Genomic DNA, 56,190 nt, shown 5'->3' on the forward strand with positions numbered 1-56,190 from the left:
AGGACGAGGCCGAGCGGTCGTCCCGCGGGGGCTCGGTGAGCGCATCGACGGCGCTGGTCAGCTCGGCGAGCGCCGGCGTGGCCGCGGTGAGAAGATGCTGCCACCCGGGGTGCAACGACGACAATGCCGCACGCAGGATGGCCGTGTTGGTCGCCTGCCACTCCTGGACCGCTTGCCGGCCCGCGGCCGTCAGAGTCAGGGTCACCGCGCGCCGGTCGTCGCCGCCCGCCCGGGCCATCATGCCGCGCTGAGTCAGCGCGTTCGCCAAGGTCGTCACTGTATTCGGGGCCAATTGCAGGAGGCGAGCCACCTGACCGGGCCGCACCCCTGGGTGGTCGCCCACGCACGACAGCAGTTCCAACTGCGCGACCGACAGGGTCGCCGCAGGTTCGGCGGTGCGCGCTGCTCGCCGCATGGCGCGTCGGAGCCTGGCGATGACATCGGCCAGAGCCACTTCGCCGAGTTCGCCGGTGTCGGCGGACGGTCCCTTCATCGGGCTGCTGCCTTTCGCTGCACTGGTTCGGCGCGCCGTTGACATGTGGTGGCCAGAGCCGCGGCGGCCACGATCGACAGTACGGCCACGGCCACCCGCGCGCCGTCGGCCGGCAGATGCGCGGCGTCGCACAGATGAAGAGAAAGTGTCACCACCGCCACCCCGCCCGCCGTTCCCAGACCGCGAGCCATGTTCACCGATCCGCCCGCCGTGCCGGAGCGATGCTCGGGGACCGCGGTCATGATGACGGCGTTGTTTCCGGGAATGAACATGCCCAGACCGATGCCGAGCACCGCCAGCCAGATCGCCGCCCACCACGGCGCCGTCGGCTCGATCGCGATCGCCGCGGTGGCGACCACCATGATCGTCGCGCCGACGCGTTCCCGGCCCGCGGCGCGCCATCGGTTCGGCAGCACCCGCGCACCCCCGACCGCGGCCACGGCGAAACCGGCCGGCAGCGCCGTGAGGAGCAACCCGGCGCCGACCGCGCCGGCCGATCCGATCTGCGGAAACAACGCGAGCGGGCCGAACAGCACCAGATACGCCGCCCATGCTCCGAGAAGACCGCGTCGCAGCGGCGGATGTGCGAACTGCCCCGGATCGATCAGCGGATGCTCGGTCCTTCTCTCCCGCCACCACAGGCCTACCGCGCAGGCGCTCGCGAATGCCGCCGGGAACACCGACGTCCACGCCGGCACCCCGAGTCCGGAAACCGCCGATGCGGCGGTCAGCACGCCGGCCGCGCCGCCGATGAGCAGCAGCAGACCCGGCACATCGAATCCGGTCAACCGCGCGCGAGTACGCGTGCGCGGCAACAGGTATCGCCCCGCGACAACCGCCAGACACCCCACCGGCACATTGATCGCGTACACCCATCGCCAGCCCAGCGAGGCCACGACCACTCCCCCGACCAGCGGTCCGAGCGCCAGACCCAGCGCCTGCGCACCGGCCTGCACTCCCAACGCGGTGCGGATCCGACGTGCCGCGACACTCGTTGCCACCAGCGCCACGCTGTTGGCTTGCAGCATCGCCGCCCCCACCGCCTGCAGAACCCGAAAACCTGTGAGCCACCACAGGTTCGGCGCCAGCGCGCACAAGCCGGAGGCGAGGGTGAAGATCACGAAACCCTGAAGGTAGACGAACTTGCGTCCGGCAGCGTCGGACACTCTTCCAGCCGCGACGACCAGACCCACGAGGGTGACCAGGTAGGCGAGCGACACCCATTGCACACTCGCCAGCGGAGCCCCGAACTCCGACTGCAGCGCCGGGAACGTGAGAGTGACGATGCTGGCATCCAGTTGTCCCATGAACGCACCGAGACAGACCGCCGACACCGCCAACCATCCGGCCCACCGATGCTCCCTGATCACCCGCGGACGCGGCGACTCGACAACCATCGCTTCCTTCGACCATAGTTCTGCTACAGAAGTACCTAAAGACTGACGCGGGCACGTCGAATTGTCAAAACCTCTTCACTCTGGGTTTATGTGATCACGATTGCCCTTGGAGATGCATGATTACGATCTGTTACAGAACAGTTTCGCTGAAGTTCATGCCTGGTTCGGGGCTGCGCAAGTCAATCAACGCGGCTCGCGCACCGAATTCGAATCCGGCAACACGACGTCCGGCGAATCGGTGAAATACTCAAAGAGGTTGAGGGCCAAAGCATGTGATTCCGCCCACATCCGAAAGCGCATCTCCGCCTTTCTTGTTCGCCGCCTCGCCCCGAAGTGGGGCCACATCCTGGTGATTTCCGCCGCCTGTCCGACAACAAGGGGCGCGAGATGAACGAGGTTTGAATGAACAATATTTCGGTGTTCACTGCCTGTTAGCTGGCCTGGTCTGTGATTCCCTCGTCCCTGAACCACTCCGTCTCGAGGTTCCGCAAAAGATGATGATGAGGAAATTCGCCGCGACCGCCGCCATGCTGGTCGCCGCCGTCGGCGTCGCGGCCGGTACCGCGAACGCCGACCCCGCCGCCCCCGCGGCGCCCGAGAGCGTCTACTACAAGGCCAGCGTCGTCGACAACGACAAAGCCGTCATCAAGACCGACGGCGGCTCGATCGTCAACGAAGACGGCATGCTGAAGATCAAGGCCGCCAACGGCGCCGTGCTCGCCGGCACCCCGCTCAACTTCCGCGTCGACGACTTCGAGTTCCCGATCGCCGCCGACATCTCCGGCAACACCGCCACCCTGACCCCCCAGTACGACATGGCGCACGCGGTCTACAAGCCGGTCGCCCTCCCCTTCGAGGACTCGGCCCCCTTCAAGACCCCTTACGACCGTGAGGTCGCCGCGTTCAACCGCCTGAAGGACACCATTTCGACCGGTGCCACCATCGGCACGCTGGCCGGTGGTATCGGCGGCGCGGTCATCGGCTGCATCGCCGGCGCCGCCCTCGGTGTCGTCGCCACCGGTGCGCTGGCCACCCTGTTCGGCCTCGGCCCGCTCGGCGGCTGCGTCGCCGGCGCCGCCGCCGTCGGCTTCCTGGGCGTGCTCGCCGGCCAGATCTTCATCACCGCCCCGGTCGCCATCGGCGCCGCGATCCAGTACTTCGCCACCACCACCGCGCCGTTCTACCCGCCGGCGCCGGCCAAGTAACGGGCCGGCACTCGGGCTTACGAACCTAAACGGGGCATCAGCCCACGAGTTCGAACAGCCAGTAGGTACCGAAGCATGACGATGCCCTCGCAGCAGCTGCTGCGAGGGCATCGTCATGTGCGCATGTTGTGGGCCTCATCCGGCATTTTTCGTCATGACCTGCCGGCCTCGTCCCGCGATCTCGGCACTCGAATGTGCACACCCTCGACGACCGGCTCATCGCGGTGGCCGGACCGGACCGACGTCGGGCATGGCGGTGATACCGAAGTGCCTGCGCAGAGCTCTCCGGGCGGCGTGCACGCCGGGCATGCCGTGCACACCGGGGCCGGGCGGGGTGGATGCCGAGCAGAGGTACACGTCGGGCAGCGAGGTGCGGTACGGATCCCACTGCGCAACCGGCCGCGCCATGATCCGATACAGCGACACATGTCCGGCGGCGATGTCTCCGCCCACGTAATTGGCGTTGTGCGAGGACATTTCACTGGCGGGGATACACCGCGAGCCGACGACGACATCGCGGAAACCAGGAGCGAACCGCTCGATCTGTTCGATCGCGGTCTCGGTGATGTCGCGCGTCGACCCGTTGGGGACGTGCGCGTAGCTCCACAGCGGCCGGTACCCGTCGGGACCGAGGCGGGTTGGGTCGACGACGGTCGGCTGACTCACCAGCATCATCGGTGCCGGGTTGTGGCGGCCGCGGCCGGCGTCCGATTCGGCGCGGGCCATCTGTTCGCGCGTGCCACCGAGGTGCACGGTGCCCGCCTCCGCGACCCGTGAATCGGCCCAGGGAACCGGCTCGCTGAGCACGAAATCCACCTTGGCGACACCGTTGTTCGCCGAAAAGCGGCCCACCGCCCGGCGGTAGCGGGCGCTGAGCCGGTCACCGAACACCTCGGCCAGCGTCCAAGGGTTCGTATCGAACAGGTACACCCGCGCCGGCGGAAGGTCCGCGACGGACTCGACACGCCGATCGCAGATCACCTCCGCACCGCGCGCAGCCAGGTCGGCGGTCAGCGCGTCGGTGATGGCCCGGCTCCCGCCGATAGGAATGGGCCAGCCGTGCGAATGCGCGAGCGTGCCCAGCAGCAACGCGGTAGCCGCACCTGCCATCGCCGGAATCCCGGTGTTGGCGTGGGCGCCGACGCCACTGAGCAGAGCACCGCAGACGTGCGCGTCGGTACTGCGGTCCCACACCCGGGTGCCGAGCTGCATCGCCCGGATCCCCATCGTGGCGGCGGTAGCGAGCCCCCGCGGGTGCAGGACCGAGGCGGGAATGCTTCGGACATCGGACAACCCGAGGCCGCGGACCGCGTCGACGCCCTCGACCAGCGGCGTCATGATCCGCCGGTACAGCCGACTGTCACGTTCGCTGTGTTCGCCCAGGGTGGCCACCGTCCGGGAAAGGTCGCGGTAGGCCAGAGCCGCTGGCGCCTCGTCGAGCGGGTGGGCGAAGGAAATCTCGGGATACCCGAACCGGACACCGCGCGCCGCGAGATCGAACTGCGCGAAGAACGGCGAGGCTACCGCCATCGGATGCACGGCCGAGCACAGATCGTGCCACAGCGGAACCGCCAGATCGACGCGTTGTGTGCGGCATCCGCCGCCCGCCTCCGGCTCGGCCTCGAGCACCGTGACCGACAGGCCCGCCGCCGCACAGACGACCGCTGCCGCAAGACCATTGGGGCCCGATCCCACGACGACGACGTCGCTCGATGAGTTCATCCCGCGCGCCTTTCCGTCGACACCGCGTGCACAGGCCTATTCCACGAGGCGGCAGCTTCAAACACGCGAAGGCCCAGCTGGGCAGCGGGCGATAGTTCCGCCCTGAACCGCCAATCGTGCGTGAGGTGTAAACGAGGCTGCGGGGGTAGCCGACAGGTGGGGTCGGTGGCGAGCGGAAGGGGTTCGACGTGAGTGATATGGCGATCGCGCAGCGGTTGAGAGACCTTCTCGACGAAGACCCGGACTTGGCCGCCGGCTTGGAGCAGTCGCTGGTGCAAGCGCGGCAGGTGGCCGAAGACGGGCTGAAGGACGAGCTGCTCGAGGCGCTCCCGTGGCCACAGTCCGTCGCGGAGTACGTCGACTACATCGACGATTTCGCGCGCTGGGTGCCGCGCGAGACCGACTCGCCCGCATGGCGCGCCCAAGCACCGCACCAGCGGTACGCCCATGAGGTCAGCGACCGGCTCTCGCACTTCTTCTGGATCATCGACCAGAGACCCGACGGCCGTGACACGTCCGTGGCATACGGCTCGGACACATTCCGGGAATGGGTCACCGACTTCGCCCGAGACTGGGGAAGCTTCCTCGACACACCCGAATCCTTCGGACCCGACGTGCTGGAATCGTTCATCGACAACGCTCCCGAATACCACGTCGGCGACTCCCTGATCGACGGCAAGCCGAACGCACCCAGCGGCTGGATGACCTTCAACCAGTTCTTCGCCCGCGAACTGAACGGCGGCCTACGACCGATTGCCGAACCCGGCAGCAACCGATCGATAGCCTCACCCGCCGACTGCACGTTCCAACACCGCTACGACATCGACGACGCCTCGAACATTCCGGCGACCACGATCAAAGGCACCCATAAGTACGGCAATATCGCCACCCTTCTCACCGGCAGCGACTACGCCGAGAAATTCGCCGGCGGGACCTTCACCCACTACATGCTGCCGACCCACGCCTATCACCGCTTCCACCTACCGGTGGGCGGTCTCGTCAAAGAGTCGTTCGTGACTCACGGGCAAGCGTTCATGCAGGTAGAGCTGTCCGACCACGGCCTGAAGGGCCAGGACAACGCCGAGACCGGATTCGAGTTCTTCCAGACCCGGGGCGTGGTCATCATCGATACCACCGATTCACCGTGCGGCGACATCGGAACGGTCGCGGTCGTGTGCGTCGGCATGCAGAACGTCGCATCGGTAACCCTCACCTGCACCCCCGGCAAGCACATGGCCAAGGGAGACGAATTCGGCTACTTCACTTTCGGAGGCTCCGACATCATCCTGCTGTTCCACAAGGGCGTCGACATCGACATCGATACCGCCGAGGAAACCCGTCTGGTCGGCGTGCCGGTGGCGCGGTGCAGGTGACGCTGCCCCTGTCGCCCTCTCTCGCCGTGGGTATTGTTGCGGCGCGCTCACCAACGCTCGCGAACCATTGGGCGCCGTGCGCTCACCTCCCGACATCGCCAACGAATCGCCGGCAACGCCGCGAGACCGTCGCTTCGACGACAGCACCGGCTCCTCCCACACGGCCGCTCTGCACCGAGCAGCGGCGTCCATAGTCGAAAAATAGGTATGTTCCGGGTAGTTCTACCGTCGCGCGAGACACGCCCGGAAACGAAGCTGTGAATGCGGGGGATCCCGATATCACCTTCGAGGTTTGCGATGGTCCAGCACACACAGACACCGAGCGGCTGCCACACCCGCACCGGCGACTCTCTGATGGTTCGACGCTGCAGGCAATGCGACGGAATGCACGCACCGACCACTGCGGAATGCGCCGCGTGCCGTACCCGGAACATGGAGTGGACGCCATCGTCCGGCCGAGGCTCGCTCGTGTCCTACCGGCTGGTGCACCGCAGCATGGGCGCACCGCATGCCGAGGTCGTCCCGCTCACGATCGCCATCGTCGAACTCGACGAGGGACCACGCATCTACGCCACCGTCGAAGGCGACCTCCCGCCCTCCTGCGACCACCCGGTGCGGGTGCGCTTCGAGGCCCGGCCCAAATACGACCGCTTCCCGGTCTTCACAATCGACACCGCACCCACGGAACAGTTGCGCGAGTCGCCCGGTGACTCGGCAGACCGCAGCACGGAATGCGACGCCGCGTGGGTGCGGTCGTCACTGCGCCGCTGCGATCTGATGGCACGAGCGGGCCTGCTGAGCACCGCCGACCAGACACTGGTCGCCTTCGCCGTTCGATGGGCACCCTTCGGCGGCTCCACCGCGGAGGAGTTGCTCGTGGCCTTCGGCACCGATCGGCGCAGGTTCCTGCATCTGGTGGCCGAAGCCCTGCGCCCACGACGGACCGACACTCGCGCGGTACGCGAACACAGAAGGCTGCTGCATCAGACCCTGACCCGAGCATGGCAGGTTGGGCACACGAACTAGCGGAGACCGACTCCGTTCAATAACGGCCGATATCGAGGTGTGAATCCCATGGCCGCCCCTCCCACCGCTTGCGCGCCGACGCTGTTGCCACACGCCTGCGCGTTCGCCCGCGCTCAGGGGTGAGCAACGCGAACGGAAAGTGGCCGGTGTCGACTCACGTCGGCCGCACAGGCAATGGGACTCTGATTCAGCGGAAATTCTCGCGTCGGTGCACCTCTACCGGTGGGAAGGCCGGCCCTCCGCGGGAAGGGACAATCCTCGTGGCATGGGTGGCCGCGCTCGGCGGCTCATCGATCGATGGCAGTGAAGTGTTGGGAGTGACGATGCGAGCCCTGGTGATGACCGCCCCCGGTGGTGCGGAGAAGTCGGAGATCCGCGAGGTGGACCCGCCGCGGCCCGCTGCGGGCGAGGTGACCATCGACGTTGCCTACGCGGGCGTGAACTTCATGGACGTGATGGCTCGCCGAGGCGATGCGGGCTACGCCTCGTCGTGGCCCTACCGCCCCGGATTGGAAATCGCGGGCACTGTGCGCGAAGTGGGTGCCGAAGTCACCGGACCGGCCGTCGGCGATCGGGTCGCGGCCGTCGCGCTCGGCGGCGGAGGTTTCGCCGAGATCGCCACGGCGCGAGCGGAACTCACCGTCCCGGTACCGGACGCTGTCCCGTTGAGCTCGGCCGCCGCCACCCCACTCGGCCTGGCGACCGCTCTGCTGCTGCTCACCGAGGCCGGCCGCTTCACCGCCGGGGATACGGTTCTGGTGCATTCCGCCGCCGGCGGTATCGGCGGCGCGGTGGCACAGCTGGTGCCGCTGCTCGGTGGCGGCCGCCTCCTGGGCACAGTGAGCCGCGCCGGCCGGTCGGTGCCCGGCTACGACACCGTCCTCGTCCGCGGCGACGGCCTGGCCGAGGAGATCCGCGCGGCGACCGATGGCCGCGGAGTGGACCTCGTGCTCGACCCGCTCGGCACCGAGGCACTCGAGCTGGATCTCGAGGTCACCCGCCCCACCGGCCGAATTGTCTTGTTCGGCAACGCAGGTGGCGGCGCACCCGGCCCGCTCCCGCCCTTCGGTCGCCTGCTGGGCGGCAACCTCACCCTGACCGGTTTCAGCCACCGCGGCCTCGTCGCCGGTGCGCCGGCGAAGGTCGCCGCCGCTACCCGCCGGGTGCTGGACTACCTCGCCGAGGGCACACTGTCGCTCCCGGTCACCGAACTGGCGTCGCTGGACGAGGTGATTGCCGGACACGACCTGCTGGCATCCGGACAGGGTGCGGGCAAATACGTCGCCCGCATCGGTTCCTTCCGGAGCGGCCTCGCGATCCTCGGCGATCGATAGGTCAGGACTCCACGATGTCGACCAACTGCTTACCGAGATTGCCGCCCTCGAAGACAGCGCGCAGTGCACCGGGAGCGGATTCCAAGCCGATACTCACGGTTTCGGCGATGGTGAGTTCGCCCCGGTCGTGCCAGTCGCGCAGCGCCGCGAACGCCTCGGGAAAGCGGTCGAGATAGTCCAGGAAAATGAACCCTTCCATGCGTGCCCGGCGCATGGCCAGCTGCATGTAGTTTCGCGGCCCGTACTGCGGGTCCGCGCCGCTGTACCCGGAAGAGATCGCACCGGTCAGAACGACACGAGCGCCGTGCGCCAGGTGCGCCAGACCATGCTCGAGAACGCGGCCGCCGACACCGTCGAAGAAGACGTCGACACCGTCCGGGGCCAGGCGGGACAAACCGGCCGAGACGTCGTCGTTCTTGTAATCGATGGCGGCATGCAGGCCCGCACGGTCGGTGATCCAGGTGCATTTGGCCGGACCGCCTGCGATGCCGATGACAGTGCAGCCCAAGGCTTTCGCTATCTGTCCCGCAATCGATCCGGTCACACCGGCCGCAGCCGACACCAGCACCGTCCGGCCCGGCTCGGGCCGGCCGATATCCGTCATACCGAAGTACGCGGTCAAGCCGGGCGCTCCGAACAGGCTCAGCATCAGCGTCGGGGCGACACCGTCGGGCACCACGTTCAGCCCGAACAAACCCCCGCCGGACGCGACGACGTAATCCTGCCAGCCGACCATACCGGCGACCCAGCTGCCCTCCGGATAGCTCGCGGTGTTCGAGCGCACCACCTGTCCCACCCCGCTCCCCCGCATCACCGTGCCGACCGGGACCGCATCGATGTAGTTGTCCGAATCGTTGAGCCATCCACGCTGAGTGGGATCGATACCCAGTCGATGCACCCTGACCAAGGCCTCCCCAGGCCCCGGCACCGGAATCGGAGCGCTTCCGAGCTCGAAATCACCCTCCCGCAACTCCCCTTCGGGCCGCCTCCGCAGAATCCACTGCCGGTTCACCGTATCCGCCACCGGGCGATGCTAAATCACACACATCACAACCTTCGAACCATTTCCGCCGTGACCGGCAGGCACGGATTCGACTACTACCCCGGCCCGACAAGACGAGATCATGACGTCATTGTTTCGTCATCGCATCGCGGGGCACCTCCCCCTCCGAGTGCGCGATGATCTTCGGGGCGCCTGCTCATCAGGCTGTGGCGGCGGGCACCGACCAGGCAGGGCGAATCACACCGACGAGCGCGACCTACCGAGGAGACCGAGGTGGCAACAGTCGCCGAACGCGTGCAGCAACATATCGGCCGCGGCCACGCGGCGCAGATGCGAGAAGCCCGGATGTTTCTTCGCGGCCCCGGCACCGCCGCCACCGACATCGGACTGTCGACGAGCGACTACCTGGCGCTGTCCGGCGACAGGCGGATCACGGCCGCCATGAGCGAGGCGCTGCTCACCCCGATCGAACCCGAACCCGGTCCTCTGGCGCGCCGCCTGGCCGACTACACACACAGCGCTACGGCGGTGGTGTGCCAATCCGGCTGGGCGGCCAATATCGGGTTGTTGCAAGCCATTGCGGCGCCCGGCATTCCGATACATGTCGGGGAGAACACGCACATGTCCTGGCGACAGGCGGCCCTGGCCGCGGCCGCGCCGCTGTACACCTTCGGGGACAACGACCCCGCCCGGCTGGCGGCGCAGATCCGCGCCCACGGCCCCGGCATCATCGCCGTCGACGCGATCGACAACACCACCGGCACACCCAGCCCCCTGGCGGCACTGTGCGACGTGGCCGACGAGACCGGTTCTCTGCTCGTGGTCGACGAATCGCACTCGCTGGGCATCGCCGGCCCGCACGGTGCGGGTGCCGTGGTCGCGCTCGGGCTCACCCGGCGCGTGCCGTTTCGCACCGCCAGCCTGGCCAAGGCGTTCGTCGGCCGGGCCGGGCTGGTGACCGCGCTCGACCCCGAGTTCGCACCCTATTTCGAGTCGGTGTCCTACCCTGCGATCTTCTCCTCGGGCCTGCGATCCCACGACATCGCCGGGCTGTCCGCGACCCTGGAGGTGATCCGAGCCGAGGACGGACGCCGCGCCCGGCTGCGCGAGATCGCCCATACCGTCCGAAAAGCGCTCGCCCGCACAGGTTTCGACATGGCGGGAGTCGACAGCCACATCATCGCCGTTCCCGCCGGAACCGAAGCCGACGGTCGCGCGGTGCGCGCGATCCTGGAAGCACACGGTGTCCTCGGCGCGCCGTTCTGTCCGCCCGCCACCCCTGCGGGCAGGTCGCTCATCCGGCTGTCGCTACACGCCGCCCTCACCGCCGAGCAGATCGGGCGAATCATCACCGCGTGCGAACAGGTTTATGCCGTATACGGCGGGTGACCTCGGCCGCGCTCGGCGCTCATGCGTGCGGAGCCGTCACCGATCCGGCCGCCGCCGCGAACAGCCCCTGGCAGCCCGCTGCGACCTCGGCGATATCGGAGTACAGATCGACATCGTGGAGTTCCCGCAGCATCTCGACGCGACAGCCGTTGCGCAGCAATGCCTCCCGAGTGAGCGCACCGGTTCGATCGGTGGACATCGGCACCTCCGCGAGGACTCGTGCCGGGCGCACGTCACACAGCCCCAGCGCCCACCAGCCGCCGTCGGCCGCCGGCCCCAGCACCGCATCCGGGCCGGCCAGCAGCCGAGCCCCGCATTCGGCCAGCAGCGCCGGCCCGGCCTGCGGGGTGTCCATTCCGATTTGCAGAACGGGCAGCCCGAGTCGCGCCGCGTCGGCGTGCGCATTCGCCAGACGCACACCGAAACCGTCGCCGCGCTGCGGGACCACATCGAAATCGCGCAGGGCCGAACCTATTTCGCGCGCGCGGCAGGCTCGCTCCAGATCGCCGGTCCACGCGACCACGCCTCGCGCCGCGCCGCAGTCGCGCGCCGCGGCCAGGGTGTCCAGGAGCGCGGCGGCGGCCAGATCCGCCGCCTCGGCCGGAGCCAGCGGCGGGGTCAGCCGGGTCTTGGCGAATCCGGCGACCGGCGCCTTCGCCACCACCAGCAGCGTCAATGGCAGAACAGTCATCGCACACTCCAGAAGTCGCGGGCGGCACGTACCGTCCCGATTACCGAACCGGACACTTTCGACACACCGTGGGTGCGCGGCCGATAGGTGACATCACGTTCGACCACCTTCCACCCGGCCCGCGCCGCCCCGGCCAGCAGGGCCAGCGGATATCCCGACCGCGGATGCAGCGGGCCCAGTGCCACCAGCTCGGAGCGGCGGATCACGCGCATCGCGGCCAGATCGTGCACGGGCAGCCCGTAATGGCGCCGCAACCAGTGCGCCAGCAGCCAATTGCCCAGGCGCGCATGCCACGGCCAGGCGCCCCGGACCGGGCGGCGGCGCCCGGCCACCATGGTCACATCGGGGCCCAATTCGGCCACCAGCAGCGGTAATTCGTCGGGCGCCATCGAACCGTCACCGTCGAGCACCGCCACCAGTTCGGTTGTGGCGGCCGCGATCCCGGCTTGGACCGCACTGCCGTAGCCCGGAACGGATTCGACGACCACCATCGCGCCCGCGGCACGCGCCACCGCGGCGGTGTCATCGGTCGAACCGTTGTCCACGACGACGACCCGATACTCCGTCGGGACCGCCGCCAGGACGCCCGGTAGCGCGTCGGCCTCGTTCCGGCAGGGAATCACCACGGTCAGCTCTCCACTGGCTTCGACTGGGGTCACGTGTCGACCGTAAGGCCGATCGGACGAAAAACAGCTGGTGACACAGGTGACGAAAGTATGACGGCACGATCGCGTGCGCGCCGCGTCGCACCGACGGGACCTACGGTGAACGGGTGAGCGATACCCGCAGCAGCACCGCATCGCAGACACGGCGAGTATCGGGCGTGCGCGCCGATATCGCCTGCGCGGCAGCAGCGACGATCCTGGTGGCGGCCGCCTTCCTCGTGCCGAGGATCAGCACACCGCACTATCGCGAATCGCTCTACGCCGCGGCGGCGCCGATCTTCGGCTCCTGGCTTCCACATATCGGCTGGGGTACGGGCCCCGCGATCGTGATCGCCGTCGCCGTGGTGCTCTACGGCCCCCGGCTCGCCGCCACGCTCACCTGGCGACGGCTGCTGCCGGCCATCTGGGTGACCGCACTCGCGTGGGCGTTCTCCCTCGCCATGGTCGACGGGTGGCAGCGCGGATTCGCCGGCCGGCTCACGACGATGCACGAGTATCTGCACGAGGTCGGTGGAGTGCACGACATTCCGGCGATGCTGCGCGGATTCTCCGCCCGCATCCTGGACTATCAACCCGATTCGTGGACCACGCACGTGTCCGGTCACCCGCCGGGCGCACTGCTGGTGTTCGTCTGGATGGACCGGATCGGGTTGGGCGGCGGCGCATGGGCTTCCACGCTGTGCGTGGTGGTCGGCTGCAGCGCGTCGATGGCCGTGCTCGTGGCGATGCGGGCGTTGGGCGCGGAAAGCAGGGCGCGGGCGGCCGCACCGTATCTCGCCCTCGCGCCCGCGGCGATCTGGCTGGCGGTCTCGGCGGACGCGTTCTTCGCCGGAGTGGTCGCCTGGGCGGTGGCCGCGCTCGCGGTAGGACTCGGCGGCGCGCGGCCACGTCCGCTGATCCTGTTCGTCTCCGGGGTGCTGTTCGGATTCGGCATCTATCTCAACTACGGACTGGTTCTGATGGCCGTCCCGGCCGCGGCGGTGGCACTGCTGCGCGGTGTGCGAGCGGTGTGGCCCGCGGTGCTGGGCGCGCTGGCGGTCGTCGCCGCCTTCACGCTGTCCGGCTTCTGGTGGCTGGAGGGTTATCACCTGGTGGTGCAGCGCTACTACCAGGGCATCGCGACGACGCGTCCCGCGTCCTACTGGATCTGGGGAAATCTGGCGGCGACGGTGTGTGCGATCGGATTGGCGTCTGCCGCTGCGCTGCATCGGCTTCCGGGTGCGCTGCACCTTCCCGCGCTCACGCAGATCCGCGCCGCCCCCGCGGCGGCGCTCGCGCGCTGGCGCGCCCGCGCGGATCCGGCGGCGCTGCTGGCTCTGGCCGCGCTGACCGGTCTTCTGCTCGCCGATCTCAGCGGCCTGAGCAAGGCCGAGACCGAGCGGATCTGGCTGCCGTTCGACATCTGGGTGATCGGCGGAACCGCCTTCCTGCCGGCGCACACCGCGCGCGCCTGGCTGACCGTCCAGGCCGTCGGCACGCTGGTGCTCGCCCACCTCGTTCTCACGAATTGGTGAGCGCGGTGCGCATTTTGATCGCCGATGACGATCCCGTCGTGCGTGAGGTGGTCCGCCGCTACCTCGAACGCGACGGCATGGAGGTCACCGAAGCCGCCGACGGCGTACAGGCGGAACGCGCACTCGACGGCGGTGACATCGATCTGGCCGTTCTCGACGTGATGATGCCCGCGCCCGACGGCATCGAGTTGTGCCGGTCGGTGCGCGAGGGCGAGCGTCCCGAGACACCGATCATCATGCTGACGGCTCTCGGCGAGGAGGAGGATCGCGTGCTCGGGCTGACAGCGGGCGCCGACGACTACCTGACCAAGCCGTTCAGTCCGCGCGAGCTGGCGCTGCGGGTGGCGTCGGTGCTGCGCCGCACCCACGGACCGGCGCCGACGGCCGGTGTGCTGCGCAGCGGCGAGATCCGGCTGCGGCCGGCGGCCCGGACGGTGGATATCGCCGGTCGGCCGGTATCGCTGACGGCACGCGAATTCGACCTGTTGTCTTTCCTGCTGGCCAATCAGCGGCGCGTGTTCAGCCGGACGGAACTGCTCGCGCAGGTGTGGGGCTGGGATTTCGGCGACCAGTCGACGGTGACGGTGCACGTCAAACGCTTGCGTGCCAAACTCGGCGATACCCACCGGATCGAGACGGTGTGGGGGCGGGGCTACGCCTGGGGTACCGGGACAGGAGTCGATCGTGCCGAATGATGTTGCGGGACTGGTCGGATGGGCACTGGCCGGGTCGGTGCCGGTCGTCGCGCTCGGAGCGGTGCTGCTGCGCGCCTTTCGCAATCGGGCCCTCGGGCTGTCGATGGTGATTCTGGTGTTGATCCCGACGCTGGCCACCCTCAGCGGTTTCATCGCGGTCAGCGGTCTGATGTTCAGCGACGCGCTGGCCAAGATGTCGGTGGTCCTCGTCGTGGTCACGGCGGTGACCGTGCCCGCGGCGGTCGTCTTGGGCCGGGCGCAGGCACGGCAGCTGGTCTGGGAGAAACAGATGCTCGATCAGGAGCGCGCCGCCGAGGCGTCGCGGCGCGAACTGGTGGCGTGGGTCAGCCACGATCTGCGCACGCCGCTGGCCGGAATCCGGGCGATGGGCGAGGCGCTCGCCGACGGCGTGGTCGCGCAGACCGGAGATGTCGAACGCTACGGCAGGCAGGTCGTGCGTGAGACCACGCGATTGTCGGGCATGGTCGACGACCTGTTCGAGATGTCGAAGATCAACGCCGGAGCCCTGCGCCTGCACCTGGAACCACTGGATCTGCGCGAACTCATCGACGAGGTGGTCGCCGCCACCGAGCCGGCCGCCGGGCGTGCGGGAGTGAAACTGTCTGCCCGGCAACCGGATTCGGCGATCACCGTGGCCGGCAGCGACCAGGCGCTGACCCGGGTGCTGACCAACCTCGTGGCCAATGCGATCGCGCACACCCCGCCGGGCGGATGTATCGACATCTCGGCCGGGGTCGCACACGCCGGCGCCTGGGTGCGCATCGACGACACCGGTCCCGGCATCGCCGAGGCGGATCTCTCCCGCATTTTCGAGGCCGGATATCGCGGCACCGCCGCGCGCTCGCCCGCGGCCGAGGGCGGAGGTAGCGGTATGGGCCTGGCGATCGCCGCCGGTCTGGTGTCGGTCCACCACGGCGAAATCAGCGCGTCGAACCGGGAACGAGGCGCTCGCTTCGACATTCGGCTACCACTGCTCGGCGGTGCCGGCCGTGCCGCGGTGTCGCCGCCCGCTCACGAGCGCGGGTTGTCGATCTCGTCGTCCTGAGCGTCGCCGTCAGTGCCGCCACTGCGGCGCCCCCGCACCGGCGGCGGCCCGCAACGGAGCGGTGGCGAAGTCGGTGAGCCCCTGCGTGGGATCGATCGCCGCGGTGAAGCCCAGCAGTTCGCGGGCCCGATCCGGTCCCGCGACGATATGCCGCACATCGCCCGGCCGGAACTCGCCGGTCACCACCGGCTCGGGGCCGCCCTGGGCACGGGCGAGGATCGCGGCCACCGCGCCGATGCTGATCGGATGTCCCGATGCGATATTCAGCGCCGTGAACCGGTCCAACGGCTGTTCCACGGCCCGCCGGTTGGCGTCGGCGATATCGGTCACGTGCACGAAGTCGCGCATCTGGGCGCCGTCCTCGAATACGCGCGGCGCCGCCCCCGCCTCGAGCGCCGAGCGGAAGATCGCGGCCACACCGGAATACGGTGTATCCCTGGGCATCTCGGGTCCGTAGACGTTGTGGTAGCGCAGTGCGGTCACCGTCGAGCCGGTGGCCGTGGCCCACGCCGCGGCATAGTTCTCCTGCGCGAGTTTGCTGGCGGCATACAGGCTGCGCGGGTCCAGTGCCGCATCCTCCGGCACCGGCGCCCAGTGCAGTGGCGCACCGGTGTCGGGGTGGCGATGATCGAATACACCGCGCTCGAGGTCTGCGCGCCGACGTGGCAACGGCGTCACCGCCACGGAATCGGCTGTGCGATAACGCCCTTCGCCGTACACCACCATCGACGATGCCAGCACCAGCCTGCGGCAACCGGCCCGATCCATCGCTGCCAGCAGTACCGCCGTTCCCAGATCGTTGTGACTGGCGTAGGCGGGCGCATCCTGAACGGTCACCCCCGCACCCACCACCGCGGCCTGATGGCACACCACATCGATTCCCGGCAGCACACGGTCGAGCGCGTCCTGGTCGCGGACGTCGACGCGATGCAGCCCGTCCGGCGGCCGGGCCTCGACGCCGTGCGCCGCACTGAGCATCGCATCGACCGCCACCACCTCGTGCCCCGCATCGGTCAACGCGCGCCACACATGAGATCCGATAAACCCGGCCGCTCCGGTCAGCAGAATCCGCATACCGAGATTCTGGCCACGGTCGCGGCGCGATGCGGGGACGCGGCGCCACCGGTAAGCAAACCGTCACAATTCGAAGCGACTCTCGGCCATCGCGAATCCGCGCCCGCAGCCGTGCGGATGGGGCGGCCTCATCGAAAGCGCCTTCCGACGAAATCTCCGGGCGGCGACACCGTCACCGTGACCCCGGCTGACCGCTGAGCTCCGCGAGCAGCCGCCGCAATGCGGGGACCGCCGATTCCACCGCCCGGCGATCGGCGGCGGAGAGCCGGGCCAGCGTTTCGCGCAGCATCGCCGCGCTCGCGCGGTCGTACCGATCCAGTAGCTCGCGCGCCCGCGCCGACGCGACGAGCATCGCCCCACGGCCGTCCCCCGGTGTCGGCAGCCGCTCGACGAGGTCGTCCGCGGTCATGGTGCGCAGCAGATTGCTGATGGTGGACTGTGCCACGTTCAATTCGGCGGCCGCCCGGCTCGGCGCGACTCCGCCCGTCGCCACCAGGAGCCGGAGCAGTTCGATCTGCGCTTCGGGGAGGTCCGGCAGATCCTCGGCGGCTCGCGTGCGACGCAGGACCGCCCGGCGCAGCGGTCCGAGCAACGCGCTGAGTTGGGCATCCACTGGCACCCGCGAGACCGGATCCGTTGGTGAGGCCGAGGTTTCCACCCCCATATTCTGCCCGCACGACCGATACGGACCCGGCGGAAAGGATAAGTGGGCGCCGCGACATACTTGGTTTTGTATTGAAAGTATCTTCGAATATCGCTGCCGCGCAACCGAAAACGCATACGTGCGCGACAACCCTGGCTTTCACGAAAACGGTGCGCGCGGCGACCCCGCCCACCTACAGTACTTTTGCTACAAAATTAATGGAGTCAGGGAGCTTCACATGCCGATCCCCACTGCCCCTCGCACCGGAGCGCGGCGGCTGTCCTCGATACTGGTCAGCGTCGTCGCGGTAGCGATAGCCGTTACGGCGCCGACCGCCCACGCCGCACCGGACGCCGGTTCGGAGCCGGTTGTCGGTGTCACCGGCGGGCATATTCGCGGCGTACGCGCCGATGGTGTCGTTCGATATCTCGGGGTGCCGTTCGCGCAAGCCGCCCGGTTCGCGCCACCGCAGCCCGCACCGCCCTGGCCGGGTGTCCGCCCGGCGGTCGCCCACGGACCGCAATGCCCGCAGTCGTCTCCCGTGCCCGGAGTGGTGTTGCAGCCGTCGAGCGAAGACTGCCTCAGTATCGACCTCTACGTGCCCGAACACCCCGCCGGCACCGCGCTGCCGGTGATGGTGTGGCTCTACGGCGGCGCGTTCGTCCTCGGATCCAATGCCCAATACGACTCCCCCGCCCGCCTGGTCCGCGACGGACAGGTCATCGTGGCGGTCCCGAACTATCGCGTCGGGCCCTTCGGCTTTCTGGCCCTGCCCGAACTGGCCGCCGAAAACGGCGGCGCGACAGGGACATACGGCACCCTCGATCAGCAGGCCGCGCTGCGCTGGATTCACGACAATGCGACAGCCTTCGGCGGAGATCGCGGCAACGTCACGCTGTTCGGTGAATCCGCCGGCGGCATGAGCGTCTGCACCCAACTCGTCGCCCCGACAGCGCGCGGCCTCTACGCCAAAGCCATCGTCGAAAGCGGTTCGTGCGCACGAAGTCCGCTCGCACCACCCACCCCGCAGGTTGCCTATCAGCGATCCGGCGACTACGCATCCAGCCTGGGCTGCGCCGACCCCGCCACCCGGTTGGTCTGCCTGCGCACATTGCCCGTCGATCGGCTCCTCGACTCTCCGACCACGCAACTGAACACCATGGCCGTCACGTGGACACCCATCCGCGACGGGGTCGTGGTGACCGACACGCCCGAGAACGCCCTGGCGGGCGGCGCGGCGCGTGACATCCCACTGATTGTGGGCAGCAATGCCGACGAGGGCGCGACTTTCATCGCACTGCTCGACTACGGACACGGAACCACGCCCTCGGCAACCGATTACACACAGTGGACCCGAGAACTGTTCGGCGACAACGCCGATCGCGTACTCCCGCGCTACCCGATCTCGGCGTATCCCACGCCCGCGGCCGCCAAGGAACGCGTGCTCACCGACGGATTCTTCGCCTGCCCGGCACAATTCACCGCCGAGACCGCCCGCCGCGGCGGCGCGCAGGTGTGGCGGTACCAGTTCAACGACGCACCCCTGCCACCCAATCCGCTACTGCCGGGGGCGTTCCACGGCGCCGAGGTCCCCTACGTCTTCTCCTCGCTCATGGGCCTGCCCATTCCGTTGCCGCCCGCGGCCGACCGGCTTTCGCGCGATATTCAGGACAGCTGGGCGCAATTCGCCCACACCGGAAATCCCGAAACACCGGCCCTGACCCCGTGGCCCCATGCCGCCGCCGACACCACCCTCGAGCTCGGCAGCGACCGCATCGGACCCGCCGGCACCTTCGCCGCACAGCACCACTGCGACCTGTGGGCCGGTATCGATCACATCGGATAGCAGGCGACCGCTGCGCGCCGGTTTCAGCTCTGGAGCCGGCTCCGTTCGGCGACCTTGTCGAACCACGGCGCCGCCTGCTCGACCTGGGCGGCGATCTTGATCAGTGTCGATTCTCCGCCCAATGGGGCCACGAGTTGGACCCCCAGGGGAAGTCCGTGGGCGGTCCAGTGCAGCGGCAGGGAGATCGCTGGTCTGCCGGTGATATTGGCGAGCTGGGTGTAGGGCACCCAGCCGAGATTACTGTTGATCAAGTCGTCGACGATCGAGGTGTGCTTGAGCAGGCCGGCGGTACGGGTCTTGAGAATCGCGTCGGTCACGCGTTGGAGCGACTTCGGCAATTCGAACTCCCCGATCTTGGGCGGCGGGGTGGCCATCGTGGGCGTCAGCAGCAGATCGTGGGCCCGGAAGTACTCGGTCAGTCGACGCGCATGGCCGTGCCGGGCCTCGACGGCGGCGACGTACTCCGGGCCTCGGGTCGCATTGCCCAACGCCGCCATGACCAGGGTGTCGCGTTCGAACCCCTCGTTGCCGCAGCCGGAGATCCGGCGCGCGTCGGCGACCTCGTAGGCGATGTAGACGAACCAGGTGAGCAAGAACTCACCGGCCAGGGCAGCGTCGTCGAACGGTGCCTCTTCCAGGATTTCCACCTGGTGACCCAGCTCGGTCAGTACTCGCGTTGCCGCCTCGACCGCCGCGTAGGCCTCGGGGTCGGGTTCGGGCGTAATGGCTGTCGGGATCCGCACGCCGATCCGGAGCCGACCGGGATCCTGGCCTACCGCGTCGCGGTAGGGCCCGGCCACCGCCGGCTGAAACGGACCCCACGATTCTCCGCCGGCGATGACATCGAGCATCCCGGCGGTGTCGCGGACCGAGCGTGTGACGACCCCTTGAACAGCGGCACCGTGCATGAGTTCTCCGGTCGCCGGCCCCATGGGGGTCACCCCGCGTCCCGGTTTCAGACCCACGAGCCCGCAGCAACCGGCCGGAATCCGGATCGAACCGCCGCCGTCGTTCGCACCGGCGGCGGGAACGATGCCCGCCGCGACCGCCGCCGCGGAACCGCCCGACGACCCACCCGGCGTTCGCGACAGGTCCCACGGATTTCGGGTCGGTCCCCAGAGCTCGGGCTCGGTGATCGCCTTGGCGCCGAACTCGGGCATGTTGGTCTTGCCGAAGATCATCAGGCCGGCGTCGAGCCACCGCTGAACGATCGTCGCGTGCTCGGTCGCCGGAGTCGTGCGCAACGACCGCGATCCCTGCGAGGACGGGAGCCCGGCGTAATCCATTCCGAGATCCTTGATGAGGAACGGGACACCGGCGAAGGCTCCCGTGCGCTCCGCGTCGGCCGAGCACGGGACGTCGGCGATGATCGCGTTGATCCGCGGGTTCACCTCGGCGGCGCGTTCCCGGGCTGATGCCAGCAGTTCGGCGGCGGTGACCTCCTTTTTCGCGACCAGTTCCGCGAGACCGGTGGCGTCGTGTCGGCGGTACTCCTCGAAATTCACCTGCGCTCCTGTTTTCGCTCGACCGGTCACACCACGCGCGCGAGTTCCAGCGTCCTCTCGAACTCTACGACGAGGGACCCACGCCCGGAGCAATACCGATGGTTCATCGAATCCGTCCTTCCGAACGGCTTGTCCCCGGTCGAGACCGCCCCGTGGCCCTCGGACGGGAACCCGAGCGCGCCGAAGGCACCGACCACGCGAACGGTTCGGCCGTGACGCACCAAGGCGACCGAATCCGCCCTTCGCGCATTGCTTCCGGTCTACCGTAATAATGGGTCGTCTTGTACTGCCCGTGTGGTGCACCGATCGAGGGTTGGTGAGTCGGATGATCTCTACATCCATGCTCGACGAACTGTACGAAAGCGCGGAAAAGGACGGTGTCGCACTACGAATCGGCACGATCATCGATCGCGGCGGGGAGGTTCTGCTGCTGGAACGTGACGACAGCGGCCCCATCAAGGCCACCCTCAAACTTCCCGGCACCACCGTCGAACCCGGCGAACCGCTGGACGCGGCCGTGGCCCGCGGTGTCGCCACCGAGACCGGGCTGAACGTCACCCGAATCCGTTGCCACGTAGGTTCTTTCGACTATCTCTCGCCCTGCGGAAAACCGGTCCGCCGCCTGCACTTCGCCGTCGACGTGGCCGCCACGTACCCCATCCGCCTGTCCGTGCACAGCGCCTACACCTGGGCGCCACTGGGCAGCGACCTGCGCGTGACTCCCTCCATTCGCCGCATCCTCGAGGATTACCGCAAACTCGCCGAGGCTCGAACCCCCTTGTCGGAAACCTTGGGATGAGGATGGCCTCGCCGTCTCCCCGGTTCACACAGACGGGTCAGCTGTGCTCGTGCGCACCGTGCGGCAGCCACACACGTTCGGCCCGGATGCTCGCCTCCGGGGTGAAATAGTCCCCGGTCCGCAGGTCGTCGAGCAATGTCGCGTGGTGAGGCTTCCAGCCCAGCAGCGCTCGGGTGTGGTCGCTGGAGACCGGGACGTCGAGGGAGAAGAATCGGGCCAGGAAGGGGTTTCCGAGATGCGCGGCGGCCTGGTCGAGGGTCAGCGAAGCGCTGCGGATGTCGAGCATGTGCGCGATCTGCTCCGCGATACTTCTGATCGTGACAGCGCTTTCGCCGACGCCGTGGAGCACGCTGCCGGCGGGAGCCTTCTCGAGGGCCAACCGGAACAAGACCGCGGCGTCGGCGCGGTGGACCGCCGGCCACCGATTGGCGCCCTCGCCGATATAGGCCGAGACTCCCGACCGGCGCGCGGCCGCGATGAGAGCCGGAATGAACCCGTAGTCGCCGGGGCCGTGCACGGTCGGCGCGAGTCGTACCACGCCGGCCCGCACCCCGCACTCGGCGAAACGCAAACAGGTCCGCTCGCCCGCGATGCGGAATGCGGCGACCGAATCGGGGTCCGGCGGCTCCTGCTCGGTGCTGACCCGCCCGGCACTGGTCACCAAAGTGCCCGAGGTGCTGACAAGGGGCTTGCCGGAGCCGGCCAGCGCCTGCCCGAGTGCTTCGATCGCGCCGCAGTCGCGGCGAATGAGGTCATCCGGATCTGCGTAGTCGCCCCCGTAAGCCATGTGCAAGACGCCGTCGGCGGCTGCCGCGCCGCTCCGCAGACTGTCGACGTCGTCCAGGGAGCCCGGATGCGGTGTGGCACCCAATGATTCGAGCCGGTCGGCGGCGGCCTTCGAGCGGGCCAGACCGGTCACGGTGTGGCCGGCCGCGATGAGTTCGGTGACGACTGCGGGCCCGGTCTGACCGGAGCCACCGGTGACGAAGACATGCATGGAACCCTCCATTTTTATGCCATTCACTGGCGCTACTCAACGCCAGTGACTGACTCTACGCGTAGCGCCAGTCACTGACGCAACGTGACGCCAGTCACTGACACATCGCGGTAGGCTCGGAACATGCCACGAAGCGGAGCAGAGGTGCGTCGCCGCCTGCAGCAGGCAGCCCTCGAGCTGTACCGGGAACGAGGATTCGACCAGACCACAGCGGCAGAGATCGCCGCGCGGGCCGGGGTCAACGAGCGCACCTTCTTCCGGCATTTCCCCGACAAACGTGAGGTGCTCTTCGACGGCGAAGCCGACCTACGGACCACTCTGATGCAGGCGATCGCCGAAGCACCTCAGGGCCTGAGCCCGTTCGAGGTACTGCTGTGCGCATTCCGGAAATCCGCCCGGAATTTGGAACGTAATCGCCCATTCTCCGATCCCCGATGGCAAGTGATCGGGGCGACCCCGGCGCTGCGCGAGCGCGAGCTGGCCAAACACGCGTGGCTCACCGAGGCCGTGGCGGAGGCGCTGCGACACCGTGGCATCGACGCCGGTCCGGCCGACCTGGCCGCCCGAACCGGCTGGGCCGCTTATCAATACGCGGTTCACGCCTGGATCGACGACCCCGCCGACGGTCTGGACACGCATCTCTGCCGCGCCTTCCACGATCTGCTCCGCCTCTGCGCCGACGCACCGATACAGGCAGGCTCCGAACACTGACCAGCGCCGCGCTTCGCTATTCAGGCGATGCGGACCGATCGGCCGGCTTGACTGCGATCCACTGCGCGACCGGTAGGTGCGGGCGCCAGGCCGTGAATCCGCCGAGCGGCTCACCACGGTAGATCTGGAATTTCCGCAGTTCACCGCCGTGTGTCGCGGCCCAGCGCAGCAGCAGCGCCTCGGATTCCGCGGTCACGGCGTTGGCGACCAGCCGTCCCCCTGGCCGCAGCCGGTCCCAGCATGTCGCGAACAGTCCGTCCTGAGTGAGGCCGCCGCCGAGGAAGATCGCGTCCGGCGCCGGATCACCGGCCGCGGGCAGATCGACGGGCGCCTCGCCGCGCACGACGATCGCGGGCACTCCGAGCGCCGCGGCGTTGGCGGCGATCTGGTCGCGCCGCGCGGCACTGCGCTCGAATGTGATTGCGCGGCAGTCGGGATGGGTTCGGCACCATTCGATCGCGATGGTGCCCGACCCGCCGCCCACATCCCAGAGCAATTCGCCGGGCGCGGGGGCGAGCGCGGCGATCGACAGGGTGCGGACCTCCGCCTTCGTCAGCTGTCCGTCGCCGCCGTAGGAGGCATCGGGCAGTCCCGGAAGCCGGGTGAGCCGGGGTGCGGCCGGATCACGGACCGCCTCGACGGCGACGATGTTCAGCGGGTCCCCGGGCGGCCGCGACCACTGCGCCGCCGTGGCGGCGACGATCCGCTCGGCGGGACCACCGAGCTGCTCCAGCACGGTCAATCGCGATTCACCGAAACCGTTGCACCGCAACAGTTCCGCCACTTGCGCCGGAGAATGTTCGTCGGCGCTGAGCACCAGCAAGCGCCGGCCGTCGGCGAGAGCCGGCATAACCGTCTCCAGGGGGCGGCCGACGATGCTCACCACCGGTGTGTGCGCACTCGCCCAGCCCAGTCGCGCACAGGCCAGCGTGGCCGAGGACGGCTGCGGGTAGACCCGGATCGCTTGCGGGCCGAGCAGGTTCGCCAGCGTGACGCCGATGCCGTAGAACATCGGATCACCGCTGGCGAGTACGCAGATACGCGAACCGCGATGCGCGGCCAGCAGTTCCGGCAACGCGGGCAGCAGCGGTGTCGGCCAGGCCCGGCGCTGCGCGATGCTCGCGTCGGCGGGGATCAGATCCAGCTGGCGGCGCGATCCGAAAAGCACCTGGGCCGCGGCGATCTCGTCACGCATGCGCGGGCTCAACCCCGGCCAGCCGTCGGCGCCGATGCCCACCACCGCGATGAGGCGATCGTTCTCCGGTGCGTTCTGCGTGTCTCCCGTTGCGAGAGTGTGTTTTTCGCCTGTCATATCGTCACCGCACGCCGTCGCGGCACTGGCCCGACCCGCCGACCTCTGCCGCGCACGCGGGCAACCGCCCTGTCGTGCTTGTGGCGCAGCGGTTCTGCCGCGCTGCGGGTGAGCTCGCGCATCAGCGGGGCATCCGGCGCCAGACGGCCCGCGGTACCCATCGGGCCACAGCGAAGGCGAATCGCAATGTGCGCGGTACCCAGACTTCGCCCGCGCGCCGGTGCAAGGCGGTGACCACCGCGTCGGCCACCTGCTGCGGCGTACTCGACAGGGGCGCCGGGCTCATGCCCTCGGTCATCCGCCCGATCACGAAACCCGGCCGGACGAGCAACAGGTGAACGCCACTGCCGTGCAACGCGTCCGACAGTCCCGAGGCGAATCCGTCCAGCCCCGCCTTGCCCGATCCGTAGACGTAGTTGGCCCGCCGCACCCGCACCCCGGCGACCGAACTGAACACCACCAGCTGCCCGCTGCCCTGGGCGCGCAGCAGATTCGTCAGCACCGTCAGCAGGTTCACCTGCGCGACGAAGTCGGTGTGCAGTATCGCGACCGCCGCGGCCGGATCCTGTTCGGCGCGGGCCTGGTCGCCCAGTACCCCGAAGGCCAGGATCGCCACCCCGATACGGCCGTGGTCGGCGGCCAGTTTCTCCAGCAGCGGCAGATGGCCGGACAGGTCGTCGGCGTCGAACTCCACCGGATGGACCGCACGGGCGCCCGCCGCGCGCAGCGTCGCGGCCTCCTCCCCCAGCCGATCGCTGCGGCGCGCCGCGAGCACGACCTCGCGGTCCGCGCAGATCCGGCGGACGACCTCGAGTCCCATCTCGCTGCGCCCGCCGAACAGTACGATCACCCCGTCGTCGACCTCACGCACACCCATGGCGCATAGTCTGCCATCGGCGCCGGTTGCTAGCGTCGCAGCCATGACGAGTACCGCGGCCGCACGCATCGACCTGTCTCCCAGCGCGCTGGAATTCGTGACCGAACGGCATCTGGCCACGCTCACCACGCTGCGTGCGGACGGTACACCGCACGTGGTCGCGGTCGGCTTCACCTGGGATCCCGAGGCCGGCATCGCGCGGGTGATCACCAGCGGCCCCAGCATCAAGGCGCGCAACGCGGACCGGCGCGGATACGCCGCGCTGAGCCAGGTCGACGGCCCGCGCTGGCTCACCCTCGAGGGCCCGGCCGAGGTCTGGACCGAACGCGATCAAGTCGCCGAGGCCGAAGCTCGCTACGCCGAGCGCTACCGCACCCCGCGGGAGAACCCGCAGCGCGTGGTCATCGCGGTGCGCGTCGCGCGGGTGTTGTCGAGCAGCACCCTGCGCGGCTGAGTTCTCCGCGCCGGGTTCGACGCGCCGGCTCAGCGGTGCCTGTACTCGTTCGACCTCACAGCACCGTGAGACCGTGCGGACGCCGGTTCACAGGTTCGCCGCCGTCTTCGGTGACCACCACGATGTCCTCGATCCGGGCGCCCCATTCGCCGCCGAAGTAGATGCCCGGCTCGATGCTGAACGCCATCCCCTGCCGCAGCACGGTCTCGTTGCCCGCCACGATGTAGGGCTCCTCGTGCACCGACAGCCCGATGCCGTGGCCGGTGCGGTGAATGAACGCCTCGCCGAAACCCGCCTCGGACAACAGGTTCCGGGCCGCGGCGTCGACCGATTCGGCGGTGACGCCCGGTCGCACGGCGGCCACCGCGGCGGCCTGTGCGCGTTCGAGTGCGGCGTAGCGCTCGGCGATCTCCGGATCGGGCTCCCCCAGCACGTAGGTGCGGGTGGAATCGGAGAAATACCCCGGTTCGACGGGGCCGCCGATATCGATGACCACCACGTCACCGGCTTCGATGATTCGGTCGGAATGGCTGTGGTGCGGGTTGGCGCCGTTGGGTCCGCTGCCGACGATGACGAAATCGGCGCGGTCGTGTCCCTCCTCGACGATCGCGGCGGTGATGTCGGCGGCGACCTCTGCCTCGGTGCGGCCCGGCTGCAACCATTCACCCATCCGGGCATGGACCCGATCGATGGCCGCACCCGCGCGGCGCAAGGCATCGATCTCGGCGGCATCCTTGATCATCCGCAACTCGCGGATGATCGGGGTCGCCGACACCGGCAGTGCCGTCAGCGCGTCCGCGATCGGAAGCAGATGCAGGGCGGGCATGGCATCGTCGACCGCGACTCGCGCGCCCGCGTTCAGCGTCGATTTGACGACTCCGTACGGGTCCACGCCGTCCACCCACGACACCATGTGCAGTCCCAGTTCACCGGCCGCCGAGCCGTCCAGCGCGGAGAGCTCCAGCTTCGGCACGACCACCGACGGGGTTTCGCCGCTGGCCGGGATGACCAGGCAGGTGAGCCGCTCGAAGGATTGCGCGGCCGACCCCAGCAGATATCGCAGATCCGGTCCGGGCGTGATCAGCAGCGCGTCCAGATGTGCCGCGCGGGTCAGCTCCGCCGCCCGCTCCAGCCGCTTGCCGTAGATCTCGGCACCGAATCGTGACTCCGTATGCGCGCTCATGCGATACGACGTTACCTGCCGCGCCGGACACGGTCCGGTGATCACGACGTTCGCGACCGGGTCGTGGCCCGATTGTCGGTGCCGCCCGGTAGCGTCTGCGCCATGCTCACCTCCAGTGCGAGTGACCGGCCACTGCTGCTGCTCGACGGCGCCAGCCTGTGGTTCCGGGCGTTCTATGCCATCCCGGAGAAGATCACCGCGCCCGACGGCCGGCCGGTGAACGCGCTGCGCGGTTTCACCGATATGGTCGCCGCGCTGATCACCCGGCACAATCCGGGCCGCCTGGTGGTGTGCCTCGATCTCGATTGGCGCCCGGCCTTCCGCGTCGAGCTCGTGCCCTCCTACAAGGCCCACCGGCTCGACACCGGCGCCGACGCCCAACCGGGCGCCGAGGAGGTGCCCGACACTCTCACTCCGCAGGTCGACATGATCGCCGAGGTGCTCGCGGCGGCCGGGATCGCGACCGCCGGCGCGGCCGGCCTGGAGGCCGACGACGTGATCGGCACCCTCGCCACCCGCGAGCGCGACAACGAGGTGATCGTGGTCAGCGGTGACCGCGATCTGCTGCAGGTGGTGCGCGCCGACGCGCCACCCGTCCACGTCTTCTACGTGGGCCGCGGGCTGGCCAAGGCAGAACTGTACGGCCCTGCCGAGGTGGCCGCGAAATACGGTGTGCCGCAGGAGAATGCGGGCCCGGCCTATGCCGATATGGCGACACTGCGCGGCGATGCGTCCGACGGCCTGCCCGGTGTCGCCGGTATCGGCGACAAATCCGCCGCCACGCTGATTTCGCGCTACGGCTCGCTCGAGGCGCTGGTGGCCGCCGTCGCCGACCCGGCATCGGATCTGGCTCGCGGCGTACGCGCGAAACTCGCTGCGGCCGAAGAGTATTTGAAGGCGGCCGCACCGGTCGTGCGGGTCGTCCGCGACGCCGAGGTCGACCTGTCCGGCCCCGACCTGCTGCCCGCCGAGCCGGCCGATTCAGACCGGCTGCACGCGCTGGCCACCGCCTACAACGCCGAGAGCCCCGTCAAGCGACTGACCGCCGCCTTGGCGGCGAGCGCCTGATATCCGGCATTCATCACCGCCACGAGAACGTGGCGCCCGGCGATGGCTCCGGGCGCACGGCACTCAGTTGGGCCGGCCGACCTCGTAGGTGCCGTCGTCCTTGGTGATCTTGACGGTGACCTTCTTCTGCTCGCCACCGACCTTCAGGGTGCAGTCGAACGTGCCGCCGACCTCGACCTTCTGTCCCGAGGGGCAGCTGACGTTCTGAACGTCGTCGATGCCGTAGGAATCCTTGAGGACCTTCTGCACGCCGTCCTGCACAGCCTTGTTGTCCAGTTTGTCGCTGCCCAGGAAGACGAAGGCGAGGACCACGGCGACGACCACCACAACCAGTACGCCGATACCGCCGAAGAGCAGGCCCTTCTTCGACTTCTTGGCGGGCGTGGTGCTCAGCTGCGGTTCCTGCATCCCCCACTGCTGCTGCGACTGGTCGGGCTGCGGCGCCCATCCCTGCTGGGTGGGCTGCTGCTGCGCCCACTGCTGCTGCGACGGCTGCGGCGGCTGTCCCCACTGCTGCTGGGTCGGCTCCCACGGCTGCGCCTGGGCCGGTTGCTGCTGGGGCCAGGACGGCTGGCTCTGGCCACCCCACTGCGGCTGCTGCGGCTGTTGCGGTTGCGGCGCCCACTGCTGCTGCGACGGTGCGGGCTGGCCCCACTGGGGCTGCTGCGGCTGCTGGCCACCCCACTGCGGCGGCGGTCCGGACTGGCCGGGCTGCGGCTGCCCCGACCACTGCTGGGTCGGATCGCTGCTGTGGCCCTCCCCTGGGCCAGGAGTCTCGTTCGGTCCGTACGGGCCGCTCATGTGCCTGCCTCCACTCGCACTCGTCGTCTCACATCCCCCCGCGTGAGGTGATCAGGCCCTCACCACGGTCGGTACCGGTAGTCATCCAATCACAGCCCGGCACGCTACGCGGCGTCCACCGCCACAACGCCACGCCGGATGGCACGCACCGACTTGGCGGCGGTGGCGGCGATTTCGGTGTCGTCGGCGGTCTGGTGGATCTGGTCGAGCAGATCGATCACCTGCCGGCACCAGCGCACGAAGTCGCCCGCCGACAACGCACTGCCCTGGTCGCCACTGGCCAGCAACGATTCGGCCAATCCGTCGCCGCGGGCCCATTTGTAGATGCCGGTGACGAAGCCCAGATCCGGTTCCCGGGTCGGCGGCAGTTTGTGCTTGGCCTCGTCGGTGCGCAGCTGGCTCCACACGCCGATGGTGGCGCCGACCGCGCGCCGCACGGGCTCGGTCGGCCCGGACGGGCCGAGGTAGCCGCCCTCCTGCCGCGACTCGAAGACCAGCACCGACACCACGCCCGCGAGTTCGGCGGCGCCGAGCCCGCGCCACAACCCCTGCCGAAGGCATTCGGCCACAACGAGATCCGCCTCGGTGTAGATCCGGGCGAGCCGCCGCCCGTCGGCGGTGACCTCCCCGGCGTCGACATAGCCGCGCTCACTCAGCAGCGCGACGATCCGATCGAAGGTGCGCGCGAGCGAATTCGTTGTCGCAGCGACCTTCTGGCGCATCGACTCGGTCTCGCGCTCGAGCCGGTTGTAGCGCTCCCCCAGCCGGGCCAGCTGCTCCCGGTCGGGCCGGGAGTGGGCGGGATGAGCGCGCAGCGCCCGCCGCAGCGTCGCCAGTTCCCGATCGTCGGCCGCGCGGGCGCGACCACCGCGCCGGCTCCGCCCGGGTACGGCGATTCCGGTGCTGCGCAACGCCGAGGCCAGATCGCGGCGCGCCCGCGCGGTGCGGTGGTCGACGTGGCGGGGCAGCCGCATCCGGCCCAGCGGCTGAGCGGGGGTCGGGAAGTCGGCGGCCGAGACGCGACCGGCCCAGGTGTCGGCCGTCAGCACCAGCGGCCGCGGATCGCCCGGACTCGCGTCCGGTTCCAGGATCACCGCGAGACCCTGGCGGCGCCCGGTCGGGATGGCCACCACGTCACCACGGCGCAGCGAGGTCAGCGACTCGACCGCCGCCCCGCGCCGGTCGGCGCGGCCCTGCCGTTCCAGTTCGCGTTCGCGCTGTTTGATCCGCTCCCGCAGCGACAGATACTCGAGGAATCCGTCGTCACCGATCTGCGAGCGCAGCTTGCGCACCTGCGCCTCGTTGCGCTCGATACCGCGGACCAGGCCCACCACCGAGCGATCGGCCTGGAACTGCGCGAACGAGCGCTCCAGCAGCTCTCGCGACTGCGCGGCGCCCATCCGGTCGATCAGGTTGATCGACATGTTGTAACCGGGCCGGAAGGAGCTGCGCAGCGGATAGGTGCGGGTCGAGGCCAGGCCCGCGACGGCGCTGGTGTCGACATCGGGGTGCCACATCACCACCGCGTGGCCTTCGATGTCGATGCCGCGCCGCCCGGCTCGGCCGGTCAGCTGCGTGTACTCGCCGGGAGTCAGCTCGGCATGGGTTTCGCCGTTGAACTTCACCAGCCGTTCCAGCACCACCGTGCGCGCCGGCATATTGATGCCGAGAGCCAGTGTCTCCGTGGCGAATACGGCTCGCACCAACCCGCGGACGAACAATTCCTCCACGGTGTGCCGGAAGGCGGGCAGCATGCCGGCGTGATGGGCGGCCAGGCCGCGGAAGAGCGCCTCCCGCCATTCCCAGTAGCCGAGCACATCGAGGTCGGCGCGCGGCAGATCACCGGTATGGCGTTCGATCACCGCCTCGATCTCCGCCGCCTCCTCGGGACGGCTCAGATCCAGGCGCGAGCGCAGGCACTGGGCGAGGGCGCCGTCGCAGCCGGCCCGGCTGAAGATGAACGTGATCGCCGGCAGCAGCCCTTCCTCGTCGAGGCGGGCGAGCATCTCCGGGCGCGGCAGCGGCCGGAAGTCGCGGCGCGGACCACCGCGGTGGCGCGGACCGGACCAGCCGTTCATCCGGTCGGCGGTCTCGCGATGTTTGATGTAGCGAACCAGATCCTCGTCGACGAGGATTTTCTGATCGCTGGACTTCGTATCGAACAGATCGAACAGCCGCCGCCCGACCATGACGTGCTGCCAGAGCGGCACCGGCCGCGTCTCGTCGACGATGACCGCGGTATCGCCCCGCACGGTCTCCATCCACGCGCCGAACTCCTCGGCGTTGCTGACCGTCGCCGACAGGCTCACCAGCCGCACCTCCGGCGGCAGATGCAGGATGACCTCTTCCCACACCGCGCCGCGGAATCGGTCGGCCAGATAGTGCACCTCGTCCATGACGACGAACGACAGCGCGTGCAGCGCGTCCGAACCCGCGTAGAGCATGTTGCGCAGCACTTCGGTGGTCATGACCACGACCCGGGCGTCCGGATTGATCGACTGATCACCGGTCAGCAGTCCGACCGCGTCGCGGCCGTAGCGATCCACCAGATCGGCGTACTTCTGATTCGACAGCGCCTTGATCGGGGTGGTGTAGAAGCACTTGCCACCGGCCGCGCGGGCCAGGTGCACGGCGAATTCCCCGACGACGGTCTTACCGGCGCCGGTCGGCGCGCACACCAGCACACTGTGCCCGTTCTCCAGCGCCGCGCAGGCCTGCTGTTGGAACGGGTCCAGGGAGAATTTCAGGTCGGCGGCGAATGCCGCGAGTTCGCCAGTCAGCGACGGTTGTCCCACGCTCAGAGGGTATCGGAGTAGTCCGACACCGGGCGCGGAGTTTTCGGCGCGGGCTCGGCCGAGACCGGTCCGCTCGCCGTCACCGGGCGGGCGGGCTCCACCGGGCTCACCCCGTCCAGATCGTCGGGTCCGGCCAGCGGGGAGGCCTCGTCGTCGGACAGCGCGCCCCAGTTGTCGCCCCGGCGCGCGCGGCGTCGGTCGTTGAGCCGGGCGATCTGCACGGCCACCTCGAACAACACGGTGAGCGCGGCGGCCAGCGCCAGCATCGAGAAGGGATCCTGCGGTGTGACGATCGCGGCGAAGACGAACAGCCCGAAGATCATGCCGCGGCGCCACTTCTTGAGCCGCTCGTAGGTCAGCACGCCCACCATGTTCAGCCCGATGATCAGCAGCGGCGTCTCGAAGCTGACGCCGAAGATGATCAGCAGTTTGATGATGAATCCGAAGTACTGACTACCGCTCAGCGCGGTGATCTGCACATTGCTGCCGATTCCCATCAGGAAGCTCAGCGCGTGCGCCACCACCCAGTACGCGAGCACCGCGCCGGTGACGAACAGCACCACGCCGGAGGCGACGAAGCTGATCGCGTACTTGCGCTCCTTGGCGTAGAGGCCGGGCGTGACGAACGCCCACAGCTGGTACAGCCAGATCGGGCAGGCCATCACCACACCCGCGGTGAAGGCGACCTTGAACCGCAGCATGAACTGTTCGAACGGTGCGGTGGCCAGCAGCCGGCAGGTGCCGTCGGTGGTCAGCTGCGCACGATGTTCCGGCGGCAGCGAACAGTACGGGCCGCGCAGCAGATCACCCAGGCTCTCGATGCCCAGGAAGGAGTGCGAGTACCAGAGGAATCCGAGGATCGTGGTCAGCGCCACCGCCAGCAACGACTTCAACAGTCGCGAACGCAACTCTTGCAGATGTTCGACCAACGACATGGTGCCGTCGGGATTCGTCCTGCGCCGGCTACGGCGGGGGTCGAACGGAATGCGCATGGATGTGACTGCCTCGCTGATCACCTGGCCGGATCCGGATGAAACGCCCAACCGCCATCGCACCGTCACCCCGCGGGCGTTGCCGGGGTGACGGCCTCGAGACGGACCGGATCAGGCCGTGTGACGATCCTTGTCGGCCTGCGGGGCCGGATTCACCGGCTGGGCAGGCGGCAGTTCGGCCGCGGGCGCCGACTGCTGCGCGGTGCCGGACGCGTTCGCCGACCCCGTGTTCGCCGAGCCCTCGGAATGCATCTCGCTCATCTCGCTCTTGAAGATGCGCAAGGAACGTCCGAGACCCCGGGCAGCGTCGGGCAGCCGCTTGGCGCCGAACAGCAGCAGGATCACCAACGCAATGATGAGCCAGTGCGTCGGGCTCAATGAACCCATCGAAAACCTCCCAAGACTGTGGTATGTCCGATGCTACCGGACCCCGATCCGACGACTGCGCGCGTCGTCACCCATGGAACGGCCGGATGCCGGCTCGGGTTCAGCGCGACACCGTTCCCGGTGCCGCCGCGGTCGCGGCCCCGCGCAGCTCCGCGAGCAGGTCCGGGCCGGTCCACCGTCGTTCGTCGCCGCTCTCGGCGGTCCGGATCAAGGCGACCAGCCGCGCGTTCACCGGGGTAGGCACGGCCACCATCCGGCCCAGCTCGACGATCTCCCCACAGAGCCAATCTATTTCGGTGCGCCGGCCCAGGGCCAGATCGTCGGCCATCGACGAGCGCGCCAGCGGGTCCACCGCGAGCACCCGTCCGGCCACCCGCTCGAAGACGGCATCGGGAACGGTCAGCATGCGGGCCATCACGCGCGGCGGCAGGACGGTCAGCCGCGCGGGACGGATCCGGGCCCGCCGCATCACCGCGAGTGCCTCGTTCTGGGCCAGCGCCAGGCAGCGCCGGTAGTCGCGGGTGGCCAGTTCCTCGCGCAGCGGGCGGCCCGACAGCGCGTTGATCGCGTTGTTGAGGTTGAGCAACAGTTTGGCCCATTGCACCGGGCGCAGATCGGAATGGCGGTCCAGAGGCAGTCCGGCCCGCTCGAACAGCGGCGCGAATCGCGACAGCGCCGGATCGTCGGACACCGCCACGGTGCCGTCGGTCCCGCGATGGAAATGGCCGGGGCCGCTGTGGACGACGTTGAACATCACCATGCCCGCCGAGACCACCGCCGCGGGCAGCACCTCCCGGATCGCCGCATCGTTGCCGATGCCGTTCTGCAGGCTGATCACCACGGTGTCCGCGCGCACCCGATCGCGCAGCTGTGCCGCCGCCTGGGCGGTCTGCGCTGATTTCACCGTGACCAGCACCAGATCGGCGGTGGCCGCGCTGTCCGGTTCGGTCTCGGTGCGGAAACCGCTCGCCGCGACGCGGTCGTCGCCGCCGTCCAGATCGGTCAGCCGCAATCCGTGGGCGCCGATCTCGTCCAGCAGCCGCGGGCGGCCGACGAAACTCACCTCGGCACCGGCGGCGGCGAGCTTGCCACCGACGAACAGACCGATGCTTCCGGCGCCGAGCACCGTCACCCGGAACGTCACGCGGGCCCGACCTCCTCGACCATGTTCCGGTCGTATCCGAGATCGCCGACGTGGTCGTAGGCGGCCAGCGCCGCGGCCGAACGTTCCCGCACCGCGCTCACCAGCTCGGGCGGTCCCAGCACGGTGACACCCGAGCCGAAGCCGAGCAGCAGTCGCGCGATCCAGCCCAGCGTGGCGAACCGCATGGTGGCCTCGACGCTGCCGTCGGGGTGCACCACCACCGGATGCATCGGATACTGGTCCAGCACCCACCCGTAGTCGGCACGAATCCGCAAGCGCGCCAACGCAACTGCCGGATCGTCGGAGAACAGGTCGAGACCCGCGGACTCCTCGGTGGCGTGGCTGGGCGGGTTCGCCGGCTCCTCGAGTTCGGTGGCCTCCTCGATCCGGTCGAACCGAAACAGCCGCACCCCCTCGGCCTGCCGGCACCACGCCTGCAGGTAGGAGTTGTTGTCCACCAGCACGATTCGGATCGGATCGACGACGCGTTCGGACACCACATCCCGGCTCGCCGAGTAGTACACCAGCCGCAGCGCACGCCCGTCGGCCAGCGCGGACCGCACGGTGGTCACCGCCGGCGCCTCGGCCGGTTCGGCGGTGTCGGGTTCGCTGCGATGCCCCGCCTCGCCGGAAATGGCGGATTCGATCTTGGCGGTGGCCGACCGGGCGGCCGTGGGATCGACCATGCCCGGCAGATCCGCGATCGACCGCAGAGCCACCAGCAGCGCCGTCGCCTCGATCGAGGTCAGCCGCAGCGGCCGCTCGATACCGGCGGAAAAGGTGACCTCGATGCTCTCCTCGGAGAACGACAGATCGATCAGATCACCGGGACCGTAGCCGGGCAGTCCGCACATCCAGAGCTGATTGAGGTCGCTCATCAGCTGTTTGGTGCTGACACCGAGTTCCGCGGCCGCCTCGGGCGCACTGATCCCCGGATTCGCGAGGAAGTACGGAACCATATTCAGCAGCCGGGACAGCCGCGTCGACAATCGGCTGCTCATCGCCGCACCCCCGCCCGGGCCGTCGCGACGCTCGCGCGTCTCATGCCGACACCTCCGTCCGTTCCAGTACCGACCGCAGCCGCGCGATCACATCGGCCCGCAGATCCTCCGGGGCCAGTACCAGCGCATCCGGGCCGAGACCGGTGATCAGCCGCGCCAGCCAGTCCCGCGACCGCACCGGCACCTCCACCACCGAACCCGGGCGACCGGCGACCGTCTCCTCGGCGATCACCACGCCCAGCCGGCGGATCTCCTGGCCGCGGCCCTGCGCCACCCACACGGTCGCCGATCCGCTCACCGGCGCCGCACCCGTCACCTGCGCCACGATCCGGCGCAGATCCACATCCGCCGGTTTGTGCACGGCGTTCTCGGGCCCGTACACCTCCACGTCGGCCCCGATCCGCGACAGCCGGAAGGTCCGCACCGCATCCCGGTCGCGGTCGTGGCCGACCAGATACCAGCGCCCGTGCCGGGTCACCACACCCCAGGGCTCCACATCGCGCGTGGTGTAGGGCGCGTTGTGGGTGACCCGATGCTCGAATCGCACCGCACGCCCCGCATCGATGGCCGCCAGCAGTTTGCCCAGCGCGGCCTCCGACCCGCGCGTGCGCGCCGGTACCGCGGGCACCGACGCCGAGGCCGCGTCCGCGTCGACGTGCACGCCGGCGGCCCGCAACTTGAGCACCGCGCTCTCCGCGGCGCTGGCCAGCTCCGGGGACTCCCACAACTGCACCGCCACCGCGACCGCCGCCGCTTCCGCGCTGGTCAGGTCGATATCGGGCAGTTCGTAGGCATCGCGATTGATGCGATACCCCTCCTGCCCGGAGAATCGGCCCACCGGGCCGACCTCCAGCGGGATCCCCAGATCCCGCAGTTCGTTCTTGTCGCGCTCGAACATCCGGCTGAACGCTTCGTCGCTGGCCGACTCCTCGTAGCCGGCGACGCTGTCGCGAATGCGTTCCGCGGTCAGGAACTGCCGGGTCGACAGCAGCGCGATCACCAGATTCATCAGCCGCTCGACCTTGGAAATCGCCACCCGACACAGAGTAATCGGACTCCCGGAACGACGGTGCACCACCGCACCGATCCGCGCCGGGATATCGCTGCCGGAATCCGGATCGACCGGCCCCGCGGACCACCGCGGGGCCGACAACCTCACATCGAGGCGATCAACCGATCCACACGCTCGTCCACGGACCGGAACGGGTCCTTGCACAAGACCGTGCGCTGCGCCTGATCGTTCAGCTTCAGATGCACCCAGTCGACGGTGAAATCGCGGCCCGCCTCCTGCGCGGCGGTGATGAAATCACCGCGCAGTTTGGCCCGCGTCGTCTGCGGCGGAGTCGTCACCGCCGCATCGACCGCCTCGTCCTCGGTGACCCGCTTGACCAGACCCTTGCGCTGCAGCAGATCGAACACCCCGCGACCGCGCTTGATGTCGTGATAGGCCAGATCCAGCTGGGCGATCTTCGGATCCGACAGCTCCATCGAGTACCGGTCCTGGTAGCGCTGGAACAGCTTGCGCTTGATCACCCAGTCGATCTCGGTGTCGACCTTCGCGAAATCCTGCGCCTCGACCGCGTCGAGCGTGCGGCCCCACAGGTCCACCACGGCGTCCACCTGCGGATCGCGCTCGCGATTGCGCAGATGCTCGACCGCGCGGGCGTAGTACTCACGCTGGATGTCGAGCGCGCTGGCCTGGCGGCCACCCGCCAGTCGCACCGGCCGCCGGCCGGTCAGATCGTGGCTGACCTCGCGGATCGCGCGGATCGGATTGTCGAGCGCGAAATCGCGGAACGACACCCCGGCCTCGATCATCTCCAGCACCAGCGCCGCGGTGCCCACCTTCAGCATGGTGGTGGGTTCGGCCATATTCGAGTCGCCGACGATCACATGCAGACGGCGGTACTTCTCCGCGTCGGCATGCGGCTCGTCACGAGTGTTGATGATCGGCCGCGACCGCGTGGTCGCCGACGACACCCCCTCCCAGATGTGCTCGGCCCGCTGCGACAGGCAGAACGTGGCCGCCTTCGGCGTCTGCAGGATCTTTCCGGCACCGCAGATCAGCTGCCTGGTCACCAGGAACGGCAACAGCACATCCGAGATCCGGGAGAACTCGCCGGCCCGCACCACGAGGAAGTTCTCGTGGCAGCCGTAGGAGTTGCCCGCCGAATCGGTGTTGTTCTTGAACAGATAGATGTCACCGCCGATCCCCTCCTCCGCCAAGCGCTGCTCGGCATCGATCAGCAACTCCTCGAGCACCCGCTCACCCGCGCGATCGTGGGTGACCAGCTGAACCAGCGAGTCACATTCGGCCGTCGCATACTCCGGATGGGAACCGACATCGAGATAGAGCCGCGCTCCGTTGCGGAGAAATACGTTCGAACTACGGCCCCAGGACACCACCCGGCGGAACAGATACCGGGCCACCTCGTCAGGACTCAACCGACGGTGACCGTGGAACGTGCACGTCACCCCGAACTCGGTCTCGATCCCCATAATTCGTCGCTGCACACCATCGACATTACGGCAAAGCGAACGGCGAAAGTGGCTGTGCGAGCGAGCGGTTGCATACGGGTTCACAACAATATGGGCGGGGTCCGACGGCGCCGGCGCCGGTCGCACCGCGTTGGTGGCCTCTGGACCTCGTCGTCCGGGACCCCTGCTGTGCGTCCACAGTGGGCGACCGACCTCGCGGCAGCCACAAATCCGCAGGTCGGAGCATATGTTCGCGACGGTGTCCCGCTACCGGAGCACGACGACGCCCGGCCCGGTCCTCCGCGTGGAGGACCGGGCCGGGCGTCGCGTTCGAAGCCGCTACCAGTGCTTACGGGTTGGAGGGGTCGCCGGCGGAGGGTGTCTCCGGTTCGGCGTTCTCCTCGTCCGCACTCGCCGCGCCGTCGACGGACAGCAGCGTCTCCAGCATGGCGTGCGGAATGCGGCGGAAGGCCCGGCGCGGGCGGGCCTGCTCCAGGGTCGCCACCTCCAGCGAGGACACCGCGATACCGCGCTTGTCCTTGTCGCTGTTGTCCGGCGAACCCTTCTGCAGGGCGTCCACGGCGGTGCGGATCGCGGCCCGCAATTCCAGGCCCGGCTGGAAGGTGTCCTTGAGCGCGGTGCTGATCGGGTCGGTATTGCCGCCCATCACCACGAAGTCGCGCTCGTCGACGATGGAGCCGTCGAAGTTGATCCGGTACAGGACCGAATTCGACTCCTGCTCCGGATAGCCGACCTCACCGATGCAGATCTCGACCTCGTAGGGCTTGAGCTGGTCGGTGAAGATCGTGCCGAGGGTGGAGGCGTACATGTTCGCCAACGCCCGCCCGGTCACATCTCGCCGGTCGTACTGGTATCCACGCAGGTCGGCCTGCAGGATCCCACCACGACGCAGACTTTCGAACTCGTTGTACTTGCCGACCGCGGCGAATCCGATGCGGTCGTAGAGTTCACTCACCTTGTGCAGCGTCGCCGAGGGGTTCTCGGCGACGAACAGCACACCCTTGTCGTACACCAGCACCACGACACTGCGTCCCCGGGCGATGCCTTTGCGCGCAAGTTCGGTCTTGTCGCGCATGATCTGTTCGGCCGACGCGTAGTACGGCAGTGTCATGGACGCGCACTCCCTTCCTCGGCCACCCGCTCGTCGACGATCGAGCGCGCGATCTGCTCGAGCCGCTCGTCCGAAACCTCCAGCGCCCCTTCGGCATTGATGACGATCGCCGTCGGGAAGATGCCGCGCTGCAGATCCGGGCCGCCGGTGGCGGTGTCGTCGTCGGAGGCGTCCAGCAGCGATTCGACGGCGATGCGCAGGGCGCGGTCCTCGTCCATATCGCGGCTGTAGGTCTTCTTCAACGACGACTTGGCGAACATCGAGCCCGAGCCGGTGGCGGTGTAGCCGAAGCGCTCTTCGCTGCGGCCGCCGACCACGTCGTAGGACACGATACGGCCGGCCCGCGCCGGATCGGTGGCCTCGAGGTCGTAACCGACCAGAATCGGCACCACCGCCAGGCCCTGCAGTGCCGCGGGCAGATTGTCGCGGACCATCTTCGACAGCTTGTTGGCCTTACCGTCGAAGGTCAGCGGCACGCCCTCGATCTTCTCGTAGTACTCCAGCTCCACCGCGAACAGGCGGATCATCTCGACCGCCACGCCCGCGGTACCGGCGATACCGGCCGCGGAGAAGGTGTCGGTGATGTACACCTTCTCCATATCGCGGCTGGCCAGCAGGTTGCCCTGGGTGGCCCGGCGGTCGCCGGCGATCAGCACACCGCCGCGGTAGGTCACCGCGACGATGGTGGTGCCGTGCGGCGCCAGGTCCCCGGCCGAGCCGTTGCCCCCGGACGCGCGCCCGAAACCGTTGCCCGGCAACAGTTCCGGCGCGTTTTCCCGCAGATATTCGGAGAATGACGAGAGGGCGTACCCCATGTGGAGCCGCAAGGGGTCACCTGATGTCACTGGCCGCCTTTCTGGACGTAGGCACGCACGAAGTCCTCCGCGTTCTCCTCGAGCACGTCGTCGATCTCGTCGAGCAGGTCGTCGGTCTCCTCGGCCAGCTTTTCGCGGCGCTCCTGTCCCGCGGCCTCGACACCGGCCGCGTCGTCGTCCTCGTCGCCACCACCGGCGCGCTTGGTCTGCTCTTGTGCCATAGCAGCCGACCTCCTCTGTACTGATCATCGGCGAGCATCGGAAACCTCCGATGCTCGTCCCTCAACACTACCCAGCGACGGTGACAACATGCCGGATTACATCGCAATGTGCCCCCGCCGCAACGTCACAGCACGCCGTGCCACCCCGGCACGAACGCACCGCCGGCGGCCCGGCCGCACGGTCAGGAAGTGAGCTGCTTGACCAGTTCGGCGGCCGTACCGGCGCCCTCGAGCAACTTGCCGACGTGGGATTTCGTCCCGCGGCGCGGCTCCAGGGTGGGAATGCGGACCAGCGAGTCGCCGCCCAGGTCGAAGATCACCGAATCCCAGCTCGCCGCGGCGATATCGGCGCCGAAGCGGCGCAGGCATTCGCCCCGGAAGTAGGCGCGGGTGTCGGTCGGCGGGTTGGTCATCGCGTCGGTGACCTGCTGTTCGGAGACCAGCCGCTCCATCGAACCGCGCGCCACCAGGCGGTTGTAGAGGCCCTTGTCCAGGCGCACATCGGAGTACTGCAGATCCATCAGATGCAGCTTCGGCGCCGCCCAGCCCAGGCCCTCGCGGCTGCGCATACCCTCGAGCAGGCGCAGCTTGGCCGGCCAGTCGAGCAGGTGCGCGCAGTCCATGGGGTCTCGTTCGAGCAGGTCGAGCACGTGCGCCCACTTCTCCAGCACATCGGTGACGCGCGCGTCGTCGGTGCCCTCGCGGTCGTGGAACTTCTCCACCCGGTCGAGGTAGATCCGTTGCAGCGCAAGGCCGGTCAGTTCGCGGCCGTCCACCAGCGCGACCGTGGCGCGCAGGCTCGGGTCGTGGCTGATGGTGTGCACGGCGGTGACCGGACGGGCCAGTTGCAGATCCGACAGATCCTCGCCGGCCTCGATCAGATCCAGCACCAGCGCGGTGGTGCCGACCTTGAGGTAGGTCGACCATTCGGCCAGGTTGGCGTCGCCGATGATCACGTGCAGGCGGCGGTACTTGTCGGCGTCGGCGTGCGGTTCGTCGCGGGTGTTGATGATGCCGCGCTTGAGGGTGGTCTCCAGGCCCACCTCGACCTCGATGTAGTCCGAACGCTGCGACAGCTGGAATCCGGCATGGTCGCCGGACTGCCCGATGCCGACCCGCCCCGAGCCGGTGACGACCTGCCGGGAGACGAAGAAGGGCGTCAGGCCGACGATGATCTGATTGAACGGCGTATCGCGGTTCATCAGATAGTTCTCGTGGGTGCCGTAGGAGGCGCCCTTACCGTCGACGTTGTTCTTGTACAGCTGCATGCGCGGCGCACCCGGCACGCTGGAGGCATAGCGGGCGGCGGCCTCCATGACCCGCTCACCGGCCTTGTCCCAGATCACCGCGTCCAGCGGATCCACGACCTCGGGAGCCGAATATTCGGGGTGGGCGTGGTCGACGTAGAGGCGGGCGCCGTTGGTGAGGATCATGTTCGCCGCGCCGACCTCGTCGGCGTCGATCACCGGCGCCGGCCCGTTGAGCCGGCCCAGGTCGAAGCCGCGGGCATCGCGCAGCGGCGATTCCACCTCGTAGTCCCAGCGCGTGCGCTTGGCCCGGGGTACGCCCTCGGCCGCCGCGTAGGCCAGCACCGCCTGGGTGGACGTGAGAATCGGGTTCGCCGAGGGTTCCGTCGGTGTCGAGATGCCGTACTCGACCTCGATTCCGATGATGCGCTGCATGGGTCGAGCCTAGGCGACGCGCGGGATCCCCGGGGCCGCCCGGGTGCGGTGGCCCGTCACCGCAGCGCTGCGCGCCCCGAAATCAGTTGACCGCCAGCGGGTCCGAGGCCGCGGCATCGGACCGGGCGACCAGGTCGGCGACGGTGGCGTCGCGATCCAGCGGAACCCCCAGACTGCGTGCATTGCTCTCCAGCAGACCGAGCACCGATTCGGTCACGATCGCCTCGATCTGCTCCGATCCCAGCGCCGAAGCGGTGTCTGCGCGCCAGCTGTTGACCACGCCGTCGACGAAGCCGACGATGCCGAAGGCCATCGGCCGGGCCCGCACGGGATCGATCCCGACGCGCGCGGCGGCGGTGGCGAACAGATCCGCGAGCCGGGCGCCGATGCGGTCGCGGGCCCCGGCCAGCGCGAGCGACGAATCTCCTTGCGGGGCACTCGCCGCGAGGAACCGGTGCAGCTGCGGATGCGATGCCACCCATCCGACGTAGGTGCCGACCGCCCCGCGCACCGCGTCCTTGACCGTGCCGTCCGCCCGCAGTGTCGGAAGCAGTTGTTCGAGTAGCGATTCCAGGATCCGGCCGCGAATCTGCTCGTCCAGATCGGTCCGCCCGTCGAAGTGGCGGTACACGACCGGACGCGGCAGGCCCAGCCGGTCGGCGATCTGCTGGACCGACACCTCGGCGCCGTTCTCCTCGATCACCGCGACCGCGGCCTCGATCACCTCGGCACGCCGTCGCTGTTTGTGCCCGTTCCAGCGGGTACTGCGACCGTCCACACCGGTCGCGGCGGACCGTTCCGCACGCCGCGGGGGCCGCTGTCCACCGGTTTCACTCACATGTCAACGATACTCATGCGGTATTGACCGATACATGCCGTCTCACTAACCTTGGTGTTACAGCCTGTCTCGGTAATTCGATTCGTTTGGAGCGCAGTCATGGGCAACGACGCCACCCTGCTCCCGCGGGATACCTTCGCGCAGCGCCTGCTGCTCGGTTCGGTCCGCAAGTCCTACGACCCGGTGGTCGATCTGGACTGGGACGCGCCACTGGATCCGGACAAGTTCTTCCTGCCGCCGGAGGTGATCTCGCTCTACGGCACCACACTGTGGGACGCGATGTCCCTCGAGCAGCGGCGCGAACTGTCGCGGCAGGAGCTCGCGAACATCCTCTCGGTGGGGATCTGGTTCGAGAACATCCTGAACCGGCTGCTGTTGCGGGAGTTGATGAACAGCGACCCCACCTCGCACCGCTCGCACTACACGCTGACCGAGATGGGCGACGAATGCCGGCACATGACCATGTTCGGCAAGTTGATCGACCGCATCGATGCCCGGCCCTATTGGCCCAAAGCTCCTGCCCGAATGGCGATCTCGTCGCTGCAGCTGGTGCTGCACGGCCCGATGGTGTGGGTGGGAGCGCTGGTCGGTGAGGAGATCTTCGACGCGCTGCAACGCCGCACCATCGACGATCCGCAGTTGCAGCCGGTGGTGGCGCGCACGTTCCGCGTCCACGTCACCGAGGAGGCGCGTCACATCGGCTTCGCCCGCGACGCACTCGCACGTCGCGTGCCGGCGACGTCGCGGGCGGAACGCGCCTATGTGCGCCTGTGTGTCGCCGTGGCCGCACCGCTGTTCGTCCGGCTGATCACCAACCGGCACATGTACATTCGGGCCGGCTTGGACGGGCGGGCGGCCACGCGGGCCGCGCTGGCCAATCCGCACGCGCATCGCATGCTCGCGGCCGGAGCCGCCGACCTCGGCGCATTCCTGGACGAGAACGGCCTGCTCGGCCCGATCGGCAAGCGGCTCTGGCGGCGGCGGGGGTTGCTCGGATGAGGCCGGTCCGGCACAGCCCGGGTGGCGTGGCCGTCGTCGCTGCCCGGCCGTCGGCCCCGATCGTCGCGGCGACGCTGCGGCGCAACGGAATCCGCGATCTCACCGTCCTCGGCTCGGCCTCGCGCACGGCCGATCGGCCGCCGCCCGCGGTGCACACCATGGAATTCGACGGCGCACACGACCTCTGGCGGCTGCGTTCCGACGACGGCACGACCACGGCCGCGGTAGTGATCCTCGCCGATGCCGACCTCGACCCGCGCCGCATCGCCGGAGTCGGCGCCGACCTGCATACGCTGCTGGCCGATAGCCCGGTGGCCCATCTCGGCACGACGATGCACGAGATGCCCAATCTGTTCTGGACGCACTCCCCTGCCGGCGCGAACTGGCCGCACTATCCGGTGCAGGCCCGCGCCGAATACGCCGCGCGCTGCATCGCGGCGATGCGGCGGGCCGGTTGTAGCCGCATCCAGCTGCGACGTGCTGTGCAGCACGAGTCGGCTCGCCGCTGGGCGGCAGATCCCCGCCCCGGCCGGCGGCTGCCGCGACCGGATTCCGATCACTTCGACACGACCGTCGCCGCCGAGCGGGCGCCCGCCTACGAGTACGCCGGTCCGGCGGTACTCGACGCGCCGGGCACCGAACTCGCGGTGACGGTCGCGCTGAACGGGCATCCGGACCCGATCGACGGCCACTACCACTGGTACGGCCGTCTCAGCGCCGCGGAGGCGGACCGCCTGCCCGATCCGGGGCGCGGTGCGGTATCGCTGCGGATTCCGGGCGGCGAGCCCGCCCCGGGCCGGCTGCAGGAGCGCGACCCGTGGGGAAATCTGCGGATCGCCGGAATCGGACGGCCCCCGTTTCCCCTGGCGGACAACGGCATTCACTGAGAACGGGCGGTCAGCCCGGGATCCTGTCCAGGAATCCGTGCACGCGGGCGATGCGATCACCGTCGAGAACGACCACATCGAAGCCCACGATCAGCGGTTCGGCGCCGTGAGTGCCCAGCGTCCACGTGAATCGCAGCTGGTCGTGGTGTCCGTCGACCGGTCCGAGACCGAATCGCATACCGGCGAACTGTTCCCGGACGCCGGCGATCATCTCGTCGATCGCGGCGACTCCTTCGACGGCCGCGAGCGGATCGGTGTAGGTGGCATCCGGCCGGTACAGCTCGTCGAGCAGTTTGCGCCGGGCCGGGGCGTCGGCTTCGTTCCAGGTGTCGATGTAGCGCTGGGCGACGGTGTCGTAGGTGCTGGTGGTGGTGGTTTCGTTTTCGCTCATAGGACGAGCATGTCGCAGTGCGCGCGCCCGGTCGATTACCCGTCGGGTAATGCCGGGCCACACCGAAGTGGTTGCCGCGCAGCCGGTCTGGACCTCCGGCCGCGCGGCGCGGGAGGGATTACAGCACCGATTTCAGCGATTGCTCGTCGCGCGCGACGACGGCCCGGCCGTCGGGGGTGACCACGATCGGTCGCTGGATCAGCTTCGGATTGCTCGCCAGCGTCTCGATCCACTGCTCGCGATCGGCCTCCGTCCGCGACCAGCCCGCCATACCGAGTTCTTTGGCCTCCGGTTCACCGGTGCGGGTGATGTCCCAGGGCTCCAGGCCGAGCTGGGCCAGAACCTCGCGCAGGTCCGCCACGGTCGGCGGATCGTCGAGATACTGCCGCTCGATGTAGTCCACCCCGGCCTCGTCCAGCGCGGCTTTGGCCGCGCGGCTCTTGGAACAGCGAGGGTTGTGCCAGATCTGCGTGTGCCCGGAAGTCATAGCCGAAACCCTAGCGCGCCGGCCTGATCGCGACTGAGTGCATGACCGCGGAGCCGGCCCTCGGGCTGCGGGAGCGCAAAAAGCTCGATACGCGGCGCGCGCTCAGCGATGCCGCACTCGAGCTGATGTTCGAACGCGGCCTGGACCAGGTGCTGCGCGAGGACATCGCCGCCCGCGCGGGGGTCTCGGTGCGGACGTTCACCAACTACTTCGCCAACAAATACGAGGCACTGGCGTACCGGCAGATCGACCGGATTTGCCGAGGGATCGAACTGTTGCGGGCACGGCCGGCCGGTGAGCCGCTGTGGGCCGCGATCACCGAGGCGATGCTGGAACCGTTGCGGGTCGACGGCCTCGATGCCGATCCGCCGCCGCGCGACCGGCTGGCCGCGGTTCGCAAGCTCGTCGCCAGCCCCGAGGTGCAGGCAGCACTGACCCGCACCACCACCGACGCCTTCAGAGGTACTGATTTCCGGTGCCGGACCGAACGGACTGATGCTGGCCTGTGAACTCGCACTGGGCGGCGTCACGGCGACCGTCCTGGAAGAGCTGCCGCACCCAGCACCGAACCCAAGGCCAATGGCCTCGTCGGGCAGGTGGTGCGGCTGATGGATATGCGCGGCTTGCACCGCCCCGCCGCAGGTGACGATGCTCCGGCGATCCGCCACCGCTTCCGCGCTACTCGTTCAGCGGGCTGCCGCTGGACCTGGCGGAATTCGCGGACAACCCGTTGTACGCCCTGCCGATTCCGCAACCGCGGCTGGTGGCGCTGCTCGTCGCCCGCGCGCAGGAGCTGGGTGTCGCGGTCCGCTGGGGACACCGCCTGCGCGATCTCGAAGCCCACCGCGACCAGGTAATCGCGGCCGTCGACGGTCCCGACGGGGACTATGCTGCACACCGCACGGCCGCTGCTGATCGACGGGACGGGCGTAGCGGCCGCCGTAGCGGAGGAATGGCGGGACCGTATCGAAATCGTTTCCGGCGCAATCACGCTCACGGAATCGAACCGGTCCGTCGACACCGCGTCCGGACCCGACATCGCGAGCACGCCGGCGGCGACGCTGCTGCGCCCCGGCGGGTATGTCGCATGGGCCGCCGACGACGCGAGTGCCGACGGTCTGCATCGGGCGCTCACACGGTGGTTCGGCGCAGCACCGGTGCTGTCGCACGCGCAGTGAGGTGGCGCACCGAAATCACAGGTGCATCCACTCCGGCCACATCCGCGACCACGGCTGCGTCGGGCCGGTGCAGTCGAAGATCGTGACATCGCGGGTGTTGCCGACAAATCCGAGCCGGGTGTCGACCTTGCCGACCGGGGTGAGTGAGGTGCACCGGCCGCGCAGGTCCGCCTCCTCGCCACCGACGATCAACGCCGTCTCGGCACTGTCGGGCGGGGCGCCGAAGTAGCCGAAGCCGCGACTGGGACTGTAGATCGGCGGCAGCTCGGCGCGGCCGAGGTGGTCGAGGGCGCTCGCCTGCCAGTAGGTGTCGGTGACGACGACAGCGCGGTCCCGGCGCGCGGGTGGGAGCCCGCGATAGGCCGTTGTGACCGCCGCGGTGAGTTCCGGCCAGCCGAATTGCCCGTAGGTGCCGATCGCTATCGCCGCCGAGACATCGTCTCGGGGTGGCTCGACCGCCGCGGCCTGACGCCACGGCAGCGAGCTCACGATCGTGGCCACCGCCGCAATCGTCACGACCGCGGTCGCGACACCGGCGATCCGGCGGCCGACCGCCGCCCGCGCTCGCATCCAGTGCACCACCGCGACGGCGCCCGCCGCGAGCACCACCCCGTACATCCCGGCCGGGTAGTACACCCGGCCGCCGGTGACGAGGAAGACGAGGTCGACCAGAATCAGGGTGGCGCCGAGAAAACGATACGGCCGCAACGGTTTCCAGCGCAGCAGCGCCCACAGCCCGCCCAGCAGCACCGGGACCCCGAGAACGCCGGCCAGGATCAGCGAGATCGGCACGAACAGCAGCCGGCCGCCGAGGATCGCCTGTTCGGATGCGATCTCCGCGCCCATCGCCAGTTGCGGCCAGCCGTGACTTACCTGCCAGATCACCTGCGGCACCGCAGACAGCACGGTGACTCCGGCACCTGCCCACAGCAGCGGCCGGCGCAGCAACTCGCGGGGACCGAAGATCGCACAGCTCACGGCCAGTGCGATCCAGAAGAAGGGAATCAGCCATTTCACCTGCAGGTCCACCGCCGTCACGAGACCGGCGATCAGCAGCAGGCCGTCGCGGCGGGTCCGCACCCACCGCACCACCAGCCAGGTGATCAGCACCCACAGTGCGGTATCGACGGTGTTGGTGGTCAGCATCGACCCCTGCAGCAGCAGAAACGGCGAGCACGCGTAGGCGAGGGCGGCCAGTGCCTGCGCGGTGCGCCCGCCACCGAACTCGCGAGTGATCATGGCGCACAACGCGACCGCTCCGACCGTGATCAGCACCGCGGGCAGCCGCAACGCCGGATAGGAGCCGGGAACGAGCGTGTCCATCGTCCGGGCCAGCAGCGGCAGCATCGGGCCCTGATCGGCGTAACCCCAGCTCAACCGGCGACCGGCGGCGAGGAAGTAGAGTTCGTCGCCGAAATATCCGTACCTCGAAGCCGCGAACAGCAGCGCCGCCGCGCCGAGGGCGGCGATCGGCGCGACCACCGGCCACGCGAACGGGGGAATCGCGGCCGAATCGGTCGCACCGCGCGCGTCGGTGTCGGACTCGCACACATCGGTCACCGGCACACTCCTGTAGCGGATTTCGTGGGGACGTCTGCGAACGTATCGGTTTCCGGCCGCGGCGGAGTCGCCCCGCAGACCGATCCGCGGTCAGCCTCGAGAGGTATGCCGACCCATCCCCACGGCGGATCAGGGCTGCCAGGAACGGAATTCGATCAATTGGCCGGGACGGGCCTGGCCGAGCAGATCGACATCGGCGTCGATCACGGTGCCCACCACGGGATAGCCGCCGGTGATCGGCCGGTCGGCCAGCAGCACCACCGGGCGACCCGCGGGTGGCACTTGAATCGCACCCAAAGCCATTCCCTCGGTGGGCAATTCGGCATCGTTCGCCCGCCGCAGCGGTGGGGCGTCACCGTGGCGGTCCAGGCGCACACCGATCCGGTCGGTGTCGGTGGAGACCGCCCAGGCGCCGGTGAACAGATCGGCGGGATTGTGGAACCAGTCCGCGCGCGGCCCGAGCCCCACGCGCACCCGCAGCGTCCCCTGGGTGAGCGGCGCGACGGGAGCCATCTCGACCGTCGGCCAGCCGCGCGGCGGGGCGCCGACCGGCAAGGTGTCGCCCCGGCGCAACGGTTCCGGACCCAATCCCGCCATGGTGTCGCGGCTGCGCGATCCGAGAACCGGCTCCACCGCGATCCCGCCGCGCACCGCCAGATAGCAGCGCAGGCCCGCCTCGGCCATGCCGATCCGCACCCGCTGCCCGGCCGCGACGAACAGCACCGAAGCCGGAGGTTCGGGCCGGACGCCGACGTTGATCGGCACCGGCGCTCCGGTGATGCTCACCACCGCCGGGGCGTCGAATTCCACGCTCAGCCCGCCCAGCACGCATTCGATGGCCGCCGCCGATTCGGCATTGCCCACCAGGCGGTTCGCCAGCCGCAGCGCCCGCCGGTCCACGGCCCCGGAGACCCCGACCCCGGCATGGAACCAGCCGGGCCGGCCGAGATCCTGCACGGTGCTCAGCGCGCCCGGTTCGAGCACCCGCATCCGCGCCGCCGAGGATCTCACCGATCCACCGCCTCGAACCGGACCCGGGTACCCGCGCGCAACAGCGCCGGTTCGGGCCGCGCCACATCCCACAGGACCACGTCGCTACGGCCGATGATCTGCCAGCCGCCCGGCGAACTGCGCGGATAGACGGCGCTGTATCCACCCGCCAGGGCGACCGACCCCGCCGGAACGACGGTCCGGGCCTGCGAGCGCCGCGGCACCGACAGTCCGGCGTCGGGCGCGTGCAGATAGCCGAAGCCGGGCGCGAAACCGATGAACGCGCACCGCCACTGGGCATCGGTGTGCCGTTCGACCAGTTGCCCGGGTGTGATGCCGAGAAGTTCGGCGGCATCGGCGAGGTCGGGCCCGTCGTAGCGCACCGGAACGGTGACCACATCCGCCGCGGCCGCACTGTCGGAATCGGCGTCCGATGCGAGATCCAGTGCGCGCACGCGTGATTCGATCGCCGCGGGGTCGATGCCGGGACACAGTGTGAGCAGGACGGTCCGGGCGGCGGGCAGGAGGTCGGCCACGCCGTCGATCGGCGCCCGCCGCAGGTGGTCGAGCAGCAGCGGCAGCTGGGCGGCGTCGGCCGGTTCGAGCAGCAGCGCGCGGTCTCCCGCGGGCCGCACGGTCACCGCGCTCATGTGAAACTCCGCAGTTCGACGCCCTTGTCCAGCAGCGACTGCCGGATCGAGCGCGCCATCCGGACGGCATCGGGCGAATCGCCGTGGACGCAGAGGCTGCGCACCTCGACCCGCACCTGCTCACCGGCCACCGTGTGCGCGTGCCCGTCCACGGCGATCGACACCGCCTGCCCGAGCGCCGCCTCCGCGGCCAGCACCGCACCGGCTCGCCCGCGCGGCACCAGCCTGCCCTCGGGCGTATAGGCCCGGTCGGCGAAACCTTCCGCGTGGAACGGGATTCCGGCCGCCTCCGCCGCGCGTGCCAGTTCGGAATCGGCGGGGCCGAGCAGGCTCAACTCCTCGAAGGCGAGCAGCGCCGCGACCACCGCCTCGGCCGCCGCCGGATCGGATGCCGCCGAGTGATACAGCGCGCCATGGGGTTTCACATAGCGCACCCGGTCACCGGCCGCCCGGGCGAAGCCGTCGAGCGCGCCGATCTGATAGATGGATTCCGCGGTCAGCTCGGCCGGGGACACCATCATCTCGCGGCGGCCGAATCCGGCCAGGTCGCGATAGGAGATGTGCGCGCCGATCCGCACCCCGTGCGCGACCGCGAGATCACACGTGCGCCGCATGATCACCGGATCCCCGCCATGGAAGCCGCAGGCGATATTGGCGCTGGTCACGACGTCGAGCAGCGCCGCGTCGTCGCTCATCGTGTACGCACCGAACCCCTCCCCGAGATCGCTGTTCAGATCGATCACCACGGAGTATCACCTCGCCTCGCCGTTGTCCTACCACCATCGTCCGCGCCCGTCGCCGATCCGCCACCGTGGGCGCATTCTCCCGCACTCACCGCCTAGGCTGGCGGGAATGGGTGAGGTGATCGCCGTCTACGACGGCCGCGGCAACGAGACCGGCAGTGCCGAACGCGCCGAGGTGTATGCCGAAGGATTGTGGCATGCCAGTGCCGGCGTGCTGGTGCGATCGCTCGACGGGCGGCGCATCTACGTCCATCGGCGTACCGATACGAAGATGGTGTTCGCCGGAATGCACGACTGCCTGGCCGGCGGTGTGCTGGCCCCCGGCGAGGATCCCGCCGCCGCGGCGGCGCGCGAGCTGGGCGAGGAGTTGGGAATCGTTGCCGCGCCGGACGAACCGCGGGCGCTGGCCCGGGTGTCCTGGGACGGCAGCTGGGCGGGCCGCCCGATGCGGTGCCACCTGTTCGCCTACGAGATTCGCTCCGACGGGCCGATCACCGTCCAGGCCGAGGAGATCGCCGCGGGCTGGTGGTGGACCGACACGCAGTTGTGGGAGCACCTGAGCGATCCCGGCTGGCCGTTCGTCCCCGACACCCGGGTCCTGATCGACGAACTGCTGCATCCGCGCAATCGGACCTAGCCGGACGAGGTGACCGCGCCGGCCCAGGCCGCGAACGCGCCGGGGTTGCGGGTCTGCAGCAGCACCCGGCCCGGACCGGTGAAGTCGAACACCAGACCTTCGCCGGAAGTGATCGACTGCAGCGAACGACCCGAAACCGCCCGGCGGATACCGAATTTCAACGCCAGGTCGTAAGCCACCACATGGCCGCAGTCGATGGTCACCGACTCCCCCGGCTGCAGATCGATCACGTCGATCGCGCCGAAGACGCCGAGCACGACCTCGCCCTGCCCCTGGGCACGCAGGCCGAATCCGCCCTCACCGCCGAACATGTTCGCGAAACCGCCCCATTTCGCTTCCACTTGCACGCCATGGGAATTGGCGATCCAGCCGCCGCGGCTGATGAAGTACGGGCGATCGGGCGCGATCGGCAGCGCCAGCATGTCCCCGGGCAGCGCCGGCGCCACATCGACCCAGCCGCCCTGGGGCGGCGCGGTGAACGTGGACACGAAGAACGACTCACCGGCCAGCACGGAACGCTTCAGCCCCGCCAGAAATCCGCCCTCGGCCTTCGCGGCCAGGCTCACCCCGGCCGAATGAGCCACCATCGCACCGGTTTCCGCACGCAGCGGCTCCCCGCCGGCGAGAAAACACCGTGCCACCGTGGACGACGGATTATGCCGCAACACCACCTGCATGGCCGCGACGTTAGCAGCGCCGGGGCCGGGATGTCCCATTCACCCGCACCCGGCGGTCGGGCATGCGATGATGCCGGGCGACCGAACCCATCACGAGACGAATCTCGGAGGCCCGCCCCGGTGCATATCGATGTCCCACACTCGCAGTCCGATCTCGACCACTCCGCCCGACGCGACCGCAGATCGCGCAGATTGCCGGTGCGCAGCGGCCTGGCGGCGGCGGGTGCGGCGATCGCACTGCTGGCCGGCGGCACCCCTGCCGTGGCTGCCCCGCTGCCACTGCACACCCAGGCACCCGGCTGCATGACCCCCGGCGACGCCCAGCCCAACGGCAAGCAGTGGCCGGCCGAACCCGCGGTGACCATCGACCCCAACGCCGGATACACGGCGACGCTGGAAACCAACTGCGGAACGATCACCGTCGCCCTCGACGCCGCGCGGGCCACGCATACGGTCAACTCGTTCGCCTTCCTCGCCGGCGAGCAGTACTTCGACCACACCCGCTGCCACCGCCTGACCACCGAGGGCATCTTCGTGCTGCAGTGCGGTGACCCGACCGGAACCGGCACCGGCGGTCCCGGCTACCGGTTCGGCGACGAGAACCTGGCCGGGGCGACCTACCCGGCGGGAACGGTCGCCATGGCCAACTCCGGACCGAACACCAACGGAAGCCAGTTCTTCCTGGTCTACTCCGACAGCAAACTGCCGCCCAGCTACACCCCCTTCGGCCGGATCACCGGCGGTATGGACGTGTTGCAGAACATCGCCGCGGGTGGCGTGAAGGACGGATCCGGCGACGGCGCACCGGCCACCGATATTGTGCTCGACTCGGTGGCCACTGCCCGGCGCTGACACCGGATACGGCGAAGGCCGCGCTCGCGATGCGAGCGCGGCCTTCGTGTGTGTGCGGTACTCCTAGAGGTACTGACCCGTATTGGATTCGGTATCGATCGCCCGGCTCGCCGAAGCGTTCTTACCGGTAACCAGCGTCCGGATGTAGACGATCCGTTCGCCCTTCTTACCCGAAATACGTGCCCAGTCATCCGGATTGGTGGTGTTGGGCAGGTCCTCGTTCTCGGAGAACTCGTCGACTATCGAATCGAACAGGTGCTGGATGCGCAGACCGGGATTGCCGGTCTCGAGCACCGATTTGATCGCGTACTTCTTGGAACGGTCCACGATGTTCTGGATCATGGCGCCGGAGTTGAAGTCCTTGAAGTACAGGACCTCCTTGTCACCGTTGGCGTAGGTGACCTCGAGGAAGCGGTTGTCCTCGCTCTCGGCGTACATCCGGTCCACGACCCGCTCGATCATCGCCTTGACGCACTTGGAGCGATCGCCGGCGAATTCGGCGATGTCGTCGGCGTGCAGCGGCAGTTCCTCGGTGAGGTACTTGGAGAAGATGTCCTGTGCCGCTTCGGCATCCGGACGCTCGATCTTGATCTTGACGTCCAGACGGCCGGGCCGCAGGATCGCGGGGTCGATCATGTCCTCGCGGTTGGACGCGCCGATCACGATGACGTTCTCCAGGCCCTCCACGCCGTCGATCTCCGACAGCAGCTGCGGCACGACCGTGGTCTCCACATCCGAGGACACACCCGAACCACGAGTGCGGAAGATCGAGTCCATCTCGTCGAAGAATACGATCACCGGGGTGCCTTCGGAGGCCTTCTCACGAGCCCGCTGGAAGATGATCCGGATGTGGCGCTCGGTCTCGCCCACGAACTTGTTCAGCAGCTCGGGACCCTTGATGTTGAGGAAGAAGGACTTGGCCTCCTTGGCGTCCTCACCGCGCGCCTCGGCGATCTTCTTCGCCAGCGAGTTGGCGACCGCCTTGGCGATCAGCGTCTTACCACAGCCCGGCGGACCGTAGAGCAGCACACCCTTGGGCGGGCGCAGCGCGTATTCGCGGAACAGATCCTTGTGCAGGAACGGCAGCTCCACCGCGTCGCGGATCTGCTCGATCTGGCGGCCCAGGCCACCGATGTCCTCGTAACCGACATCGGGCACCTCTTCGAGCACCAGATCCTCGACCTCGGCCTTGGGAATGCGCTCGAACGCGAATCCGGCCTTGGTGTCGACCAGCAGCGAGTCACCCGGCCGCAGCCGCCGCACGGGCGCGTTGGGATCTTCGACGTCGTCCGCGTCGACCAGCGCCGACAGCGGGCCCGACAGCCAGACCACGCGTTCCTCGTCGGCGTGGCCCACGACCAGGGCGCGGCGGCCGTCGTCGAGGACCTCGCGCAGGGTGCCGATCTCACCGGTCCGGTCGAAGGTGCCGGCCTCGACCACCGTGAGCGCCTCGTTCAGACGCACGGTCTGTCCGTAGTGCAACTCGGAGGTGTCGATGTTCGGCGAGCACGTCAGGCGCATCTTGCGTCCGGAAGTGAACACGTCGACCGTCTGGTCCTCGTACACACCGATCAGCACGCCGTAGCCGCTGGGCGGCTGGCCCAGCCGGTCGACCTCCTCACGCAGCGCCACCAACTGCTGACGGGCCTCCTTGAGGGTGTCCATCAGTTTGGTGTTGCGAATCGTCAGCGAATCGATACGAGCTTCCAATTCCCTTGAACGATCCGGCGAGTCGGCGAGTTGCCTACGGAGTGCAGCCGCCTCGGCGCGTACCACCTCGAGTTCTCTCCAGGCCGCCGAATCCGAATTCTCGATGGGGCTCATGATGCTGCTCCTCCCAGTCCCGGTCTATCAACGCTACCGGGCGCGAACCGTTCTCGCTTTCCGACATGGTTTCGTCGTGATCACATCTCAGCTGCGGTACCAGCCCGGGCAACCATGTTAGCCTGCCCTAACCTGCATTCGGCGAGCGATTTCGCCGGACCGAACCGAAAGGTCTAGTCGATGCTCCTTCCTACCCGCCACAGCGCTACTCCCTTCGGTGGCAGTACCCGCACCGGGAGCAACGCCACGCGGACCGCCGGTGTTTCCGGTGTGCGTCGCTCCTGGATGCATCTTGCCGGGTTCCGCCTTGCCACGGCTACCGCCTTTACCGCGCTGGCCGTTACCGCTATGACAGCATGCGGGTCCGACAATTCCCAGGACTCCACGCCGACGGGCACCACGACGGCCACCTCGGCGGCGGCCGCCGCCACGAGCGCCGCCGCCGCGCCCGCCCCCACGGCGGAGGAACTGCAGGCCACCCTCAACGGCTTCGTGGATCCGGCCAAGCCGACCGCCGAGAAGGAGAAGCTGGTGGCTGGAGGGGATAAACGAGCCGCCAACATCGACACCATGACCAAGGGCCTGGCCAACTACGGCACCATCACCTTCACCGTCGCCGACATCAAGACCGAGGGCGATCAGGCCACCGGCCAGGTCACCATCACCTCACCGCACGGCCCGGCCGGCCCGATGCCGATGACCTGGCAGCACTCGGCGGCCGGCTGGCAGCTGTCCGACGCCTCCGCCTGCCAGATCCTGGCCATGGGTATGGCGCCCTGCCAGCCCTGAGCGCCGCACAGCCCGAGAGAGGAAGGCCTCACCCGCTCGCTCAGCCCTTGGAGGGCCGCCGCTGCGGCTTGGGCGCCACCACACCGTCGGCGAGGCGCCGGGCGCTCACCAGGAAGGCCGTATGCCCCTGCATGCGATGCTCGGGACGCACCGCCAGGCCGACCACATGCCACGGCCGCACCAGCGACTCCCAGGACCGCGGCTCGGTCCAGCACTGTTGCTGACGCAGCGCCTCCACGATTTCCGACAGCTGCGTGACGGTGGCGACGTAGACGATCAGGACCCCGCCGGGGATCAGCGCGCGCGAGACCGCGGGGAGCGCGTCCCACGGTTTGAGCATGTCCAGCACCACCCGGTCGACCTGCTCACCGTCGTAGTCGGCGACGTCGCCCAGGGTCAGCGTCCAGTTGTCCGGGCGTTCGCCGAAGAATCGCTCGACATTGCGGACGGCGTGCTCGGCATGGTCCTCGCGGATCTCGTAGGAGCGCACACTGCCGTTCGGCCCGACCGCGCGCAGCAGCGAACAGGTCAGCGCGCCCGATCCGGCGCCGGCCTCGAGCACCCGCGCACCGGGGAACACATCACCCTCGTGCACGATCTGAGCGGCGTCCTTGGGATAGATCACCGCCGCACCGCGCGGCATCGAGAGCACGTAGTCGACCAGCAGCGGCCGCAGCGCGAGATACGGTGTGCCGTTGGCGGATTGGACCACAGAGCCCTCGTCGGCGCCGATCAGCTCGTCGTGGCGGATCGGTCCCTTGTGGGTGTGGAACTCCTTGCCCGGCTCCAGGACGACGGTGTGTTGCCTGCCCTTGGCATCGGTCAGCTGCACCCGGTCCCCCGTGGTGAATGGGCCGGTCCGTCTGGCCGTCATGAATCTCCGTTCTCCTGCGCGTCATTTCCGGCGGCGGTATCGCGCCGCGGAATGTGTCGGTACCCGCCGATAGCCTGCCAGGTATGTCCGCACCACCGACGGCGACCCCGCCCGAATTACCGGCCGTTTCCCGCGGGCCGGCGTTGTCGCCCTCGCGGGCAATCGATTTCAAACAATGTCCGCTCAAATACCGATTACGCGCGATCGACCGCATTCCGGAAACACCCGGACGCGACGCCGTACGCGGAACGGTGGTGCACGCGGTGCTGGAATCGCTGTACGGGCTACCCAGTGGTGAACGCGTTCCGGAGCGGGCCGCGGCGC

General features: G+C 69.0%; 55 protein-coding genes and 2 pseudogenes (1 of these 57 only partly in view). 22 read left to right on the forward strand and 35 right to left on the reverse strand.

The features are described from left to right. Both ACPCUW_RS14795 and ACPCUW_RS14800 read right to left on the reverse strand, forming a co-directional pair. Window positions 1-493: MarR family winged helix-turn-helix transcriptional regulator (locus ACPCUW_RS14795; protein ID WP_064905926.1), on the reverse strand; the 493-nt coding region annotated here is incomplete at its 3' end. Next, on the reverse strand, window positions 490-1,890 hold the full coding sequence (locus ACPCUW_RS14800; protein ID WP_423425399.1) for an MFS transporter: 1,401 nt from the start codon (window positions 1,888-1,890) through the stop codon (window positions 490-492). The genes ACPCUW_RS14800 and ACPCUW_RS14795, both read right to left, overlap by 4 nt. Before the next feature lie 494 nt (window positions 1,891-2,384). Here ACPCUW_RS14800 and ACPCUW_RS14805 point away from each other — a divergent pair, with 494 nt between their 5' ends. Next, window positions 2,385-3,095, forward strand: a complete 711-nt coding sequence (locus ACPCUW_RS14805) for a hypothetical protein (protein WP_423425401.1) — start codon at window positions 2,385-2,387, stop codon at window positions 3,093-3,095. Between the two features lie 216 nt (window positions 3,096-3,311). On the opposite strand, the gene ACPCUW_RS14810 is transcribed toward ACPCUW_RS14805, so the two are convergent. Next, entirely contained in the window at window positions 3,312-4,817 is a 1,506-nt protein-coding gene (locus ACPCUW_RS14810) for a phytoene desaturase family protein (protein ID WP_423425403.1), read from the reverse strand. Window positions 4,818-5,014: 197 nt separating this feature from the next. Here ACPCUW_RS14810 and ACPCUW_RS14815 point away from each other — a divergent pair, with 197 nt between their 5' ends. From ACPCUW_RS14815 to ACPCUW_RS14825, 3 genes are all read left to right on the forward strand, one after another. Then, window positions 5,015-6,190 (forward strand): phosphatidylserine decarboxylase, encoded by a 1,176-nt coding sequence (locus tag ACPCUW_RS14815; RefSeq protein ID WP_423425647.1) that lies wholly within the window; start codon window positions 5,015-5,017, stop codon window positions 6,188-6,190. 432 nt (window positions 6,191-6,622) lie between these two features. Next, window positions 6,623-7,216, forward strand: coding sequence for a Zn-ribbon domain-containing OB-fold protein (locus ACPCUW_RS14820; protein WP_423425405.1), 594 nt, complete (start codon window positions 6,623-6,625; stop codon window positions 7,214-7,216). Between the two features lie 323 nt (window positions 7,217-7,539). Then, window positions 7,540-8,550 (forward strand): quinone oxidoreductase family protein, encoded by a 1,011-nt coding sequence (locus ACPCUW_RS14825; protein ID WP_423425648.1) that lies wholly within the window; start codon window positions 7,540-7,542, stop codon window positions 8,548-8,550. Window position 8,551: 1 nt separating this feature from the next. On the opposite strand, the gene ACPCUW_RS14830 is transcribed toward ACPCUW_RS14825, so the two are convergent. Continuing rightward, window positions 8,552-9,574, reverse strand: a complete 1,023-nt coding sequence (locus ACPCUW_RS14830) for an NADP-dependent oxidoreductase (RefSeq protein WP_423425406.1) — start codon at window positions 9,572-9,574, stop codon at window positions 8,552-8,554. Between the two features lie 252 nt (window positions 9,575-9,826). Between ACPCUW_RS14830 and ACPCUW_RS14835 the strand changes: the two genes are divergently transcribed. Then, complete coding sequence (locus tag ACPCUW_RS14835; protein ID WP_423425408.1) at window positions 9,827-10,942, forward strand: aminotransferase class I/II-fold pyridoxal phosphate-dependent enzyme; 1,116 nt, start codon at window positions 9,827-9,829, stop codon at window positions 10,940-10,942. 19 nt (window positions 10,943-10,961) lie between these two features. On the opposite strand, the gene ACPCUW_RS14840 is transcribed toward ACPCUW_RS14835, so the two are convergent. Together ACPCUW_RS14840 and ACPCUW_RS14845 are read right to left on the reverse strand one after the other, a co-directional pair. Then, window positions 10,962-11,633: a TIGR04282 family arsenosugar biosynthesis glycosyltransferase gene (locus ACPCUW_RS14840; RefSeq protein ID WP_423425410.1), complete on the reverse strand. Its 672-nt coding sequence runs from the start codon at window positions 11,631-11,633 to the stop codon at window positions 10,962-10,964. After that, on the reverse strand, window positions 11,630-12,292 hold the full coding sequence (locus tag ACPCUW_RS14845; protein WP_423425412.1) for a glycosyltransferase family 2 protein: 663 nt from the start codon (window positions 12,290-12,292) through the stop codon (window positions 11,630-11,632). Before ACPCUW_RS14845 ends, ACPCUW_RS14840 begins: the two co-directional genes overlap by 4 nt. Before the next feature lie 113 nt (window positions 12,293-12,405). Here ACPCUW_RS14845 and ACPCUW_RS14850 point away from each other — a divergent pair, with 113 nt between their 5' ends. Genes ACPCUW_RS14850 through ACPCUW_RS14860 form a run of 3 tightly spaced genes read left to right on the forward strand, consistent with a single transcriptional unit; the run spans window position 12,406 to window position 15,573 of the window. Next, a complete protein-coding gene (locus ACPCUW_RS14850; protein ID WP_423425414.1) occupies window positions 12,406-13,812 on the forward strand; it encodes a hypothetical protein in 1,407 nt (468 codons plus the stop codon). 5 nt (window positions 13,813-13,817) lie between these two features. Further along, window positions 13,818-14,507, forward strand: a complete 690-nt coding sequence (locus ACPCUW_RS14855; RefSeq protein WP_245925866.1) for a response regulator transcription factor — start codon at window positions 13,818-13,820, stop codon at window positions 14,505-14,507. Then, window positions 14,497-15,573, forward strand: coding sequence for a sensor histidine kinase (locus tag ACPCUW_RS14860; RefSeq protein WP_423425416.1), 1,077 nt, complete (start codon window positions 14,497-14,499; stop codon window positions 15,571-15,573). Before ACPCUW_RS14855 ends, ACPCUW_RS14860 begins: the two co-directional genes overlap by 11 nt. A 9-nt stretch (window positions 15,574-15,582) precedes the next feature. Here ACPCUW_RS14860 and ACPCUW_RS14865 read toward each other — a convergent pair whose 3' ends face one another. Both ACPCUW_RS14865 and ACPCUW_RS14870 read right to left on the reverse strand, forming a co-directional pair. Continuing rightward, a complete protein-coding gene (locus ACPCUW_RS14865) occupies window positions 15,583-16,647 on the reverse strand; it encodes an NAD-dependent epimerase/dehydratase family protein (protein ID WP_064911395.1) in 1,065 nt (354 codons plus the stop codon). 172 nt (window positions 16,648-16,819) lie between these two features. After that, entirely contained in the window at window positions 16,820-17,266 is a 447-nt protein-coding gene (locus tag ACPCUW_RS14870; RefSeq protein ID WP_030518104.1) for a MarR family winged helix-turn-helix transcriptional regulator, read from the reverse strand. Window positions 17,267-17,528: 262 nt separating this feature from the next. Here ACPCUW_RS14870 and ACPCUW_RS14875 point away from each other — a divergent pair, with 262 nt between their 5' ends. Continuing rightward, a complete protein-coding gene (locus ACPCUW_RS14875) occupies window positions 17,529-19,136 on the forward strand; it encodes a carboxylesterase/lipase family protein (protein ID WP_423425418.1) in 1,608 nt (535 codons plus the stop codon). A gap of 23 nt (window positions 19,137-19,159) precedes the next feature. Here ACPCUW_RS14875 and ACPCUW_RS14880 read toward each other — a convergent pair whose 3' ends face one another. Continuing rightward, window positions 19,160-20,641, reverse strand: coding sequence for an amidase (locus ACPCUW_RS14880; RefSeq protein WP_423425419.1), 1,482 nt, complete (start codon window positions 20,639-20,641; stop codon window positions 19,160-19,162). A 325-nt stretch (window positions 20,642-20,966) separates the two neighbouring features. Between ACPCUW_RS14880 and ACPCUW_RS14885 the strand changes: the two genes are divergently transcribed. Beyond that, window positions 20,967-21,440, forward strand: coding sequence for an NUDIX hydrolase (locus ACPCUW_RS14885; RefSeq protein ID WP_423425421.1), 474 nt, complete (start codon window positions 20,967-20,969; stop codon window positions 21,438-21,440). Window positions 21,441-21,477: 37 nt separating this feature from the next. Here ACPCUW_RS14885 and ACPCUW_RS14890 read toward each other — a convergent pair whose 3' ends face one another. After that, window positions 21,478-22,437 carry an SDR family oxidoreductase gene (locus tag ACPCUW_RS14890; protein ID WP_423425423.1) on the reverse strand — a complete coding sequence of 320 codons (960 nt, stop codon included), beginning with the start codon at window positions 22,435-22,437 and terminating at the stop codon, window positions 21,478-21,480. 123 nt (window positions 22,438-22,560) lie between these two features. On the opposite strand from ACPCUW_RS14890, the gene ACPCUW_RS14895 reads away from it, so the two are divergent. Then, window positions 22,561-23,148, forward strand: a complete 588-nt coding sequence (locus tag ACPCUW_RS14895; RefSeq protein WP_423425425.1) for a TetR/AcrR family transcriptional regulator — start codon at window positions 22,561-22,563, stop codon at window positions 23,146-23,148. Window positions 23,149-23,164: 16 nt separating this feature from the next. On the opposite strand, the gene cbiE is transcribed toward ACPCUW_RS14895, so the two are convergent. Next, window positions 23,165-24,460 (reverse strand): precorrin-6y C5,15-methyltransferase (decarboxylating) subunit CbiE, encoded by a 1,296-nt coding sequence (gene cbiE / locus ACPCUW_RS14900; RefSeq protein WP_423425426.1) that lies wholly within the window; start codon window positions 24,458-24,460, stop codon window positions 23,165-23,167. Between the two features lie 121 nt (window positions 24,461-24,581). After that, a complete protein-coding gene (locus ACPCUW_RS14905; protein ID WP_423425428.1) occupies window positions 24,582-25,337 on the reverse strand; it encodes an SDR family NAD(P)-dependent oxidoreductase in 756 nt (251 codons plus the stop codon). Window positions 25,338-25,380: 43 nt separating this feature from the next. Between ACPCUW_RS14905 and ACPCUW_RS14910 the strand changes: the two genes are divergently transcribed. After that, window positions 25,381-25,791, forward strand: coding sequence for a TIGR03618 family F420-dependent PPOX class oxidoreductase (locus ACPCUW_RS14910; RefSeq protein WP_063015455.1), 411 nt, complete (start codon window positions 25,381-25,383; stop codon window positions 25,789-25,791). Window positions 25,792-25,846: 55 nt separating this feature from the next. On the opposite strand, the gene ACPCUW_RS14915 is transcribed toward ACPCUW_RS14910, so the two are convergent. Next, window positions 25,847-26,974 carry a M24 family metallopeptidase gene (locus ACPCUW_RS14915; protein ID WP_423425430.1) on the reverse strand — a complete coding sequence of 376 codons (1,128 nt, stop codon included), beginning with the start codon at window positions 26,972-26,974 and terminating at the stop codon, window positions 25,847-25,849. Between the two features lie 102 nt (window positions 26,975-27,076). Between ACPCUW_RS14915 and ACPCUW_RS14920 the strand changes: the two genes are divergently transcribed. Beyond that, window positions 27,077-28,042 (forward strand): 5'-3' exonuclease, encoded by a 966-nt coding sequence (locus ACPCUW_RS14920; protein WP_030518112.1) that lies wholly within the window; start codon window positions 27,077-27,079, stop codon window positions 28,040-28,042. Window positions 28,043-28,105: 63 nt separating this feature from the next. Here ACPCUW_RS14920 and ACPCUW_RS14925 read toward each other — a convergent pair whose 3' ends face one another. The 13 genes from ACPCUW_RS14925 to ACPCUW_RS14985 all read right to left on the reverse strand — a co-directional run bounded on the left by ACPCUW_RS14925 (window position 28,106) and on the right by ACPCUW_RS14985 (window position 42,328). Next, window positions 28,106-28,843 carry a DUF4333 domain-containing protein gene (locus ACPCUW_RS14925; RefSeq protein ID WP_423425432.1) on the reverse strand — a complete coding sequence of 246 codons (738 nt, stop codon included), beginning with the start codon at window positions 28,841-28,843 and terminating at the stop codon, window positions 28,106-28,108. A gap of 104 nt (window positions 28,844-28,947) precedes the next feature. Continuing rightward, window positions 28,948-31,644, reverse strand: a complete 2,697-nt coding sequence (locus ACPCUW_RS14930) for a DEAD/DEAH box helicase (protein WP_423425650.1) — start codon at window positions 31,642-31,644, stop codon at window positions 28,948-28,950. Then, window positions 31,641-32,630, reverse strand: coding sequence for a twin-arginine translocase subunit TatC (gene tatC / locus ACPCUW_RS14935; protein WP_104392169.1), 990 nt, complete (start codon window positions 32,628-32,630; stop codon window positions 31,641-31,643). Before tatC ends, ACPCUW_RS14930 begins: the two co-directional genes overlap by 4 nt. A 111-nt stretch (window positions 32,631-32,741) precedes the next feature. After that, window positions 32,742-33,017: a Sec-independent protein translocase subunit TatA gene (gene tatA / locus ACPCUW_RS14940; RefSeq protein ID WP_423425434.1), complete on the reverse strand. Its 276-nt coding sequence runs from the start codon at window positions 33,015-33,017 to the stop codon at window positions 32,742-32,744. Window positions 33,018-33,117: 100 nt separating this feature from the next. Continuing rightward, the gene (locus ACPCUW_RS14945) at window positions 33,118-34,161 is read right to left on the reverse strand and encodes a 2-dehydropantoate 2-reductase (RefSeq protein WP_423425436.1); all 1,044 of its coding nucleotides are present in this window, start codon (window positions 34,159-34,161) and stop codon (window positions 33,118-33,120) included. After that, window positions 34,158-35,162 (reverse strand): helix-turn-helix transcriptional regulator, encoded by a 1,005-nt coding sequence (locus ACPCUW_RS14950; protein WP_423425438.1) that lies wholly within the window; start codon window positions 35,160-35,162, stop codon window positions 34,158-34,160. The genes ACPCUW_RS14945 and ACPCUW_RS14950 overlap by 4 nt, the downstream gene beginning before the upstream one ends. A 40-nt stretch (window positions 35,163-35,202) precedes the next feature. Beyond that, window positions 35,203-36,198: a helix-turn-helix transcriptional regulator gene (locus ACPCUW_RS14955; RefSeq protein WP_030518119.1), complete on the reverse strand. Its 996-nt coding sequence runs from the start codon at window positions 36,196-36,198 to the stop codon at window positions 35,203-35,205. A gap of 119 nt (window positions 36,199-36,317) precedes the next feature. Continuing rightward, entirely contained in the window at window positions 36,318-37,676 is a 1,359-nt protein-coding gene (gene pafA / locus ACPCUW_RS14960; protein WP_030518120.1) for a Pup--protein ligase, read from the reverse strand. A gap of 313 nt (window positions 37,677-37,989) precedes the next feature. Beyond that, the gene (prcA, locus tag ACPCUW_RS14965; RefSeq protein WP_063015450.1) at window positions 37,990-38,772 is read right to left on the reverse strand and encodes a proteasome subunit alpha; all 783 of its coding nucleotides are present in this window, start codon (window positions 38,770-38,772) and stop codon (window positions 37,990-37,992) included. Beyond that, window positions 38,769-39,587 carry a proteasome subunit beta gene (gene prcB, locus ACPCUW_RS14970; RefSeq protein WP_063015449.1) on the reverse strand — a complete coding sequence of 273 codons (819 nt, stop codon included), beginning with the start codon at window positions 39,585-39,587 and terminating at the stop codon, window positions 38,769-38,771. Before prcB ends, prcA begins: the two co-directional genes overlap by 4 nt. A 26-nt stretch (window positions 39,588-39,613) precedes the next feature. Further along, window positions 39,614-39,808 (reverse strand): ubiquitin-like protein Pup, encoded by a 195-nt coding sequence (locus tag ACPCUW_RS14975; RefSeq protein WP_030518123.1) that lies wholly within the window; start codon window positions 39,806-39,808, stop codon window positions 39,614-39,616. Window positions 39,809-39,990: 182 nt separating this feature from the next. Beyond that, entirely contained in the window at window positions 39,991-41,490 is a 1,500-nt protein-coding gene (gene dop, locus ACPCUW_RS14980) for a depupylase/deamidase Dop (RefSeq protein ID WP_030518124.1), read from the reverse strand. Window positions 41,491-41,572: 82 nt separating this feature from the next. Next, entirely contained in the window at window positions 41,573-42,328 is a 756-nt protein-coding gene (locus ACPCUW_RS14985) for a TetR/AcrR family transcriptional regulator (protein WP_245925867.1), read from the reverse strand. Between the two features lie 99 nt (window positions 42,329-42,427). Here ACPCUW_RS14985 and ACPCUW_RS14990 point away from each other — a divergent pair, with 99 nt between their 5' ends. Beyond that, on the forward strand, window positions 42,428-43,327 hold the full coding sequence (locus ACPCUW_RS14990) for an AurF N-oxygenase family protein (protein WP_423425441.1): 900 nt from the start codon (window positions 42,428-42,430) through the stop codon (window positions 43,325-43,327). After that, window positions 43,324-44,214 (forward strand): DUF4873 domain-containing protein, encoded by an 891-nt coding sequence (locus ACPCUW_RS14995; RefSeq protein WP_423425442.1) that lies wholly within the window; start codon window positions 43,324-43,326, stop codon window positions 44,212-44,214. The genes ACPCUW_RS14990 and ACPCUW_RS14995 overlap by 4 nt, the downstream gene beginning before the upstream one ends. 10 nt (window positions 44,215-44,224) lie before the next feature. On the opposite strand, the gene ACPCUW_RS15000 is transcribed toward ACPCUW_RS14995, so the two are convergent. Both ACPCUW_RS15000 and ACPCUW_RS15005 read right to left on the reverse strand, forming a co-directional pair. Then, window positions 44,225-44,605, reverse strand: coding sequence for a nuclear transport factor 2 family protein (locus ACPCUW_RS15000; RefSeq protein ID WP_423425444.1), 381 nt, complete (start codon window positions 44,603-44,605; stop codon window positions 44,225-44,227). Window positions 44,606-44,723: 118 nt separating this feature from the next. Next, window positions 44,724-45,092, reverse strand: a complete 369-nt coding sequence (locus ACPCUW_RS15005; RefSeq protein WP_030518129.1) for an arsenate reductase family protein — start codon at window positions 45,090-45,092, stop codon at window positions 44,724-44,726. A gap of 41 nt (window positions 45,093-45,133) precedes the next feature. Here ACPCUW_RS15005 and ACPCUW_RS15010 point away from each other — a divergent pair. The 3 genes and pseudogenes from ACPCUW_RS15010 to ACPCUW_RS15020 all read left to right on the forward strand — a co-directional run. Next, window positions 45,134-45,550, forward strand: a pseudogene (locus tag ACPCUW_RS15010) (TetR/AcrR family transcriptional regulator); the annotation flags it as partial. 37 nt (window positions 45,551-45,587) lie between these two features. Next, entirely contained in the window at window positions 45,588-45,701 is a 114-nt protein-coding gene (locus ACPCUW_RS15015; RefSeq protein WP_423425446.1) for a hypothetical protein, read from the forward strand. Window positions 45,702-45,976: 275 nt separating this feature from the next. Then, window positions 45,977-46,270 (forward strand): annotated as a pseudogene (locus ACPCUW_RS15020) (hypothetical protein); the annotation flags it as partial. A 15-nt stretch (window positions 46,271-46,285) separates the two neighbouring features. Here the strand turns inward: ACPCUW_RS15020 and ACPCUW_RS15025 are convergent. From ACPCUW_RS15025 to ACPCUW_RS15040, 4 genes are all read right to left on the reverse strand, one after another. After that, entirely contained in the window at window positions 46,286-47,830 is a 1,545-nt protein-coding gene (locus ACPCUW_RS15025) for an ArnT family glycosyltransferase (RefSeq protein ID WP_423425447.1), read from the reverse strand. 129 nt (window positions 47,831-47,959) lie between these two features. Next, a complete protein-coding gene (locus tag ACPCUW_RS15030; protein ID WP_063015445.1) occupies window positions 47,960-48,820 on the reverse strand; it encodes a biotin-dependent carboxyltransferase family protein in 861 nt (286 codons plus the stop codon). Window positions 48,821-48,837: 17 nt separating this feature from the next. Further along, window positions 48,838-49,470, reverse strand: a complete 633-nt coding sequence (locus ACPCUW_RS15035) for a 5-oxoprolinase subunit B family protein (protein WP_063015444.1) — start codon at window positions 49,468-49,470, stop codon at window positions 48,838-48,840. Continuing rightward, window positions 49,467-50,216, reverse strand: a complete 750-nt coding sequence (locus tag ACPCUW_RS15040; RefSeq protein WP_063015443.1) for a LamB/YcsF family protein — start codon at window positions 50,214-50,216, stop codon at window positions 49,467-49,469. Before ACPCUW_RS15040 ends, ACPCUW_RS15035 begins: the two co-directional genes overlap by 4 nt. A gap of 106 nt (window positions 50,217-50,322) precedes the next feature. Between ACPCUW_RS15040 and ACPCUW_RS15045 the strand changes: the two genes are divergently transcribed. Further along, complete coding sequence (locus ACPCUW_RS15045) at window positions 50,323-50,850, forward strand: NUDIX hydrolase (protein WP_423425448.1); 528 nt, start codon at window positions 50,323-50,325, stop codon at window positions 50,848-50,850. Here the strand turns inward: ACPCUW_RS15045 and ACPCUW_RS15050 are convergent. Beyond that, window positions 50,847-51,527, reverse strand: coding sequence for a TIGR00266 family protein (locus ACPCUW_RS15050; protein ID WP_030518137.1), 681 nt, complete (start codon window positions 51,525-51,527; stop codon window positions 50,847-50,849). The genes ACPCUW_RS15045 and ACPCUW_RS15050 overlap by 4 nt on opposite strands. 198 nt (window positions 51,528-51,725) lie before the next feature. Here ACPCUW_RS15050 and ACPCUW_RS15055 point away from each other — a divergent pair, with 198 nt between their 5' ends. Further along, window positions 51,726-52,379 (forward strand): peptidylprolyl isomerase, encoded by a 654-nt coding sequence (locus tag ACPCUW_RS15055; protein WP_036526032.1) that lies wholly within the window; start codon window positions 51,726-51,728, stop codon window positions 52,377-52,379. Window positions 52,380-52,442: 63 nt separating this feature from the next. On the opposite strand, the gene arc is transcribed toward ACPCUW_RS15055, so the two are convergent. Then, window positions 52,443-54,203, reverse strand: coding sequence for a proteasome ATPase (arc, locus tag ACPCUW_RS15060; protein WP_063015441.1), 1,761 nt, complete (start codon window positions 54,201-54,203; stop codon window positions 52,443-52,445). Between the two features lie 348 nt (window positions 54,204-54,551). On the opposite strand from arc, the gene ACPCUW_RS15065 reads away from it, so the two are divergent. Next, window positions 54,552-54,992, forward strand: a complete 441-nt coding sequence (locus tag ACPCUW_RS15065; RefSeq protein WP_423425450.1) for a hypothetical protein — start codon at window positions 54,552-54,554, stop codon at window positions 54,990-54,992. A gap of 40 nt (window positions 54,993-55,032) precedes the next feature. Here ACPCUW_RS15065 and ACPCUW_RS15070 read toward each other — a convergent pair whose 3' ends face one another. Continuing rightward, entirely contained in the window at window positions 55,033-55,866 is an 834-nt protein-coding gene (locus tag ACPCUW_RS15070; RefSeq protein WP_064908774.1) for a tRNA (adenine-N1)-methyltransferase, read from the reverse strand. Window positions 55,867-55,949: 83 nt separating this feature from the next. Here ACPCUW_RS15070 and ACPCUW_RS15075 point away from each other — a divergent pair, with 83 nt between their 5' ends. Beyond that, window positions 55,950-56,190, forward strand: partial view of a RecB family exonuclease gene (locus ACPCUW_RS15075; RefSeq protein ID WP_063015435.1) — the beginning only. It continues 623 nt past the right edge of the window; the window shows 241 of its 864 coding nt (coding positions 1-241); it begins with the start codon at window positions 55,950-55,952; its stop codon lies beyond the right edge, outside the window.

The sequence above is a fragment of the Nocardia sp. AB354 genome, from assembly GCF_049538315.1.
GTDB classification, from domain to species: Bacteria; Actinomycetota; Actinomycetes; order Mycobacteriales; family Mycobacteriaceae; genus Nocardia; species Nocardia nova.

Coding starts and splice junctions, on each gene's coding strand:
- ACPCUW_RS15065 (WP_423425450.1), top strand. CDS start 54,552: ATGACAGCATGCGGGTCCGACAATTCCCAGGACTCCACGCCGACGGGC.
- ACPCUW_RS14890 (WP_423425423.1), bottom strand. CDS start 22,437: ATGCATGTCTTCGTCACCGGTGGCTCCGGTCAGACCGGGCCCGCAGTC.
- ACPCUW_RS14950 (WP_423425438.1), bottom strand. CDS start 35,162: ATGAGCAGCCGATTGTCGACGCGGCTGTCCCGGCTGCTGAATATGGTT.
- ACPCUW_RS14810 (WP_423425403.1), bottom strand. CDS start 4,817: ATGAACTCATCGAGCGACGTCGTCGTCGTGGGATCGGGCCCCAATGGT.
- ACPCUW_RS14905 (WP_423425428.1), bottom strand. CDS start 25,337: ATGGGTGTGCGTGAGGTCGACGACGGGGTGATCGTACTGTTCGGCGGG.
- ACPCUW_RS14920 (WP_030518112.1), top strand. CDS start 27,077: ATGCTCACCTCCAGTGCGAGTGACCGGCCACTGCTGCTGCTCGACGGC.
- ACPCUW_RS15015 (WP_423425446.1), top strand. CDS start 45,588: ATGCTGGCCTGTGAACTCGCACTGGGCGGCGTCACGGCGACCGTCCTG.
- prcA (WP_063015450.1), bottom strand. CDS start 38,772: ATGACACTGCCGTACTACGCGTCGGCCGAACAGATCATGCGCGACAAG.
- ACPCUW_RS15045 (WP_423425448.1), top strand. CDS start 50,323: ATGGGTGAGGTGATCGCCGTCTACGACGGCCGCGGCAACGAGACCGGC.
- arc (WP_063015441.1), bottom strand. CDS start 54,203: ATGAGCCCCATCGAGAATTCGGATTCGGCGGCCTGGAGAGAACTCGAG.
- ACPCUW_RS14990 (WP_423425441.1), top strand. CDS start 42,428: ATGGGCAACGACGCCACCCTGCTCCCGCGGGATACCTTCGCGCAGCGC.
- ACPCUW_RS14910 (WP_063015455.1), top strand. CDS start 25,381: ATGACGAGTACCGCGGCCGCACGCATCGACCTGTCTCCCAGCGCGCTG.
- ACPCUW_RS15030 (WP_063015445.1), bottom strand. CDS start 48,820: ATGCGGGTGCTCGAACCGGGCGCGCTGAGCACCGTGCAGGATCTCGGC.
- ACPCUW_RS14825 (WP_423425648.1), top strand. CDS start 7,540: ATGCGAGCCCTGGTGATGACCGCCCCCGGTGGTGCGGAGAAGTCGGAG.
- tatC (WP_104392169.1), bottom strand. CDS start 32,630: ATGCGCATTCCGTTCGACCCCCGCCGTAGCCGGCGCAGGACGAATCCC.
- ACPCUW_RS14995 (WP_423425442.1), top strand. CDS start 43,324: ATGAGGCCGGTCCGGCACAGCCCGGGTGGCGTGGCCGTCGTCGCTGCC.
- ACPCUW_RS15000 (WP_423425444.1), bottom strand. CDS start 44,605: ATGAGCGAAAACGAAACCACCACCACCAGCACCTACGACACCGTCGCC.
- dop (WP_030518124.1), bottom strand. CDS start 41,490: ATGCAGCGCATCATCGGAATCGAGGTCGAGTACGGCATCTCGACACCG.
- ACPCUW_RS14815 (WP_423425647.1), top strand. CDS start 5,015: ATGGCGATCGCGCAGCGGTTGAGAGACCTTCTCGACGAAGACCCGGAC.
- ACPCUW_RS14840 (WP_423425410.1), bottom strand. CDS start 11,633: ATGACTGTTCTGCCATTGACGCTGCTGGTGGTGGCGAAGGCGCCGGTC.
- ACPCUW_RS14895 (WP_423425425.1), top strand. CDS start 22,561: ATGCCACGAAGCGGAGCAGAGGTGCGTCGCCGCCTGCAGCAGGCAGCC.
- ACPCUW_RS14975 (WP_030518123.1), bottom strand. CDS start 39,808: ATGGCACAAGAGCAGACCAAGCGCGCCGGTGGTGGCGACGAGGACGAC.
- ACPCUW_RS15070 (WP_064908774.1), bottom strand. CDS start 55,866: ATGACGGCCAGACGGACCGGCCCATTCACCACGGGGGACCGGGTGCAG.
- ACPCUW_RS14875 (WP_423425418.1), top strand. CDS start 17,529: ATGCCGATCCCCACTGCCCCTCGCACCGGAGCGCGGCGGCTGTCCTCG.
- tatA (WP_423425434.1), bottom strand. CDS start 33,017: ATGGGTTCATTGAGCCCGACGCACTGGCTCATCATTGCGTTGGTGATC.
- ACPCUW_RS14885 (WP_423425421.1), top strand. CDS start 20,967: ATGATCTCTACATCCATGCTCGACGAACTGTACGAAAGCGCGGAAAAG.
- ACPCUW_RS14820 (WP_423425405.1), top strand. CDS start 6,623: ATGGAGTGGACGCCATCGTCCGGCCGAGGCTCGCTCGTGTCCTACCGG.
- ACPCUW_RS14915 (WP_423425430.1), bottom strand. CDS start 26,974: ATGAGCGCGCATACGGAGTCACGATTCGGTGCCGAGATCTACGGCAAG.
- ACPCUW_RS15035 (WP_063015444.1), bottom strand. CDS start 49,470: ATGAGCGCGGTGACCGTGCGGCCCGCGGGAGACCGCGCGCTGCTGCTC.
- ACPCUW_RS15005 (WP_030518129.1), bottom strand. CDS start 45,092: ATGACTTCCGGGCACACGCAGATCTGGCACAACCCTCGCTGTTCCAAG.
- ACPCUW_RS15050 (WP_030518137.1), bottom strand. CDS start 51,527: ATGCAGGTGGTGTTGCGGCATAATCCGTCGTCCACGGTGGCACGGTGT.
- ACPCUW_RS14800 (WP_423425399.1), bottom strand. CDS start 1,890: ATGGTTGTCGAGTCGCCGCGTCCGCGGGTGATCAGGGAGCATCGGTGG.
- prcB (WP_063015449.1), bottom strand. CDS start 39,587: ATGGGGTACGCCCTCTCGTCATTCTCCGAATATCTGCGGGAAAACGCG.
- ACPCUW_RS14925 (WP_423425432.1), bottom strand. CDS start 28,843: ATGAGCGGCCCGTACGGACCGAACGAGACTCCTGGCCCAGGGGAGGGC.
- cbiE (WP_423425426.1), bottom strand. CDS start 24,460: ATGACAGGCGAAAAACACACTCTCGCAACGGGAGACACGCAGAACGCA.
- ACPCUW_RS14805 (WP_423425401.1), top strand. CDS start 2,385: ATGATGATGAGGAAATTCGCCGCGACCGCCGCCATGCTGGTCGCCGCC.
- ACPCUW_RS14865 (WP_064911395.1), bottom strand. CDS start 16,647: ATGCGGATTCTGCTGACCGGAGCGGCCGGGTTTATCGGATCTCATGTG.